52 protein-coding genes (1 of these 52 running past the window's edge) are annotated in these 57671 nt (G+C 55.1%); 28 read left to right on the top strand and 24 right to left on the bottom strand.

Annotated elements, in window-relative coordinates; all coding sequences use genetic code 11:
• From IJT02_04735 to IJT02_04715, 5 genes are all read right to left on the bottom strand, one after another.
• On the bottom strand, positions 1–56 hold the 5' portion of the coding sequence (locus IJT02_04735) for a proline--tRNA ligase (GenBank protein ID MBQ7544233.1). It extends 1381 nt beyond the left edge of the window; only the first 56 of its 1437 coding nucleotides appear in the window; the start codon lies at positions 54–56; the stop codon falls past the left edge of the window.
• A gap of 24 nt (positions 57–80) precedes the next feature.
• A complete protein-coding gene (locus tag IJT02_04730) occupies positions 81–2168 on the bottom strand; it encodes a patatin-like phospholipase family protein (GenBank protein ID MBQ7544232.1) in 2088 nt (695 codons plus the stop codon).
• A 93-nt stretch (positions 2169–2261) separates the two neighbouring features.
• On the bottom strand, positions 2262–2744 hold the full coding sequence (locus IJT02_04725) for a chemotaxis protein CheX (GenBank protein ID MBQ7544231.1): 483 nt from the start codon (positions 2742–2744) through the stop codon (positions 2262–2264).
• Between the two features lie 66 nt (positions 2745–2810).
• Complete coding sequence (locus IJT02_04720; GenBank protein MBQ7544230.1) at positions 2811–3284, bottom strand: endonuclease; 474 nt, start codon at positions 3282–3284, stop codon at positions 2811–2813.
• Positions 3239–4090 carry a lysophospholipid acyltransferase family protein gene (locus IJT02_04715; GenBank protein ID MBQ7544229.1) on the bottom strand — a complete coding sequence of 284 codons (852 nt, stop codon included), beginning with the start codon at positions 4088–4090 and terminating at the stop codon, positions 3239–3241. The genes IJT02_04720 and IJT02_04715 overlap by 46 nt, the downstream gene beginning before the upstream one ends.
• 129 nt (positions 4091–4219) lie before the next feature.
• Between IJT02_04715 and IJT02_04710 the strand changes: the two genes are divergently transcribed.
• From IJT02_04710 to IJT02_04700, 3 genes are read left to right on the top strand one after another with little or no spacing between them, the layout of a single operon-like run.
• The gene (locus IJT02_04710) at positions 4220–4510 is read left to right on the top strand and encodes a hypothetical protein (protein MBQ7544228.1); all 291 of its coding nucleotides are present in this window, start codon (positions 4220–4222) and stop codon (positions 4508–4510) included.
• Positions 4510–4902 (top strand): hypothetical protein, encoded by a 393-nt coding sequence (locus IJT02_04705; protein MBQ7544227.1) that lies wholly within the window; start codon positions 4510–4512, stop codon positions 4900–4902. Before IJT02_04710 ends, IJT02_04705 begins: the two co-directional genes overlap by 1 nt.
• Entirely contained in the window at positions 4899–5699 is an 801-nt protein-coding gene (locus IJT02_04700; GenBank protein ID MBQ7544226.1) for a prepilin peptidase, read from the top strand. Before IJT02_04705 ends, IJT02_04700 begins: the two co-directional genes overlap by 4 nt.
• A gap of 65 nt (positions 5700–5764) precedes the next feature.
• Here IJT02_04700 and IJT02_04695 read toward each other — a convergent pair whose 3' ends face one another.
• From IJT02_04695 to IJT02_04650, 10 genes are all read right to left on the bottom strand, one after another.
• Complete coding sequence (locus tag IJT02_04695) at positions 5765–5977, bottom strand: DUF2922 family protein (GenBank protein MBQ7544225.1); 213 nt, start codon at positions 5975–5977, stop codon at positions 5765–5767.
• A 36-nt stretch (positions 5978–6013) separates the two neighbouring features.
• Positions 6014–6238 (bottom strand): hypothetical protein, encoded by a 225-nt coding sequence (locus tag IJT02_04690; protein MBQ7544224.1) that lies wholly within the window; start codon positions 6236–6238, stop codon positions 6014–6016.
• Positions 6239–6316: 78 nt separating this feature from the next.
• A complete protein-coding gene (locus tag IJT02_04685; protein MBQ7544223.1) occupies positions 6317–6622 on the bottom strand; it encodes a hypothetical protein in 306 nt (101 codons plus the stop codon).
• A gap of 128 nt (positions 6623–6750) precedes the next feature.
• Positions 6751–7656, bottom strand: a complete 906-nt coding sequence (locus IJT02_04680; protein ID MBQ7544222.1) for an asparagine synthase — start codon at positions 7654–7656, stop codon at positions 6751–6753.
• Positions 7657–7751: 95 nt separating this feature from the next.
• On the bottom strand, positions 7752–8198 hold the full coding sequence (locus IJT02_04675) for an adenylyltransferase/cytidyltransferase family protein (GenBank protein MBQ7544221.1): 447 nt from the start codon (positions 8196–8198) through the stop codon (positions 7752–7754).
• Positions 8195–9100, bottom strand: coding sequence for a LicD family protein (locus tag IJT02_04670; protein ID MBQ7544220.1), 906 nt, complete (start codon positions 9098–9100; stop codon positions 8195–8197). The genes IJT02_04675 and IJT02_04670 overlap by 4 nt, the downstream gene beginning before the upstream one ends.
• 148 nt (positions 9101–9248) lie before the next feature.
• Positions 9249–10535 carry a cation:proton antiporter gene (locus IJT02_04665; protein MBQ7544219.1) on the bottom strand — a complete coding sequence of 429 codons (1287 nt, stop codon included), beginning with the start codon at positions 10533–10535 and terminating at the stop codon, positions 9249–9251.
• 18 nt (positions 10536–10553) lie between these two features.
• Positions 10554–11369: a GGDEF domain-containing protein gene (locus tag IJT02_04660; GenBank protein ID MBQ7544218.1), complete on the bottom strand. Its 816-nt coding sequence runs from the start codon at positions 11367–11369 to the stop codon at positions 10554–10556.
• Positions 11357–12205, bottom strand: a complete 849-nt coding sequence (locus IJT02_04655; protein MBQ7544217.1) for a hypothetical protein — start codon at positions 12203–12205, stop codon at positions 11357–11359. Before IJT02_04655 ends, IJT02_04660 begins: the two co-directional genes overlap by 13 nt.
• Entirely contained in the window at positions 12193–12876 is a 684-nt protein-coding gene (locus IJT02_04650; protein ID MBQ7544216.1) for a precorrin-2 C(20)-methyltransferase, read from the bottom strand. The genes IJT02_04655 and IJT02_04650 overlap by 13 nt, the downstream gene beginning before the upstream one ends.
• A 100-nt stretch (positions 12877–12976) precedes the next feature.
• Between IJT02_04650 and IJT02_04645 the strand changes: the two genes are divergently transcribed.
• The 7 genes from IJT02_04645 to pgsA all read left to right on the top strand — a co-directional run bounded on the left by IJT02_04645 (position 12977) and on the right by pgsA (position 24356).
• Positions 12977–13381, top strand: a complete 405-nt coding sequence (locus IJT02_04645; protein ID MBQ7544215.1) for a hypothetical protein — start codon at positions 12977–12979, stop codon at positions 13379–13381.
• 8 nt (positions 13382–13389) lie between these two features.
• Positions 13390–14028, top strand: coding sequence for an HAD family hydrolase (locus IJT02_04640; protein MBQ7544214.1), 639 nt, complete (start codon positions 13390–13392; stop codon positions 14026–14028).
• A complete protein-coding gene (locus IJT02_04635) occupies positions 13988–16162 on the top strand; it encodes a thioredoxin domain-containing protein (protein ID MBQ7544213.1) in 2175 nt (724 codons plus the stop codon). Before IJT02_04640 ends, IJT02_04635 begins: the two co-directional genes overlap by 41 nt.
• A 43-nt stretch (positions 16163–16205) precedes the next feature.
• On the top strand, positions 16206–18227 hold the full coding sequence (locus IJT02_04630) for a hypothetical protein (protein ID MBQ7544212.1): 2022 nt from the start codon (positions 16206–16208) through the stop codon (positions 18225–18227).
• A gap of 2 nt (positions 18228–18229) precedes the next feature.
• Positions 18230–22783 carry a hypothetical protein gene (locus IJT02_04625; GenBank protein MBQ7544211.1) on the top strand — a complete coding sequence of 1518 codons (4554 nt, stop codon included), beginning with the start codon at positions 18230–18232 and terminating at the stop codon, positions 22781–22783.
• Positions 22784–22889: 106 nt separating this feature from the next.
• Positions 22890–23759, top strand: coding sequence for a DnaJ domain-containing protein (locus IJT02_04620; GenBank protein MBQ7544210.1), 870 nt, complete (start codon positions 22890–22892; stop codon positions 23757–23759).
• A gap of 36 nt (positions 23760–23795) precedes the next feature.
• On the top strand, positions 23796–24356 hold the full coding sequence (pgsA, locus tag IJT02_04615) for a CDP-diacylglycerol--glycerol-3-phosphate 3-phosphatidyltransferase (protein MBQ7544209.1): 561 nt from the start codon (positions 23796–23798) through the stop codon (positions 24354–24356).
• 38 nt (positions 24357–24394) lie between these two features.
• Here the strand turns inward: pgsA and IJT02_04610 are convergent, their stop codons facing one another.
• A complete protein-coding gene (locus IJT02_04610) occupies positions 24395–26209 on the bottom strand; it encodes a polysaccharide biosynthesis protein (GenBank protein ID MBQ7544208.1) in 1815 nt (604 codons plus the stop codon).
• Positions 26210–26211: 2 nt separating this feature from the next.
• Positions 26212–26640 carry a hypothetical protein gene (locus IJT02_04605; protein ID MBQ7544207.1) on the bottom strand — a complete coding sequence of 143 codons (429 nt, stop codon included), beginning with the start codon at positions 26638–26640 and terminating at the stop codon, positions 26212–26214.
• Between the two features lie 120 nt (positions 26641–26760).
• Here IJT02_04605 and dnaX point away from each other — a divergent pair, with 120 nt between their 5' ends.
• The 12 genes from dnaX (at position 26761) to IJT02_04545 (ending at position 44682) form a co-directional block, all read left to right on the top strand.
• The gene (gene dnaX / locus IJT02_04600; GenBank protein ID MBQ7544206.1) at positions 26761–28419 is read left to right on the top strand and encodes a DNA polymerase III subunit gamma/tau; all 1659 of its coding nucleotides are present in this window, start codon (positions 26761–26763) and stop codon (positions 28417–28419) included.
• Positions 28416–31883 carry a DNA polymerase III subunit alpha gene (gene dnaE / locus IJT02_04595; GenBank protein ID MBQ7544205.1) on the top strand — a complete coding sequence of 1156 codons (3468 nt, stop codon included), beginning with the start codon at positions 28416–28418 and terminating at the stop codon, positions 31881–31883. Before dnaX ends, dnaE begins: the two co-directional genes overlap by 4 nt.
• Before the next feature lie 25 nt (positions 31884–31908).
• A complete protein-coding gene (gene pyk, locus IJT02_04590) occupies positions 31909–33690 on the top strand; it encodes a pyruvate kinase (protein ID MBQ7544204.1) in 1782 nt (593 codons plus the stop codon).
• Positions 33690–34532 carry a diadenylate cyclase CdaA gene (gene cdaA / locus IJT02_04585; protein MBQ7544203.1) on the top strand — a complete coding sequence of 281 codons (843 nt, stop codon included), beginning with the start codon at positions 33690–33692 and terminating at the stop codon, positions 34530–34532. The genes pyk and cdaA overlap by 1 nt, the downstream gene beginning before the upstream one ends.
• Positions 34529–35767 carry a hypothetical protein gene (locus IJT02_04580; protein ID MBQ7544202.1) on the top strand — a complete coding sequence of 413 codons (1239 nt, stop codon included), beginning with the start codon at positions 34529–34531 and terminating at the stop codon, positions 35765–35767. The genes cdaA and IJT02_04580 overlap by 4 nt, the downstream gene beginning before the upstream one ends.
• 60 nt (positions 35768–35827) lie before the next feature.
• Positions 35828–37138 carry a phosphoglucosamine mutase gene (locus IJT02_04575; GenBank protein MBQ7544201.1) on the top strand — a complete coding sequence of 437 codons (1311 nt, stop codon included), beginning with the start codon at positions 35828–35830 and terminating at the stop codon, positions 37136–37138.
• Between the two features lie 11 nt (positions 37139–37149).
• Positions 37150–38007 (top strand): UTP--glucose-1-phosphate uridylyltransferase GalU, encoded by an 858-nt coding sequence (galU, locus tag IJT02_04570; GenBank protein MBQ7544200.1) that lies wholly within the window; start codon positions 37150–37152, stop codon positions 38005–38007.
• Positions 38008–38011: 4 nt separating this feature from the next.
• Positions 38012–38995, top strand: coding sequence for a Gfo/Idh/MocA family oxidoreductase (locus IJT02_04565; GenBank protein MBQ7544199.1), 984 nt, complete (start codon positions 38012–38014; stop codon positions 38993–38995).
• A gap of 22 nt (positions 38996–39017) precedes the next feature.
• On the top strand, positions 39018–41102 hold the full coding sequence (locus tag IJT02_04560; protein MBQ7544198.1) for an AAA family ATPase: 2085 nt from the start codon (positions 39018–39020) through the stop codon (positions 41100–41102).
• Positions 41095–42003: an RluA family pseudouridine synthase gene (locus tag IJT02_04555; GenBank protein MBQ7544197.1), complete on the top strand. Its 909-nt coding sequence runs from the start codon at positions 41095–41097 to the stop codon at positions 42001–42003. The genes IJT02_04560 and IJT02_04555 overlap by 8 nt, the downstream gene beginning before the upstream one ends.
• Before the next feature lie 182 nt (positions 42004–42185).
• The gene (locus tag IJT02_04550) at positions 42186–43622 is read left to right on the top strand and encodes an MBOAT family protein (GenBank protein MBQ7544196.1); all 1437 of its coding nucleotides are present in this window, start codon (positions 42186–42188) and stop codon (positions 43620–43622) included.
• Positions 43623–43638: 16 nt separating this feature from the next.
• Positions 43639–44682 carry a hypothetical protein gene (locus tag IJT02_04545; protein ID MBQ7544195.1) on the top strand — a complete coding sequence of 348 codons (1044 nt, stop codon included), beginning with the start codon at positions 43639–43641 and terminating at the stop codon, positions 44680–44682.
• Positions 44683–44708: 26 nt separating this feature from the next.
• On the opposite strand, the gene IJT02_04540 is transcribed toward IJT02_04545, so the two are convergent.
• The 4 genes from IJT02_04540 to IJT02_04525 all read right to left on the bottom strand — a co-directional run bounded on the left by IJT02_04540 (position 44709) and on the right by IJT02_04525 (position 49316).
• Positions 44709–45737 (bottom strand): hypothetical protein, encoded by a 1029-nt coding sequence (locus IJT02_04540; protein MBQ7544194.1) that lies wholly within the window; start codon positions 45735–45737, stop codon positions 44709–44711.
• On the bottom strand, positions 45734–46753 hold the full coding sequence (locus IJT02_04535; GenBank protein MBQ7544193.1) for an ABC transporter permease: 1020 nt from the start codon (positions 46751–46753) through the stop codon (positions 45734–45736). The genes IJT02_04540 and IJT02_04535 overlap by 4 nt, the downstream gene beginning before the upstream one ends.
• Before the next feature lie 12 nt (positions 46754–46765).
• Entirely contained in the window at positions 46766–48256 is a 1491-nt protein-coding gene (locus IJT02_04530; protein MBQ7544192.1) for a sugar ABC transporter ATP-binding protein, read from the bottom strand.
• A gap of 67 nt (positions 48257–48323) precedes the next feature.
• Entirely contained in the window at positions 48324–49316 is a 993-nt protein-coding gene (locus IJT02_04525) for an ABC transporter substrate-binding protein (protein ID MBQ7544191.1), read from the bottom strand.
• 127 nt (positions 49317–49443) lie between these two features.
• Between IJT02_04525 and dnaN the strand changes: the two genes are divergently transcribed.
• Genes dnaN through IJT02_04505 form a run of 4 tightly spaced genes read left to right on the top strand, consistent with a single transcriptional unit; the run spans position 49444 to position 54141 of the window.
• Positions 49444–50775 (top strand): DNA polymerase III subunit beta, encoded by a 1332-nt coding sequence (gene dnaN / locus IJT02_04520; GenBank protein MBQ7544190.1) that lies wholly within the window; start codon positions 49444–49446, stop codon positions 50773–50775.
• 2 nt (positions 50776–50777) lie between these two features.
• Positions 50778–51803 carry an AAA family ATPase gene (locus IJT02_04515; GenBank protein MBQ7544189.1) on the top strand — a complete coding sequence of 342 codons (1026 nt, stop codon included), beginning with the start codon at positions 50778–50780 and terminating at the stop codon, positions 51801–51803.
• A gap of 2 nt (positions 51804–51805) precedes the next feature.
• Positions 51806–53686: a tRNA uridine-5-carboxymethylaminomethyl(34) synthesis enzyme MnmG gene (gene mnmG / locus IJT02_04510; protein MBQ7544188.1), complete on the top strand. Its 1881-nt coding sequence runs from the start codon at positions 51806–51808 to the stop codon at positions 53684–53686.
• Positions 53683–54141 (top strand): DUF721 domain-containing protein, encoded by a 459-nt coding sequence (locus IJT02_04505; protein MBQ7544187.1) that lies wholly within the window; start codon positions 53683–53685, stop codon positions 54139–54141. The genes mnmG and IJT02_04505 overlap by 4 nt, the downstream gene beginning before the upstream one ends.
• Here the strand turns inward: IJT02_04505 and IJT02_04500 are convergent.
• From IJT02_04500 to IJT02_04490, 3 genes are all read right to left on the bottom strand, one after another.
• Positions 54138–55115, bottom strand: coding sequence for a hypothetical protein (locus IJT02_04500; protein MBQ7544186.1), 978 nt, complete (start codon positions 55113–55115; stop codon positions 54138–54140). The genes IJT02_04505 and IJT02_04500 overlap by 4 nt on opposite strands.
• A gap of 204 nt (positions 55116–55319) precedes the next feature.
• On the bottom strand, positions 55320–55856 hold the full coding sequence (hpt, locus tag IJT02_04495) for a hypoxanthine phosphoribosyltransferase (protein MBQ7544185.1): 537 nt from the start codon (positions 55854–55856) through the stop codon (positions 55320–55322).
• Positions 55857–55898: 42 nt separating this feature from the next.
• The gene (locus IJT02_04490) at positions 55899–56486 is read right to left on the bottom strand and encodes a hypothetical protein (protein ID MBQ7544184.1); all 588 of its coding nucleotides are present in this window, start codon (positions 56484–56486) and stop codon (positions 55899–55901) included.
• A gap of 62 nt (positions 56487–56548) precedes the next feature.
• On the opposite strand from IJT02_04490, the gene nudC reads away from it, so the two are divergent.
• Both nudC and IJT02_04480 read left to right on the top strand, forming a co-directional pair.
• Positions 56549–57310, top strand: coding sequence for an NAD(+) diphosphatase (gene nudC, locus IJT02_04485; GenBank protein ID MBQ7544183.1), 762 nt, complete (start codon positions 56549–56551; stop codon positions 57308–57310).
• A gap of 18 nt (positions 57311–57328) precedes the next feature.
• Positions 57329–57671, top strand: a 343-nt coding sequence (locus IJT02_04480; protein ID MBQ7544182.1) for a glycosyltransferase family 2 protein, incomplete at its 3' end; no start/stop codon positions are given.

The raw sequence follows: 57671 nt of genomic DNA, 5'->3' as shown, positions 1-57671 counted from the left end.
ACGTCAAGATACCACTGTGAATAATTCTCTTTTCTCGGTGTTATGTTGCGTGCCAATTTCTATTTATCCTCCTTTATGTTTTACGGTAACGGGAAGTGATCCCACACCGGCACTCCGATGAAGAACCCTGCCTTGAACTCCTCCGAGCCGTACATCACCGCAAACTTCATATCCACGAAGTTGTTCGGGAAGTTCACCGCAAGCCCTATCTCCCACGGAGCGTCTACCTTGTGCCATTCCTTGTCCATCGCGTAACCCCAGCTCGCGAAAAGCTCTCCAGCGATGACTCCCATTGCCGTGCGGTTGATGATGCGCCTAAGAGCTATATTCGTCCAGAACATGCGTTCGGCCTCGATGGGGTTGCGTGCGACGGAGTACAGCTCCTCAGCCGCTCCGAGATATACCGCGTGGCTTCTGCGGTTCATGTCGCCTTCCGCAAAACCGGCGCGGAAATACGTCCTCCACAGGCTCGACACGTCGAGGGGCTTGAAGTAGCTCAGCCGGTACACAATCTCGTCGAAGTCCGGCCACCAAGCATTTATCTTCCACGCATGGCCGTGCATCGGGTCTGACGGGACATCAAGCGTGTCGTACTCGGCCAAGAACGTCGGTCCGGCGGAGTCCGTGTCGTCGTTGCCGGAGACAGCGTCGCCCTCGATGTGCTCGTACGCGTAGCCTATCCCGACATTGACATCTCCCCACGTGAATAACTTGCTCACTCCCGCGGCGTACCTGTCCCAGTTGCGGAGCTTGTCGTCGCCTGCGGGCTTCCAGTTCTGCGCACTCAGAGTGAACTGCCACGCGTCCATAGGCTGGGGGGCTGTCTGGTAGGTCAGGTCTATTCCCCACTGGTCGCCTATCTTCGCGACTCCCACGAGCGAGTCGTACTCCGAGAACATGCCTCTTGCTTCGCCCTTAACGTACATCCATCTGTTCGGGTGAAGGTTCGTTGTGTAGCCGGAAATCCCTATCTTCAGCTCCGGCGACTGCCTAACGTCAACACGGACGAGCACATCGCCCTTCTCTGTGCGGCCGAGCTGGTAGTCAGCAAGCTCAATGCCTGAAGCCTCTGACAGTTTCGTCATGATGTCGTCAATCTCTTCGTTGTCCGCCTTCCTGCCCACAAGACGCAGCATCCTTCTGCGCACCATCTCTTCCAGCTTCGGCGGAAGTCCGTGAACCTCGATGTCGCCGATTACGTCGCTGAGCTCGCGTTCTTCCTGAAGCGTGAACAGTGCCGGGCCCTGCTCCGAGAGTGCCTTTATCTCGTCGATCTTCTCCATCGCCGCATCAGCTCCGAGTGCGATGATCTTTTCCGGGTCATCAGTGTCGAGCATTCCGAGCCCTGCAACGTTCGGCTTCAGGAGAATGTCTGCCGCAGCACCTTCCTCGTCCGTCGTCCGCCTCATGAGGATTGTCAGTGCCTGGTTCACAACGTCCATGTAGGAATTTACGCCGTTGAGCATCACGTCCGAGATGTCCACCGCCACTATCGGAATGCCGGGAAACATCTCGCGCGCAGTGTACACCGGGAGGTTTGAGACCACTCCGCCGTCAATCAGAACGTGCCCGTCAATGACCCACGGCTCGAACAGCATCGGTATCGACATTGAAGCTCTCATTGCGGCCGCGAGGTTTCCGCTCTTCAGGACAACTTTTTCGCCGGTCTCTATGTCCGTTGCTACTGCGGCATAAGGTATAGGCAGATGGTAGAAGTCTGTCTCTGTTACGTGCCTCATGAGCTGAGAAAAGTACTCGTAGAGCTTGTCGCCCGTGAGCAGTCCCTTCGGCCCGCGCTGGCCGTCCTGCTTCTTCCACGTCAGGGCAGGAATCGTGCTTGTCTTGGCCCGGCGGTCGTTGCCCGTGAAGACGAACATCGGCCCGGTGTTCTCGCTGAGGAGGCTCGGGAGGTCTAACTCCTTCAGGATTCGGTGCATGTCCTGAGCACTGTACCCGGAAGCCCTGAGTGCTCCCATGAGCGCACCCATGCTCGTGCCTACGATGCCGACAATGGGCACTCCGTTGAGCTCTAAGCTCTCGATGACCCCCAGATGTGCGAAACCTTTTGTGCCGCCGCCCGACAACACCAGCACAACGCCGGCTTCTCCCGAAAAAGGGCTCAGAGCCAGCATGAACGCGGCAATTACCGCACACAGAAACTTCTTCATGATGATATTCCTCTCCCTTAATGAAAAACGGCTCCGGCCCATTCAGACCAGAACCGTCATTGATTTCGTATGCGTGAATGAATTTGCTGAAAGCTAGTCGATCTTGAACGACAGCACCAAGTACAGCCCCCCTGAAGGCTGAAGCTCGAACGGCAGCGTGAAGCTCCTCATTCCGTTATCCTCGCTCGTAACGTTCTTGATGTTCTCGCCGATTATCAGCTGAGGAGGTGTTACGTCGACTGTTCCCAGCGCGCTCTGTACTAGTGCACGGCCTCCGATCATGTTGGACAGCTCTCCGATTACGCTCATCGAGACATCCTCGCCCAAAACGGGAGCTATCATTCCGCCGGACATCGCGGAGATGATGTTCTCGAAGCCGTCTTTGTTCAGCATTATGTTCACTGTCCCGCGCGAGCCCACTCCCACAACGCCTATGAGGGCTGTCGTGCAGATATTGTCTACTTTGATACCCTGCGAGACTTTCGACTTGTTGAGGGTGATATTCAGCCCTACCTCCCGCCCTACGGACAGCACTGCCGACGCAAAACTATTCACTAGGGCGACAAGTTTATCCATACCGGCCATTAATACAATCTCCCTCCATGTGAAATTATGTTCATGCTTGTGTGAAATCGGGTAATATTATAGCCTATTCCGGCGTATATCTCTATATTTTTTCAGCCCCCTCAAAGCTATTGCCCATGCCGCCATATCATCTATTGCTCCGCCCGGAACTCGCATTCCTTCGGGCAGCAGTCTCACCCAGATTGACGGCGTGTGAACCTTCCAGTACAGGCTTCGTGCCTCAAGCGTGCTGTTCCTCTCGTCGACCGTCATAATCTCATACGGCAGAGCAGCCCTCACACGTTCCGTGAACTCCTTGCTATGCGTTCCGTCGCCGACTGCAACGAAGATTATACGGCTCTCAGCAAGTCCGTCGTATCCGGCCAAGATTTTCTCGAAGAACCTCTCCTGCTCATTCGTCGGAAAAATCCCTGACGCTAAAAGCCCTCCGTCCTCGTCAACGAAAGCAAATCCCGTCTTGTCCCTGCCAGGGTCAAGGCCGAGCACTACACGTTTTTCCCGAGCGTGTATTCCCATCTGTCCATCAGCCATAACCACAGCTCCGGCCTCTCACGAATCCAGCCGCCAATGACCTCGTCGCACGTATCGAGCGAAAATCCTTCCCTGTCGCTGAGTATCTCCGTCATCTCTACGATGTGGTGTGCGGGGTTGTCCTTGTCCCTGACGTAGTGTGTCGCTACGATGGGACAGCCGAACTTCTGCCACAGCTTGACGATGCCGTCATGAGTGCTCGCAGGAAGCCGCAGAAAGTCCGTTCTCACTCCGTCCTTGCGAGCGTCTAAGTCCTGCATTATCACGACGACTCCTCCGGCCTTAAGCACGCGGAAAATCTCTCGTATGCCCTTGTGGTTGTCGATGATGTACATTCCGACGGTGTTAGTGCGTATGTCCGCAATCATGCTCTCAGCTCCGCCGTCGTTCTTCTGGGGCGTGTAGACCGCGTGAAGCTCAAACCCCGCGTGAATCACCCGCATTGCCGCGAGCTCCCAGTTCGCCATGTGGCTGGTCATGAGTATCGCTCCATTTCCGCGCGACAATGCCGAGCGCAGAAGCCTCTGGCTCTCTTCAGGAAAGTCTATGTACTCGTCAACACGTTCCTTCATCAGCGGAAACCTCACGAACTCCACCGCCGACATCCCGAGATTCATGAACGAGCCCCGAATAATCTCCCGCGCAGTTGTTACGCCGACACCAAGTGCCGCAACACACCGGGCTTCTGCACGGTCAGTCTTCTTCCAGAGGACGAGCCTCAGCAGCCTGCCGATAAACCGCCCGAGCGCAAGAGCAGTCCTGTGGGGTATAATTCGCAGGAATCCGACAATAATATTAAGCGTCATTGTTTTCTCCTCAACTTCATAGATTAGGGGTGATTATATTTGCATTCGCTGTCTAGGTGCAAACTTTGCGGGAAACTTTTTGACCCCTACTCAGTGCCTGGCAGAAGGGGATTGTGTCCCAAGTGCTCCGTGAGGCTTGAGGAAGTATACTCCCGCGTTCATGAGTACATCCGCCGCCACAAGAACGAGGTCATCTTCGAGCCGGAACACCTCGCAGAGGAGACACAGACGAGCCTTGAGGACATGGACTTGCTGTTCAGCTTCGGCTATCTTGAACGCGACATGCAGACTTGGAGCGACAAAGTCTCTGAACGCCGCCAGCTCGCAGGCAGGTTCGAGAGTGCTATGGCACGCATGGCAGAAGAGAGGAAAATGGCGATGTACGGCGGAAAAATTTACAGCAGGAGGAGTGATGATTAATGCCGTTGCTGCAGTGCAGGCTGTGCGGACGGATATACACTGAAGGAGGACGGGACAGGGTCTGCCCGAGATGCTTGCGGAGGCTCGGAGACCTTTACGGTTCTGTTCACGAATACATGAGAGACCACGAGGAAGAGAGGTTCGACATCTACAAGCTCGCTGAAGGAGTAGGTGCGGACTTGGCGGACATTCAGGCACTTGTTGACTTGGGGTACATCGAGCGTGATTTAGGGCTTTACGGCACACGCGAGACTGAGAGGAGCAGGCTTGCGCAGGCTTTCACCACAGAGCTTGAGCGAATGAGCAAGAGCAAGCTGACGACTTACGGCGGAGATATATACGCGCGCGGCCATGACCGGGACGACGGAATGAGGACGGTGCGCAGGAGATGATTCAGCACCTCATTACTGCGGGGCTTCTCGGTGCGTGTATGGGCTCGTTCCTGAACGTAGCGGCACACCGTTCGCTTCAGGGGCGTTCGTGGTGGGGGAATGAGCGTTCGGCCTGTGAGTCCTGCGGTCATGTCTTGGGAGCACCTGAACTTATCCCCGTAATATCGTGGCTTGTTCTTCGCGGACGATGCCGGCACTGCGGAGCGAGAATCTCCGTGAGGTACGTCATTGTTGAGCTGGTCTGCGCGGCTATGGCTGTGGCTGTAACTGCGCGCTGGGGGATGTCGTGGGCATGTGCTCTCGCGGCAGCAGGTTCGTGCGGGCTGGTCGTGAACTCTCTGACCGACATTGAGAGCGGCGAAGTTCTGGACGTGTTCGCGTTAGTGCCGGGAGTACTTGGCCTGCTGATTCGTTTCGCTGGCGGAAAGTGGGCAGTCCTCGACGGCGTTGAAGGCGCACTTGTCGGCTGGGGAGTTTTCGCGGTGATAATCTTCCTGTCGCGGGGCGGAATGGGCTGGGGAGATGCTGTCTTCATGGGAGGAATGGGGGCAGTGCTGGGCTTGCGGTTTACGCTGTTTGCGTTCTACGCGGGAATAATGGCGGGCGGTGTCTGGGCAGTGATTCTCCTCCTGCTCGGACGCGTGAAGTGGGGCAGGGGCGACGCGATGCCGTTAGTGCCGTTTCTTGCGGTGGGATGCTTTGCAGTGCTGGTGTTCGGCCCGGAGATTTTCGCGTACCTTGCTGAACGTTTCAGGACTGAAGAAGTCTTCAGGGTTACTTGGCCGTTTTCGGGCTAGCGTGGTAATATGTGCATGAAAAAATCCCTCCGGCCGTGAACCAGAGGGATAGATGCTAGGTTGGGTTAATCGCTGAGATCGTACTCATCCGTGTTGGTGATTACCATCTTGGCACTCTTCATCGTTAAGGGCGGGTTGGCGAAGATGCTGCCGTTGGTGATCAGCCCGTTCATCAGGCTCTTGACCTGATTAGTCGTCGCACTCTCCTTCGCGTAGCCGTAGGACATGGTTACGTTGCCGTCAGACCCTGCAAAGGTCATCACTAATTTTGCGCTCATTATGTTTCACCTCCTCTCATTAATGCCGGAAAACACTTACTGGCTGACAGTCGATGTCTCGACCTTCTCAACGGTTACGATGCTCTTGTCGAGGACAGGCGAAAGCAGGCTGACGATGCTGATTGCTTTGTCTGCGTCGAAGGCATCCTTGTTGAGGTTGCCAAGAGATACGCTTACCGTCTTTGTCGCACCTGTCGCGGTCGTGCCGTTGTTCAGCTTGACGTTGACGCGGATCTTGCTTGTCGTTACGGTTGCGGGCATAAAGCTCACCTCCTTTCAGTGTTGGAGTATCTATCACGAAGCCTCATCCTGCGCACTGACGGGCATCATGAACATTCTTCACGCTGACAGGTCAATGACCCTAACGGACATGCCTTTCTTGAACGCCTCGTAGTCTATGCCTGCCTCGCTGACGTACGCGCCTTCCGGCACATCCGCAATCTCTGCGGTCTTCGGGGCTGGGATTCTGCGTCCAGCGTCCTCGCACATCCAGAGCGCAAACCCGAGCTCCTCAGAGGCTGACTTCTTCAGGTCATCACTATTGCTGTAGGAGACCTCGCATTCGTGATCCAAATCGGGGAAATAGATGCTGCAGTTCCCGTCATTCTGGCTCGGCTTGAAGACTGCCGGATAATATCGCACCATTTGTTCATCACCTCTCTTTTCTGCGGTTTATTGCCGCTTCAAATCTCAACAGTGAATAGTATAGGGCATAGCTATCATTTATGCAAGCATTAATTTTTATTATGCGATAAAGAGGAAGCTCGACAGGCCTACAGATTCAGGAAACGTTCCAGACACCAGACCATCCACTTCTGGTCGCCAGTGAAATTGTCCGTGCAGTGCGGGAAGAACTCAGGACGTGAAGGTCCTCTCCAGTCCTTGAACCATTCATTGACGGGGCGCGGCATGGGGATTTTCTCGGGGAGGTCAAGAGAGGGGTAGAGCTTCCTGAAGGCTTCGCGGACAAGATATTTTGTGTCGCCGCTTCTGATTCTCGCATAATCGAGCGGAGCATCAAGGCGCGTGTATGAATACGGGTCAACAAATTCTACTCCGGCAGCTCCGCAGGCGTTGTAGTAAGAGCCGAGACTCTCGATGTTGAAATACTTGTCGATGAAGCCGTAAGCGTCAATTCTCCCGTCCCTCTCGAACTCGCAGAACGGCTGAAGGTTCATCACCGGCTCTCTCAGAACCTTGTAGGGCATCACATAGCTGTAGCGGTCAACGAACTCACCGAACAGCCAGTCTTTCGCGAGCAGGCCGTTGTAGCCGCCGTAAACAGCATCAGACGCATCACCGAGAATGAACTTCGTGAACCCTTCAGCTTTTGCCCTCATAGCTCCTATGTATATCTGTGCCTCTATGGAATGCATAGGACTTCCCTTGTGCCTCATCAGCCCATCGGTTACGGCCTCGACATCCTCCCACGTTATGTCAATCACCTCGTGCTTCAGCCCGCAGATGTCCGCAATCATTGCCGCCCTCCCGGACTCGTCAATGACCTTCACGCCCGGCACAACACACCTGAACGTGTACGCCCTCGAACCCTCAGGCATGAACCGCGCGAGTATTGCGCTGTCGATTCCTCCGCTGAGGGCAAGGGCAGCGCGTCCGTCCTTCGTGGCTTCACGCGTGAAATGTTCCAGAGCAGCGAGAAGCTCAACACTCGTCCTCACAGGAACACGCGGAAAGTCTATATCCTGTAATTTAACGGATACCCCCCCCCCCGTGAATTACGTAGCGATACATGAGGTATTCGCTCATCGCCTCGTTAGTCATGTACATTGTCCTGTTCCTCCTTAGTCCAGCCCCTGACGTGCCGGAGTGCCTGAGTGATTTTCGTCGAAGAGATTCCGCGCGTGTAGGGGAAATACACTATCCTGATGCCCGCTTCCGTGAAGGAGCGTTCGTAGTCCTGCCACTTGTCCGAGCCGTACCAGTCGTCGCCGACAAAGAGAATCTCTGCTCCGAGCTTCTTGCAGGCGGTGAGCTTGTCCATGTCGTACTGCGGGACGGCCGCGTCAACGTACTTGATGCTTCGGACGATCTCTATCCTGTCGTCGAAGGGTATCATTGCGGTCTTGCCCTTGTAGGTAACTAGTTCGTCGACAGTTACGCCGACGACGAGGCGGTCGCACATTCCCTTAGCGTTCTTGAGGAGGTTGAGGTGTCCGATGTGGAAGAGGTCGTAGACTCCTGTCGTGTAGCCGATAATCATTTCGCCCCTGCCTCGTCAAGATAGTACGTGTATGGCTTGTCGAAGTCTATTATCATGTTCAGGTTGAACCTTGCACCGCCGCTGATTCTCTTTTCTTCCGGCGGAAGCTTCATGTAGTCTCCGAAGTCCATCGTGAGATAGCGGTCATAGCCGCAGGGCACAGCAATAGTGGTATCCTCGAACGGCACTTCGACAGAGTCCTTGAAGTCGTCATAGTGGAAAATCATGCTGTACCAACCTTCGGGGCTGCGCGTGAAATCCCTCCATGCGAACATCATTTTGTCGGAACAGCCGAAAGGGTATTTGCTGAGAAGTTCTTCCTGCTTCACCGTAAAATAATAGTACGGCTTCAGCTTCCTCAAAGGAGCAAGCAGGAAATACAGCAATCTTTTTGCGGCAGCTCTGAGCGGAGACCTGCTCACCTCAAGCTGCATGCGCATCAAGGTATTCATGATCCTGTAGCATTTCAGCTTGGCGAACAGTACTGCACGCGCGAACCTTCCTGCTGGGAGACCATTCATCACGAGAATGTCAATGTGTATGCCCATGCCGTAGTCTCTTACACGAGAGCATTCCTTAGGGAAAAACGTCGTGTTCTTGTCGTGTAATCTGAGTGCGTAGGCAATTTTGAAGGCTCTGGGGTGTCTGTGCCCGTAAAGCGCGTAATTGGAAGGCAGCTCCTTCTGTGCGATTTCAGCAAACTTCAGGTAATCTTCGTACGGCATCCCTATATCCACATCATCGTCCCACGGGATGAAGCCCTTGTGCCGAACCGCCCCAAGACACGTCCCGCCAATCGCAAAATACCTCAGGCCGTGCCTCCTGCAGATGTCCTGAAAGACTTTCAGTATCTCGAGTTCCTTGAGCTGGATACGTCTGGTGAGAGAAAGATTATTGTCCATTGCACACACCTTCCTGCGCACAATGGACGCTGTCGTCAACGTGAAAAGTTACATAGTTCGCCCGAAGCCCGAAGCCCGAAGCCCGAAAAAATTATAGTGCTTTGACGCATTATGTCAATTGTCCTTTCTGGGGAAATTTTGCCCGTTATTATACACTCTGAAAACGCGAACGGTTCACGTGTTCCGGCTTCTTCTGCTCAATCTCTCCCGCCGCAGTAAGTGCCATCCTCGTCATCATCGGCCCGACAAGTTCATACACCAGCACGCTGAACAGAATTATGTTGCGTATCAGCCCGCCGGTCTCCGCACCCAAACTCTGCGCACTCACAACCATTCCCAGCGCAACGCCCGCCTGCGGGAACAGCGTTATCCCCAAGTACTTTCTGACGTTCGGCGTGCAGTGCATAATGTCGCTCGAGAGCCTTGCTCCCCAGTATTTGCCCAGACACCTCACGAGAATATACACAGTCCCGGTGAGCAGGACTCCCGCATTCTTCAGCACGGAGAGTTCCAGCCTCGCGCCCGACAGCACGAAGAACACTGCGTACAGCGGCGCGCTCCACCTCTCCGAACGATGCATAATGTCCGCCGAGTACTCGCACAAATTGCAGAACACCGTCCCCAGCATCATGCACACCAGCAGCGACGAACACGCAAGCCGTACCTGTCCGATATAGACTTCACGCGACGCAAGGGCAATCGTCATCATCACGAAGGCGATTGTCATCGAGAGACGGTTAGTGTTGGAGAAGAAGTACCTTTCCAGCTTCGTAAGCACCCAGCCCATCAACGCACCGAGAACCAGCGAGCACACAATCTCAAGCATTGGGTTCACGATTACGGAGATAACGTTAATCGTCCCGCCCTGCATCGCCTGAGCGATTCCGATTGAGACCGCGAAAATCACCAGACCCGCCGCATCATCGAGTGCAACAATCGGCAGAAGCAGATCCGTTACCGGCCCGCTCGCCTTGAACTGTCGCACAACCATTAACGTTGCCGCAGGAGCAGTCGCCGACGCAATCGCACCGAGAGTTATCGCCGCAGGAAGCGGAAGAAGCCCGAACTTCACGCTCAGGAACACGAGAGCCGCATCAACCATAAGCGCAGCCGCAACAGCCTGAAAGATTCCGATAAAGGTTGCGGTCTTGCCCATCTCCTCGAGCTTCTTCAGCTCAAACTCGCTCCCAATGTCGAACGCTATGAAGCCAAGCGCGATGTTGGAGATTATTCCGACAGCCGCAAGTTCATCAGACGAACCGAAGCCGAAATCACTCACGCTCCCGAGAACGTACGGCCCGACAAGAAGCCCAGCTATCAGGAATGAAGTTACATCGGGGAACATTATCCCCTTCTGTCCGACGGTGTACTTGAATACGCGCGTCATTGCCAGCCCCGCAAACAGTGCGAAGGCTACCTTAAGAAGTAATGACAAGTATAATAACGCCTCTTTCTATCCCATTGAGGGAGTGTATATTTTACACTGTGATTTGCCGGATTTCTTGGCCTCGTATAATGCCCTGTCCGCCTCGTGTATTATCTGGTCTATTGTCTTGTCGCTGTCAGGCCTCGTCTGCGAGATTCCCGCGCTCACGGAAAGTGCACGCATCGTCTGCGTTGTGCTGTAGTACTTCAGCAAGCGGGACATGAAGCAGGTTACACGCTCTGCCGTCGCGTTGATGTCCCTCCTGCCGAGAAGGACGAGCATAAATTCATCCCCGCCCATTCGAGCCGCAAAAGCATCCGCAAACTCATTCTGCATCATTTCTGCGGTTGCCGCTAATGCCCTGTCCCCTGCCTGATGCCCGAATGTGTCATTTATGCTCTTGAAGTTGTCGAGGTCGAGATAAATGCACGTAATGTTGCGCTCGTGCCTGTTCCTCTCTATGAAGTCCTGAAGATACCACCTCGTCGCAAGCCCCGTAAGATAGTCCTGACGTGCCATCTCGATTATGCGTTTGTCGTCTTCGAGTTCGTGCCTGATACGTTCCTGAATGTTCCTGAAGAGGAAGACAGCAAGAGGACGTGTAAGCGGCATCGGCCACAAGTCATAGAGCACCGAGAGCGTCTCTGCTTCCAACTTGTGGGCTTCGCGCGAGCACAGAATATATTTCGCGGAAGGGTCAGGCTCATTCTGGAGTTTGGCGGTGATGATTATCCGTGTTCCGCTGTCTCCGTTGAAATTGTGCGCAAAGCCGGGCAGAGGCTCAACGTCTTTGAGGATGGCGATAAGTTTCGTGCTTTCCGTGATTATGTTCAGTTCATGCATAGCCATATGTACGAGGCAAAGAGGCTCACTGCGATAAACGGCGCAATAGTCAGCAGGTTCATCACCAGCATTTTCCGCGCAGTTCTCAGCGGGAAGAACCCGAAGTAGTACCCGGCATTCATCCTCAGCACCCGCCCGAAAGTCCCCAGCCCGCTCCCGAGCAGAAGCGCGAACACAGCCTGAGGCACTGTGAGTTCTCCCTTCGCCAGAGACCCGCCCGCCATCGCAAGGGCAGCATTCACGCGGACGACAGCACTTGCCGCAACCAGAGAGCCCGTGAACATTCCTTGAAGGTACTTGTTGAGCATGGGAACGAGCGAGTACGACAGCGCAAAGAACCCCCACGCGAACGGCAATGTTTTTACGAGACGCTTGACGATTGGGACTCTATGAGATGATGGCTTTATGTCCGCAGAGACAGTTTCGCCGTCAGTCCGTGCGAACATGTACGCGACAACGAACCTCCCGACGCTCAGGAACAGCATAGCCAGCGCGTAGATTCCTCCGGCCGTGCCAGCCATCGAGACGGACAGCAGTAGTGTTGACGGCCAGCGTCTCAGGTACGACGGCAGAGACAGCATCAGCACGCTCCACACAGCGCACTTCTCGGAGATTTCGCCCTGCGCGAGAGATGACGACAGCAACGCTGCTCCGGCCTTCGACGACGCAAACGATGCCGCAACTGCCAGCGACGACGACGGCGCAAGTTTCAGGTAGGGCATAAAGCGTCTCATCAGCAGGTCAGGAAGACGGAAATACATTATCACCTCGCCGATTGCCAGCCCCAGCAGGATGTGAAGCGTCATCAACAGTTCGCCCTTGATTAATCCTTCCATAGCAGTATCACCGACATGTATTCTGTGATTCCGTGAAGAGCTTTCTCGCCCCTGATAACTTTCTCGAGACCCGGTATACCCGCATAATCCACCCGCACAACATGACGGAAACCTTCAGCGAGCTCGAGGATGTCGCGGATCGCCGTCGGCTTGTAGATTGCCGCACAGTCGCACACAGAGAGTGCCCGCCGTATCTTCTCTCTGTCGGCAGTGCCGGGAATCACGGAGAAGACTTCATCCCTCATCGCAAGGAATCTCTTTGCGCACGAAGCCGCCAGTGAATGAGCAGACACTCCAGGAATGAACGACACCTCAATATCCGGGACAAGTTTCCGCCACGCACTGAGCAGGTAATCTCCCGTCGAGTAGAGCATAGAATCACCGATTACAGGGAAGAAGACCGTCTGTGCTGCCTCCCACTCAGGACGAAGAACCTCAAGCTGCGAGAGTATAGCTCTGTCGCGCCTGCCCGCAGAACTCGTCATCGGAAAAGTCATGTGCACGATTTTCTGTTCAGGGAAGAGTCTTGTGATTACCTTCTCGGCCTGACCCTGAATGTTTCCGTGAGAACGCGGCACGATAACAACATCCGCGCTCTTTGCCCTCTGGAATGCCGAGAGCGTCAGAAGCCTGCCTTCTCCAGGACCTGTACCGGCGATGATTAGTATCATGATGGGTATACCTGCTTTGTGTGAATGCTTTAATTTTTTCGTTATTCGCTATAATATCACACGTACCCAATACTACAATTTATCGAGGAAGTGATTCATTATGATGGTGCTGTTAGCTTTCGTGGGGGTAACGGTGTTCCTGATAGGTTTATGGCAGTGGGCACTAGGCGGAGCGAGCCTGTGGAGGATATTCACCCTGCGCAGGATGGAGAAAGACCTCCCTGTAGAAGAACGCCTTGAAGCAGAGCGTGAGGTCAGGAGGCTCGAACAGAGCGCAGACAGGACTATCTCCTCAAGCCTCAGGATAATAGCTTTCTTGGGGGTATTCGTGTGGGTGTTTCTCGGGCTTCAGATGATACTTGAACTGTTCGGCGTGAACATGATAGGCAGCATTTCGACGACGGCACGTTCTTACTGGGCACAGCCGGGCGTAACGAACACCCAGAGTCCGACACAGATGCGCAATGACATGCTCAGGAACATGGGCAGCAGTTTACGGAGGTGATGTGCTGAGTGATACGCTTGATGATATTCGACCACGATATGACCATCGTAGACTCCAGCTATGCCATCATGGAAGGCTTCAACTACGTAGCCCGTCATGAAGGCCTGCCTGAAGTCTCCCACGAACTCACGATGAAGTATATAGCTACGCCTATCCCGACGTTCTGCGAGGGACTGCTGGGCGATTACCGTCCCGAGTGGATAAAGCTCTACCGTTCGCAGAGCGAGAGGCTGGAGCGCGAGCTCATCCGTCCTTTCCCCGACACTGTGCCGACATTGACGGCATTGCGTGAAAAGGGTGTGAAGCTCGCCGTTGCCTCCAACAGGGAGAAGCCGAGCCTTCCCTTGATTCGTACCGGGCTGGACAAGTACTTTGACGTTATCGCCGGAGCAGAAGAACCATTTGGACACCTGCCCTACAAGCCGAATCCTGCGATGCTGAAGGAAATCATGAAGTACCTTGATGTTCCTGCGTCAGAGACGGTGTACATTGGCGACGCTGACATCGACATCCTGACCGCCGAAGCCGCCAACGTCCGGCCGATAGGCATCACTAAGGGCAACTTCTCGCACGAAGAGTTTGCACTTCTAGGCGCGTGGAGGAGCATTGACGAACTCGGCGAACTTGTCGCTATGGCTGATGAATGACCTTCGGGCTTACGGCGAATATTCTTCGCAGGTTCAGGCCGCCGACCTAAGGAAGCCATTTGTCCCTGCAAACCACCTCGCTGGGGAGCTCAGTCCGTGCCTCAGAGCTAGAGCCTCTGACCCTGTGGGGTGGCACTCATGGGGAGAAGAGGCTTTTGCTGTGGCCCGGCGCGAGGACAGGCCGCTGTTCGTGAGCGTGGGGCTGTACTCCGACCACTGGTGCCACGTCATGAACAGGGAGTGCTTCTCTGACCGCGAAGTCGCAGGAATGCTGAACTCCTCGTGCATCCCTGTCTACGTTGACGCGCTCGAGAGGCCGGATGTTGACGCGCTGCTGATGGAGACTTGCCGCCTACAGCACGGCAGTGCAGGTTACCCGCTAAACGTCTTCATGACACCTGAGGGAAAACCGTTCTTCTGCGCAACGTGGCTTCCCAAACGCACGGCTGGCCAAGTTCCCGGCATAACTGAGCTTCTTCCACGAATGCGCTGGCTGTGGCATATGCAGAGGCGTGATGTCGGACGCACTGAACGCGAGCTCGCGGAGAAGCTCTCGGCACGGCTCTCTGAACTCGGAGGCGAGAAGGGCGGACGAATCGGCAAGATCAAGGCTTACGAGGCACTGAACGACCTGCGCTCGATCTTTGACGTTCGCTGGGGCGGCTGGGGAGGCATTCCGAAGATGCCCGAGCCCTCAAAGCTCCTGTTCCTCGCACACATCGCCAAAGACGACAGCGCGAAGGAGAAGAGTTACGCCGAAGCTATGGCTGATGTTACGCTGAGGAGAATCTGGCGAGGAGGCATTCATGACCACTTGGGCGGAGGAGTCATGCGCAGTGCGGCCGACGAACGCTGGATAGTCCCGAAGTTCGAGGAAGAACTGTCCATGCAGGCATTGATGCTTCTTGCGGTGTCAATGATGGAGGAAGTCTCGTCGAACCAGTTTCACAGGATGTTCGCGGAGGACATTATCTTCTGCGCGATGAAGTACTTTGCCGACGACACAGCCTATTCGCAGGCGTTCAGGGCATCGGTTGACGGCGACACTGACGACGGCGAAGGAAGGTACTACACGTGGAGCGAGGACGAGATACGCCGGATACTTCCCGAGACGTTTGCGGGGATGTTCTGCGCGGCGTACGGTGTGCTTCCTAGCGGAAACCTCAAGGCCGAAATTGCCGGCTCGCAGATGGGACAGAACATACTTTACGAGGCCTCGACAGTTACTGACCTCGCGGAAAGGAGCGGCGTTAAGGCAGAAGAAGTCGTCATCCGCCTCAACGAATGCCGCAAGATTCTCCTCGAGGCACGCGACAAACGCAACCCCCTCAAGACCGACAGCAAGATTCTCATGGGCTGGAACGGCCTCATGATAGGAGCACTCGCGCGGGCATCAACAGCCTTTGAGCAGTCAGAGTGGAAGGACTTGGCCGAAAGGTGCGCGCTGTTCATCCAGAAGAATCTTCACGACAGAGCCGGAGAGTGGCAGAGGGTATGGATTGACGGCAAAGCGTATATCCCTGCGCAGGCGGAAGATTACGCGTATTTGTTGTGGGGAATCGTCGAGCTGTACAAGGCAACAAAACACTTCACCACAGTAGAGAAACAGCTGGACGAATGGAAGGAATCCGCCCAAAGTTTGGCCGATAAGATGATAGACAAGCTGTGGGACGAGAAGCTGGGAGGGTTGTTCCAGACCGACGGGACGGACAGACACCTTTTCGCGCGGATAAAGTCAGCTGTTGACGCGAACTCTCTGCCCAGTGCAAACGCTGTGGCCGCCATTGCCTTGAGCGAACTGGGGATAATCTTAGAGGAGAAGAAGTACTCCGATTACGCGCGGAACATCATTGCGTGCTTCTCGAAGTGCACTTCTGCTGACCCTCTGGGGTACTTGAGCCTGATTGTCGCGGACATGATGTGGAAGCCCGTCAAGAAGAAGCCCGCCCCGCCGCCGAAACCCGTACCGACGGACGAGGAGCTCAACCGCGAGGACGAAGCCCCCGAGATTTCCCCGCCAGAACAAACGGAGCAGGAAGACAGGCGCGCGGCACGTGCAAGACGGACGGCAGCCAGCAGCACACGCAGTGAACGAGCAGAGAGAAGACGCGCAGGAAGACGGCGCGAAAGGTAAAATATACATTTGCAGCAAAAATTTTTAGCAGGAGGTTATGCAATTGACACGTTTCAGGAAAACCGCAGGAGTCTTGGCAGCTCTTGCGGTTGTGTCATGTCTGGCAAGTGCCGGATATTCTGACTACAAGTTCGATGACCTTTATGGCCCGAGCGGAGTCAGCTATCAGTGGATGGTGCTCACCGATGCAGGAGAGACGATAGGGGACACGCACACCAATCCCATTGACGTATCAGGCGACATGCTCACCTCAGATACACCGGTCCTCAATGTACTGAGCGGCAAATCAGAGACAGCGATAACGGACAGAAGCCTAAACACGATGTTTCTTGTGGTAGCGGACGACAAAGGCGAGTTCGACATGAACTTCAGAGTTCCGTCTCTGGACGATCAGTTCGACGTAGCGACACCCAACCTCGCGGTGAGTACGCTTGTTCGCGAGGACGCAGTGCCTTACACGGACACAAAGACAGCACTCGGGTGGCCGGGCGGGGATTATGACCAGCTATGGAGGAAGTATCACTTCGAGATAGCCCGCTACACTCCGAGCCGTAAGACCTACGACACGGTTGCGCAGTACTTCTACTTCCAGCAGAACCCCAACTCAACCCCCTCTCAGGGAATGCCCGTCCCAATGGTCATCTCTAATGTTGTTTACGGTACAGCGTCTGACGTGCCGCTCGAGCTGAGGCTCACGCTCCGTGATTCGACGAACATGAACGGCAACATTGCGGCCTATGACCTGATAGATGACTGGCGCGTTGATGACAATTACCCTTACGGCGGAGATGCCCACCTCAACGACGGACAGTGGGTGTTCGTGCCGGTTAATGACCTCAACACCGACAACACGCGCATAGAGTACCTGCTCACGACGGAGGTTGTGAATCACACGGCAGTAAGGTACGCGGCATACGACGGAGGGACGCTGAACACGTGGGTTTTCCCGAGCTTCTGGAAGTTCGACATTCCGCGCTATCAGGGCACGACGTACATTGCGCGACAGTTTCAGCTCGCACCGGCAAGCCACATCGCGCCCGGCCTCGTGAGCGTCTACCGCAGACAGTACAACGTCAACGAGAGCAACAAGCGGCCGCTCCGTCTGTTCCCTGTCGACGATGCAAGGGGCACGGGAGTCTATGACCTCCGGCTGAACCACAGGGTAATCTTCGGCAAGAGGCTCGGGAGCACGTACGGTTATCCGGCGGCTGAGGGAAGGTTCAACCTGTTCGAGGTAACGGCGTTCCAGCTCAAGCCAGCTAGCATGAACTTCTACGACAATGTCGCGAGAATCACGGGCTCTACGAAGACAGTAACTACGCCGACGACGGCAAACCTCACGGCAAGTACGGTGAAGCACGACGCGATGCCCTCAGAGGCACTTCAGTACTTCACGATTGACCACACGATACCCGCGAACCTCAGAACGTCGTCGGTTGAAGGGATGCTGCCGCTTCACATAACGTTCAACATACCGATAACGCAGATTCAGAGCCGTACGAACTGGAACGACATGCTCGATGAGTGGAGGACAACCGGTCAGCTTTCGATGTTCTCCGACTACTTCCACCTGTATGTGATGGTAGACAACAACGATGGCACGCCCAACCCTTGGGACATGACGCAGGAGCTGACCAGGCGGGACGCAATGGATCTGGTCAAGGTGTTCATTGACGAGGACAGGGGCAGGATCACGACGGACAACGACAGGGGATTAATCACTGTGTCGTTCATTGCGATGCTCATGAATGGGACGCGGGACGGCGAGAAGCCTGAGTTCTCGATTGTGCCCGACACGAGCTCGAGCGGCGTGGAGAACAAGTACATAGTCCTTCGCGACGGGCATGACGACACAAAGTGGAACATGACGTTCTTCATTGCGCCTGCTGAGTACATAAATAATCCCGACGTAACTTCGCCCGATGCTTCTGCTCCTGCGAGCGGAGACAACAGCGGGACTGCTGAAGGCGGCGGTGGCGGCGGATGCAGTTCGGTGTCTGCGGGGATATTTGCGTTTGCGGCGGCAGTGCTGTGGTACATGAAGCGTGAAAGGAGAAATTCATAGTAATGAGGAAGTGGGTCTTGTTTGTGCTGGCACTGGTGCTGGCACTAGGTGTATCGTTTCCGACGGAGGCGGCAACTACACGGGGATTTACCTGCAGTATAGTGGACGATCCTGATGAAGAGAAAAACGAGTTCGGCTCAATTGCAGATGCGCTGGACGCGGCGGCGGGCGCAGAGGAAGAATACAGCGAAGTAACAATCACCCTCTCCACATCATTGAACGTCGAAGAGATTCTTGATTTTGCGGATTATTCCTTTACGTCCGTAACCATCAAGGGGGGCAGCCCACGACCGACAATAAAGTTTGAGGGTAGCGAGGACGATGTGAGCAAGATATTTGCCATCAATGCGTCAGGCTTCACCCTGAATCTTTCCGGCCTGAACATCGAGGGCGGCGGAATAAATCTTGCGGCAGGTACTCTCGCTGCTGAGAACGTAACCTTCAGGAACTGCACATTGACCGGCTACGACGACGACACCGGCGAAGAATTAACAGACGGCGGAGTCATCAGCCTGAGCGGGGCGGGCACAGCAACCTTCACGAACTGCACCTTCACCGGCAACAAAGCAACTAACGGCGGGGCTGTCAGTGTAACCGGGAGGAGCAGTGCGACTTTCACGTCCTGCACCTTCACCGGCAACGAAGCAACGAACGGCGGGGCAGTTTACGTAACCGGCACAGGCACAGCTACTTTTGCGTCCTGCAACTTCACCAACAAGAACAGTGCCCAGAACGGCGGAGCAGTTTACGTAACTGAAACAGGCAGTGCATCATTCAGCGGCAGCTACACCTTCTCGGAGAACTCAGCAACAGAAAACGGCGGCGCAATATACGCGGCAACATCAAGTACTGTCAGCATTGAAGGCGGAGCAAACTTCAAGAAGAACAGCGCAACGAACGGCGGAGCTGTCTACATTAATGACGGCTGTACTCTGTCCATGTCGGGAACGGTGAACTTCGACGGCAATACCGCAACAGAAAACGGCGGCGCAATCTGCGTGAACGGCACAGGAATGATCACCGACAAAGACGCGACCCTGACTTTCACCAACAACAGGGCGGCGGCGGCCTCTACACAGCTCAGCACAACTAAGAATGATAGTGCCCCGTCCGGGTCAACCGGTTTCGGCGGAGCAATCTGCTTCAACAATTCGAGCACATCAGCTGTGTCTGAGCTCGGTACAGCAACCTTTGACGGCAACAAGGCATACTTCGGCGGAGCAGTGGCCAACATCGGCACTGGCACGGTGAATTTCAGCAAGACAGCTTCTTTCGGAGCATCTACCCTCAACACAGCGTACTCGGGCGGTGCTCTCTACATCAGCAGTGGCACTGTCAGCTTCGCGGAAGCAGCGACCTTCACCAACAACGAAGCGAACGATCACGGCGGAGCTGTTTACGCTGGTTCGGGCACTACGGAACTGGAGTTCAAGGGTGCTGTTACCTTCACCGGCAACAAGGGCAACAACGACAAGGGAACGTTAGGGGACGGCGGAGCAATCTGGTGGGGGCTGTCTCCGGCGGACTTCACGGAGGCATTCCAGTCATCTGCGACGTTCACGAACAACCAGACCAGCGGCGGAACTTCCACCACAACTGCTGGCAACGGAGGCGCGGTCTTCATCGCTTCGAGCGGCACGGACACGATTACGCTTTCCTCCGGCACGTCGTTCTCCTTCTCCGGCAACACTGCTTACAAGAACGGCGGAGCTCTGTACGCGAATAGTGCTAATGTCGTCATCGACAGCCAGACCATATTAACCAACACCGCAACTAACGGCGCGGGAGGCTTCCTGTACACACTCGGGACTGTTGACGTGAAGAAGTCTGAGATCTCAGGAGATGTGGCACTTTACGGAGGCGCGATTTATGCGGGCAGTCAGGTTACTGTTGAGGATTCGACATTCTCCGGCAACACCAGCACTGGTGGAAGTGGAGAAAATAAAGAGGGCGGCGGAGCTGTATACTCAGATGCCGGAGTGAAGGTAACAAATTCGACATTCACAGCTAACAACAGCACGGCGTACCAGTCCTCACGCGGCGGCGGTGCTATCTACGCAAATGGCGACTTTGAAGCGGTGACCTCGGAGTTCAACAGCAACATACACACCAACAGAGCCACGACAGTTGCAGAGACGACACAGAACGGCGGCGGAGCTGTCTACACGACCGGCAACAAGATAACACTGACGGACAGCAAGTTTCTCAGCAACAGCACTGCAAATACTGCGCAAATTTTATGCTCGGGCGGGGCTGTCAGTGTCTATTCAAGCCAAACTTCTGAGGCTAAGATCACCAACTGCTACTTTGATGCCAACGAGGCGGACATTGAGGGAGGAGCACTCAAGCTGTATGGTTGCAGCACGGCGACGATTGAGCAGTCCTCATTCATGAATAACTTTGTCCGCGACAGCAGGGGCGGAGCAATCTGGGGAGACCCCACAAATTTCACGATAAGCGGAAGCTACTTTCTCAAGAACGAAGCCCAAAGAGGCAGCGCAGGAGCATTATATTATTCACAGTATGGCAACGGCTCAAACGTGAAGATCGAGCAGACGCAGTTCGTCAGCAACTTCGCAGGAATAGGTGATGGCGGAGCTGTTTATGTAGAGGTTGATGCGATGAATATCGAACGCTGCACTTTCTCGGACAACACAGCAAGCGATCGTTCAGGGACTGCGCACGGCGGAGCTGTTTACATCGACATCAGAACTACCAAGCCTTCCGAAATAACCAACAGCACATTCGCAGGCAACAAAGCGGAAGGTTCTTCATCGGAGGGCGGTGCTCTGTACACGCTCGGAAGCGTAAGCGTAACAATGTGCACGTTTACGCTCGGCAACACTTCCAGCAACGGCAACGGGGGCGGAATTTACGTAGGAAACGGAACGCTGACTCTGATGGCATCTATAGCGGTCGGCAATGATGCAACGTTCGGCAATGATATTTTTGCCTCCGGCTCGGCGGCCAGCGGAGGCTACAACAGGGTCGGAATATACGGCTACAACAACCAGAACGGTGCATGGACAGGGCAGAATACGGACAGGCAGAAATCTACTTGGACAACCGCAACGTTCTTCGGCCAGAGTGCTGCTCTTGCGGACAACGCATCAACCAGCGGCGCGGATATTCCGCCCTACATAGGTTCAAAGCTGTCGGACACACAGCAGGTCATGCTTCAGACGGTGAAACTTGACGAGGAAGTTACGTTGCCTCTGGATGAGCGGGCAATGGACAAAGTTCCATACGCACCAACCTTGCCCAAAACGGATCAGCGCGGGGTAACCAGACCTCAGCCTTCTGGCAACAGCAACTACCTCGACATAGGAGCGTTTGAGGTTGAGCAGAGCAGCAGCAGCGCAGAACCCGGCGAAAACACGAGCCTCAACATCGCCAGCATCACCATGAGCGGCATCCCCAACACCCTCAAGAGTCTCGGCACGACCGCAAGCCTCATCGCCGTAATCCGCTACGAGAACGGCACAACCGCTTACGGCGGAACGGCAGACGGCTGCGAGCCCGTAACATGGTCGTCAAGCAGCCCGGGTGTCATCTCCATACACGAAACTCTCGGCAACATCATAGCCCGCAACTACGGCACAACGACAATCTCCGTCAGGACCAATAGAACAATGCCCGACGGACAGCCCGCAACAGCCAGCAGGGTCGTTCGCGTCGACCAGGACGCTACGATAATGAACAGGGTCTCCAGCGAGTTCATCAACTACCTGTCGTCGTACATCGGCTCAATCTCGCCGGAGCATGACCTCTCCATCAGCCTTGCTGACCTGTCAGAATCAATCGTGAAGTCATCAACCTTCCAGCAAAACTTCAAGAGTGTCTGGAACGTTGCGAATGTCGTAATGGTCTCGGAGCTCAAGACCTCAACGCCTACCTTCACGACATCACGGGCCTACAGAAGCTCTGGAGGTTTCGTGGCCTCTAAGGGCGCAGGCGTAGAGATCGACTTCAAGGACAGGGCGGCAGGAGATATCTTCCCGCTGACGTACTCGTGGAATTTCTCCAGCGCACAGCTCAAAGCGGCACTGGGCTCTGACCTCTCGGACGTTCACAACGACAACGCGGCGGTCAAGAAGCTCTTTACCGCACTGAGGATCGACTACCAGACAGCGAGCAATTCCTGGCCTGTAGTGGGTTCCGGCGGGCTTGACGCGACCGAAGCACTGCAGCACGGGGTCTTGAAGTACACTGCTGCCGACGGCAACAAGGGAGCTCACCTCGAACTGACCGCTTACTTGGCCAACGTACCCACGACTGGGAACAGCGACGGCCCGCAGTTCGTCAAAGGCGGAGGAACTAATTGGTTTCTGGTTGTGCCGGACGGTGTCGACGACGGAGCGATAACCGGCACGATGTGGATGGTGCAGGGTTCTTCTACAGCTCAGCAGGACACCAGCGGCACGCCGAACACTCAGACAACTCCTGACAACACTGAAGGTCAGGGAGAAAGCTCTGATGGAGGCGGTGGCGGTGGCGGCTGCGCTTCGTTCAGTCTCGGACTTCTGGGGCTGGCACTGCTCTTCAGGCGCAGGTAACTTGACGTAACAGACAGGCCTTCCGGCAGACGGAGGGTCTGTTTTTTTGTGCTTGTGTGTGCTACACTTCACAAAAAGTTAAACAAGGTCAAGGAGATAGTGATAGATGAAGTACAAAGATTATTACCAGATACTAGGAATATCGAGAGACGCAAAGCCTGACGAGATTCGCAAAGCCTACCGAAAGCTCGCCAAGCAGTATCACCCCGATGTGAACAAAGAGCCCGGCGCAGAAGAACGCTACAAGGAGATTAATGAAGCCTACGAGGTTCTGAAAGACCCCGAGAAACGACAGCGTTACGACATGATAGACCCGAACATGCAGAGCGGCCAAGACTTCACGCCACCGCCCGGCTGGGGGCAGGGAGGCGGCTTTCAGCACGTAGAGTTCGGCGGGGACTTCAGCGACTTCTTCCAGACGTTGTTTGGCGGAGCAGGCGGACAGTTCGGAGGGTTCAGGGATATTTTCGGCGGAGGAGGCTACCAGCGTCCCGTGAGCAAGGACACGGAGGCCGAGATTACGATGTCCCTTGAGCAGATACTCAAGGCCGGAGACGTTACCCTTACGCTCAACGGCAGGCAGATCAAGGCGCACCTCCCGAAGGGTATAAAGGACGGCACGAAGATCACGCTTCCCGGAAAGTCAGAACGCGGCGGCGACGTGAAGCTGACGATACACGCGGCACCTCACGACACGTTCACGCTCGACGGCTATGACCTCACGCGCGACGTGAAAGTCCCTGTGTGGGACGCAGTTCTCGGCAAGAAGATAAGCGTCCAGACGCTCGAAGGTAACGTCTCAGTTACGATGCCTCCAGGCATTCAGGACGGCCAGAAGCTGAGGCTGAGGGGCAAGGGACTCCCGAAACGCGACGGCACTAACGGAGACATGTACGTTCGGATACGCGTAGAACTTCCCCGCCACCTCAACAGTAAGCAGAATGAATTATGGCAACAGCTTGCGGAATTGGGGTAAAATTTCGTTATTCTCCATAATATTGAGGTGAACTGTATGCGGCCTAAAATCTTTAACGTTCCCAACACATTAAGCCTGATACGCGTCTTCCTCGCGCCTCTCGTTCTGCTGTTCCTGTCGCTCAGGATAAGCAAGCCTCTGTACGAGGGGCTTCCCGGCGTGAGCTGGGGTGATGCGCTGGCAGCGGCAGTGTTCATCATTGCGTCGATAACCGATGCGTTCGATGGGTACATTGCGCGCAGATACAAGCTGGTTACCACGCTGGGGAAGTTCATTGACCCGCTCGCGGACAAGGTGCTCGTGATTGCGGCGATGCTGGCACTTATCGAGCTCGGCCGGCTTCCTGCGTGGATCGTCATGGTGATAATCACGCGTGAATTTATCGTTACCGGCTTGAGGCTCGTTGCGGCGGCTGAAGGCGTCGTGATAGCTGCGTCGAAGGGCGGGAAGCTCAAGACAGTATGCCAGATAATCGCGCTCATCATGCTCATCCTGAACATACCCGGCGGAATGATGCTGATGTGGCTGGCGATGATATTGACGGTCTGGAGCGGAATGGATTACCTGATTAAGGGCAGTGCGATAATCACAGGATAAAGCAAATCCCCTTCTCACAAACGAGGAGGGGAATATTTTTACTGGTACTCAGGCACTAACTGCTTCAGGACGGCTAATGCTTCGGATGGATTGTTGAGCGCGTTCGCCAGCATCTCGTCAAGGTTGGGAGGAGTGTCGTTCTGCCCGGACTTAATGTTACTCACGAAAATTTTCGGGTGAAGCGTACCGTGAACGGCGTTCTCGTCGTAGAACAGTTCCTCGTAGAGCTTCTCGCCCGGCCTTATCCCCGAGAACACAATGTCGATGTCCTTGTAGGGCTCGTAACCGCACAGACGAATCAACAGCTCCGCCATGTCCTTAATCACTACGGGTTCTCCCATGTCGAGCACGAAGAGTTCACCGCCGTGCCCGAGTGCTCCCGCCTGAATCACGAGGCTCACTGCCTCAGGAATCAGCATGAAGTAGCGTTTCATGTCGGGGTGCGTAACAGTTACAGGGCCGCCTGCCGCTATCTGTGCCTCGAACTTCGGGATGACGCTTCCCCTGCTCCCGAGAACATTCCCGAAACGCACCGCCATGTACTTTGTCTCGGGGTAAGTCCTCTGCTCGCGCTCGAGGATTTTCTCCGCAAGACGCTTCGTCGCTCCCATTATGCTTGATGGGTTCACGGCCTTGTCGGTGGAAATCATCACCATGCGCTGGGCGTTGAACTCTCCGGCTGTCCGGGCAATCGTCCGCGTGCCCAAGTCATTGACCCTCATAGCTTCGCGCGGGCAGAACTCCATCAGCGGAACATGCTTGTGTGCCGCCGCGTGGAAGATGACCTGCGGGCTGTGTTCAGTGAACACCGAACGTATAGCCGTCTCGTCGGCAACATCAGCAATCACAGGATACACGGGAATGTCCGTGTTCAGGCTCTCAAGCAGCAGGTATATGGACTGTTCGCCGTGTCCGAGCGCGATAATCTCTGAGGGCTTGTTGTGCAGAACCTGCCGGACTATCTCGCTGCCGATTGAGCCGCCAGCTCCTGTGATGAGAACTCTCCTGCCCTGAATGTAGTTCATCGACGGGTCAAGGTCTATGCGCACGGGTTCTCTGCCCAGCAAGTCCTCGAGCCTGACTTTGCGCAGACGGGAGACCGACACAGTCCCGCCAGCAAGTTCCCTGAGGCTCGGAAGTATCCGTACCTGAACATTCAGCGGAGCAAGAGTGTCGTAGATGCGGCGAATCTTCTGCCCTGCCGCACTCGGTATCGCGATGAGCACTACCTCTATTCCCTCGCGGCTGACTATCTCCCTGAGGTCTGCGGAACTCCCCATAACCTTCAAGCCCGAAACGTACCGGCCTATCTTGCTGACATCATCGTCAACGAAGCCTGCCGGGTAAAGTTCCGACGGGTTGCGCATAAGGTCGCGCGCAAGGAATGCTCCTGCCTCGCCCGCCCCGAAGATTATTGCTTTCAGCCCCTTAGGGCGCGAGTGTATGGACTTGGCCATCAGCCACGAGACCCTCAGGCCTCCGCACAGGAACATTCCAGCGAATAAAGCTATCGTGAACGACACGCGCGGAAAGACCGCGATCTTCAGGATGCCGTTGATTAGGAGGAAGGCGAGTATCGAGACTATGTACAGCCACAGGAATTTGTTGTAGTCCTCAGTGCCCGCGTGCTGCCACATCGTGCGGTACTGCCCGAACAGCGCGAAGACCGTTACACATACCAGCGGGAGCGTGAGCATTACGGCCCGGCAGTCCGGGAGGTAGCGGGGAACGACTATGCCGAGCCTCAGCGCGTAACCCAAGTACACCGCCATAGCCAGAAGCACGAAGTCCAGCAGAGCTATCGCCCAGCCCTTGCCCGAAAGTCTGCGCCACGAGTCTTTGAGGCGGTTCATGGTTAAAGTATTAGCTTCTTGCCGCCGCCCGAACCTCCGAGACGGTCTAACTCGTTCAGCACTCCGGCGGGAGCTACGTCAATCTTCGGTGCTCTCTGCCTCTCCGCTTCCTCCTGCAGTCTCTTCTGTAGTTCCTCCATCGAGCGGCGTATCTCCTTCGCGTCGCCCTTTATCCACAGCATGAGGTTGTCTGCGGCGGCCTTGAGGGTGGCATCATCGGGCATCGCCTTTATCAGGCCAAGCTCAAGAAGTATCTTGTTCTCGTCCCTGATGGCTTCGAGTGCGTCATTCTCGTCAAACAAGCCCTTCTTGTACAGCATACGAAACATAATGTTGAAGCGGCTCTTCTGGTTCTCGAGGTCGAGGGACATTTCTTCAACGCGTGATACAAGCATGGTGAGCAGTTCGTCCAAACCAATCTGCATAGGCATAAATGAAGACTCCTTTGTAGTGTGATGTCCGAAATTCTAGCACAGTTGCCGAAAATCTAAATCTCAGGTAAAGTTACCCCAAATAATCCCATACCATAATTGCAGGAGAGTAATAATTCATTGACTGTATCGCTTTACCGCAAATACCGTCCGCAGGACTTCGGGTCAGTTGTCGGGCAGAAGGCAGCTGTCGAGGTTTTGACGCGCTCGATCGAGAAGGGCAGGATAGGACATGCCTACCTGTTCTCGGGTTCGCGCGGGTGCGGCAAGACTTCTGTTGCCAGGATATTTGCGAAGGCTCTCAACTGTACGGACAGGCAGGGTTACGAGCCTTGCGGGAAGTGCTCTAACTGCGAGGCAGTAACAGCAGGAGAAAGCCTCGACGTGATAGAGATCGACGGAGCATCGAACAACGGAGTCGACGAAGTACGCCAGCTCAAGGAGAACATAGCTCTTGCGCCGTTCAGCTCCAAGTACAAGATATACATCATCGATGAAGTTCACATGCTGTCGACAGCGGCGTTCAACGCACTCCTGAAGACGCTCGAGGAGCCGCCCGAGCACGCAATCTTCATCATGGCGACGACCGAACCCCGCAAAGTCCCTGTAACGATACGTTCGCGATGCCAGCACATACCCTTCCACAGCATAACGCCGGAAGATATTTTCGCGCGGCTGAAGTACGTCTGCGAGGCCGAGAACGTAACCGCAGAGCCCGAAGCACTGTACGAGATTGCCCGGCAGGCGGACGGGGCACTTAGGGACGCGCTGTCTTTGCTCGAACAGGTCATAGCGTCGGGAGAAATCACGCTCGCGAACGTTGAAGCAGTTTTCGGGGCTGGAAGCCGTCCTGCGTTCGAGAGGTGGCTTCGTACTCTGAGGGAGGACTCGGAGGACGCGTACACGGGACTTAAGGCGATGTTTGACGCTGGGGCTTCGGGAGTGAGGGTGTTCGAGGAGATGTTCTCGCTCGTTCGGAATCTCTGGCTTGCCTCGAAGTGGAAGGGCATAACGGAATCACTCGGCTTGTCGGAAGCGGAGAGAAAGTTTCTTGCCGAAGAGGTCAACCACTGGAAGCCCGACAGAATCTACATGCTCCTTACCAGCATAATGACCGCCCTAACCAAAGCACGTCAAGGGGTACGGCCTGATATTCTGCTGGGCATGTTCATGCTGTCCCTCGAAGCTCCTCCGCCCGTGCAGTCGTACGCACCGCTTCAGGCAGCTCCGGCAGTCCAGCCACAGCCGGTTCAGCCTCCTGCTCCTATGCCTGTAACTTATGATGATGTGCTGAAATCAGAACTCATCACGGCAGCACACGAAGGGAGTTTCACTATCTACTGCCTGATGTTCAGCGTCAAGGCAGGACGGACACCAGAAGGCATCGTGATTGAGGCGGAGCACCCGTATATCTTCGACAGGCTGAAGCTCCCGGCACACAAGTCTGCTTTGGCGGATATGTTCGGGAGTTACGGTACGGTTAAGATTGCGTTCATGGGCACGGAGGAAGTCTGCGAGAAGCTTGGCAATGCTTTAGCCGACAACTTGGCCGAAGAAGCCAGCACAGTGCCTCCTCAGCCGCCATCCCCAGAACCTGAGGAGGCATCTCCCGCGCAAGTCTCACCGTCGGTGCGTCAGGGACGTTTAACCTTCGAGGTGTACAGGAATGAATTGGCAATGATGGGGGCAAGCCCGGAAATTATCTTTATCCGGCGCAAGGAGAAGGACGAGACCGAATCGGCGGAGGACAGCACTTTACAGGGAGATGATGAGGAATGAGCAGGCCGTTCGTACACCTGCATGTTCACACAGAATACAGCCTCTTAGACGGGGCAATACGCACTAAGGCACTCGCGAAGAAGGTCGCAGGCTGGGACACCAAAGCAGTTGCGATGACGGATCACGGCGTGATGTACGGAGCGATAGAGTTCTACGAGAACTGCCTTGCTGAGGGTGTGAAGCCGATACTGGGCTGTGAAACCTACGTAGCACCGTCGGGAATAAGTTCACGCGAGGAGAAACGCAGGAATCACCTCATTCTGCTAGCCGAGAACGAGACGGGATGGCACAACCTAATGCGGATAATCTCCATCGCCAACACTCAAGGCTTCTGGTACAAGCCCAGAATTGACCACGCCATACTCACTAAGTACCACGAGGGCATCATAGCTTCATCGGCTTGCTTGGCCGGAGAGATACCCCAGCTCATACTTCAGGACAACATCGAGGAGGCTGAACGTCTGGCAGGCTGCTACAGGGACATAATGGGCGAGAGAAACTTCTTCCTTGAGGTTATGCCCAACTCCCTCGATAAACAGAAGAAAGTGAATGCCGCGATAGTCGAAATCTCACGCCGTACAGGAATCCCAATCATCGCGACAGGAGACGCTCACTACCTCAACCCGGAGGACTACGAGTGGCATAAGGTCTTGCTCCGCATAAACACTCACTCCGACGCAAAGAAGGATGACGCGTTCGGGTTTGACCGCAACGAGTTCTACTTAATGACACCAGAGGAGATGTATTCCCACTTCGAGAGCGAGATTCCCGAAGCCCTCACCAACACAGTAGAGATCGCTGAGAGGTGCAACGTTACGCTGAACCTGAAGCATGAACACTACCTATTGCCGGATATTCAGCTGGACGAGGGCATGACGAAGGATGACGAACTCAGAAAGAGAGCTCGTGAGGGACTGAGGGCACGTTTTGCGGCACGGGGAACTGATGTCCCGGAGAAATACGCCGAGCGTCTGGAGTACGAACTTGGGGTAATAACGCAGATGGGCTTCAGCGCGTACTTCCTGATTGTGTCGGGGATAATTCAGGCGGCGAAGGAGAGGAATATTCCCATAGGGCCGGGCAGAGGAAGTGCGGCGGGGAGTGTCGTTGCGTGGAGTTTGCGAATCACTGAGCTTGACCCGCTGAAGTATAACCTGCTCTTTGAGCGTTTCCTTAACCCCGAGAGAATCTCAATGCCCGATATTGACACTGACGTTAGCGACAAGGGCAGGGAAGAGCTCCTGAAGTACATCTCCGACACGTATGGTTCTGACCACGTAGCGCAGATAATCACTTTCGGGCGAATGAAGGGCAGGCAGTCGATAAAGGATGTCGGTCGTGCGGAAGGTGTCGACTATTCGCTGATGGACAGCACGGCAAAACTCGTCCCCGCTATGGCCAAGAGCATCGACGCGGCATTGTCCGACACGCCGGAACTCAAAGAGCTCTACGACTCCAACGAGACAGTTCACGCCGTCATCGACACAGCCCGTAATATCGAGGGTCTAGCGCGGCACACTTCACAGCACGCCGCCGGTGTGGTGATTGCTCCGTGCCCGATAACTGACGTTGTGCCGGTAAAGCGTCTCAGCACCGACAAGGGCGACTCGCAGGGCACAGACCAAGTCGTTACACAGTTCACGATGGAGGGTGTCGAGAAGGTAGGGCTGGTGAAGATGGACTTTCTGGGACTGAGCACGCTCTCAATCATCGAGGAAGCCATGAAGAACATCAAGGCTAACGGCAAGCCTCTTCCCGACATGGACGCGGTGAACGACGCGATGAACGACCCGAAGGCTTTTGCGCTTCTGCGTGATGCTGACACAATGGGCATCTTCCAGCTTGAGAGCGACGGAATGCGCGCAATGCTGCGGAAGCTGCAGATAGACTGCTTCGAGGACCTTGTTGCCGCGCTCGCGATGTACAGGCCGGGCCCTCTCGAGAACGGAATGGTTGACACCTACATAGACTGCAAGCACGGGAGAGCTCAGCCGCATTACCCTCACCCGTTGCTTGAGAACGCGCTGCGGGAGACTTACGGGGTCATCCTCTATCAGGAACAGGTCATGCAGGCCGCCTCAGTCTTGGCCGGTTACACGCTGGGCGAGGCGGATATTCTGCGCAAGGCAATGGGCAAGAAGAAGGTTGAGGTCATGCAAGAACAGAGGGCTAAATTTCTTGCAGGAGCGGAGAAGAAAGGTATCTCTTCCGAGACGGCAGGAAGTATCTTCGACAGCATCGAGAAATTCGCGGGCTACGGCTTCAACAAGTCCCACAGTGCGGCGTATGCGTTAATCTCGTACGACACTGCTTACCTCAAGGCGAATTACCCCGCTGAGTTCATGGCGGCATACCTCACGAGCCAGATGAAGGCGAAGAAAGAAGTGCTGGGACATTACGTGCTTGAGGTTCGCCGGAGCGGCATCAAGGTGCTTCCGCCGGACATCAACGTCTCCAACGAGAACTTTACCCCCGACGGCGAAGTAGTACGCTTCGGGCTCGGGGCTGTCTCGCGTCTCGGACATAACACCGTAGAGATGATTGTCCACGAACGCACAGCACACGGGAAGTTTTCATCACTGTGGGACTTTATTCAGAGGGTGGACATGAGCCTGATGAACAAGACTGTGTTCGAGAACCTCATCAAGGCCGGAGCGTTCGACGAGATCAGCAGGAACAGGGCACAGCTTCTTGCGGCACTGCCGAAGTTCCTCGAGGTAACGCAGAAGGCGGCCAAGTCCAAGAAGACCAACCAGCTCTCAATGTTCGACGAGCTTGAGGAGGAGGAAACAGTCTCAGCTCCTGACATGCCGGAAGTTCCTGACTTCGAGGAGCACGAACGCTTAGACTATGAAAAGCAGGTTACGGGCCTCTACATTTCCGGGCATCCGTACGAATCCTACCAGGAACGAATCTCACCCTACACGAACTGTGCGATAGCTGACCTCGCGGACTGGCGGGCAGAGAACCTCAGCCCATGCATCGGCGGAATAATAGCCTCACTCACCGAGAAGACCACGAAGAAGGGAGATACTATGTGCTTGCTTCAGCTCGAGGACGCGGAAAACAGCGTTGATGTGGTAATGTTCCCGAAGATGTGGCATGAACGCAAAGAGATCCTGAAGAAGGGGCTCGCGTGCGTTGTTGCCGGGAGGCTTGATGACAGGGGACAGCTTCGGCCGGACGACATCATCCCCGTTGACGGTCTGGAGATGCGGGGGCAGAGGTACGTCAGCATAACCCTGAACATTGCGGGCACGGAGAAGATGAACATGAAACAGTTTCTGCTCGCGCTCGGAAGCTGCAGGGGCAAGGCGAAGGTTATCGTGGAGTTCAGGAACGATGAAGAGAGCGCGGCAATATTCCTCAAGGACTACAGCGTTGACCCGCAGAAGGTCGGCGAGGCACTGAAGGAGTTTGCGAACTGCGAGGTACGTGAAGGTGCTGGCAGTTTCGCAGCGTAAATATTTTTAGGGAGGTAACACTAACATGTTCGTGAAAATTGTATGCACCATAGGCCCTGCAAGCGACAACTACGACACCCTGAAGTCGATGGCAGAAGCCGGAATGAACGTCGCCCGCCTCAACTTCTCTCACGGGGACTACGAAGGCCACGAAAAGAAGCTGAAGCTCGTCCGCCGCGTAGAACGTTCCGTGAAGAAGCCGATAGCCGCCCTCCTCGACACTAAGGGCCCGGAAATCCGCACCGGCCACATGACCAACGGAGAAATCATGCTCGCTCAGGGCTCAAAGGTTGTTCTTGTGTCGGACGACAACCCCTTTGACGGAACGCCCGAGCGTGTCTGGGTGAACTACAGGCTTCTTGCTCAGGAAGTTACGCCCGGGCAGAGCATCTTCATCGACGACGGCGCACTGAACCTCGAGGTCGAGAGCGTCTCCGGCGACGAAGTAACCTGCAAGGTCATCGTGGGCGGACCGCTCCGCAACACTAAGGGCATAAACATTCCCGGCGCAGACATCACCATGCCCGCACTCTCCGACAAGGACAAGCAGGACATTGCGTGGGGCATCCAGCACGGAATGGAGTACCTAGCCGTGTCGTTCGTGAAGACAGCGCGCGACATCGTCGAAGTCAGGCGGCTCATTCAGGAGCACGGAAGCAGCATGAAGATTCTCGCCAAAATCGAGACCAAGCAGGCCGTAGACAACATCGCGGAGATAGTTGAAGTTGTTGACGGCGTAATGGTAGCGAGGGGAGATTTAGGGGTAGAGATTGCGACAGAAGACGTGCCGCTCGTCCAGAAGAAAATCATCGAGATGTGCAGGGTCAGAGGGAAAGTCGTCATCGTCGCCACGCAGATGCTCGACAGCATGATCCGCAACCCCAGACCCACCCGTGCCGAAGCAAGTGATGTCAGCAACGCAGTTCTTGACGGAACGGACGCAGTGATGCTCTCCGGCGAGACAGCCAGCGGCAGCTACCCCGTCCAGGCAGTCGCGACAATGCGCCGAATCGTTGACCGCGCAGAAATGGAGCTCGGGCTCTGGGGCAACCACAAGAACGCTGAACGCAACCCCTTAGAGCCCGCAGAAGGCAGGGACAGCCTCCCAGTACCTGACGCAGTCTCAGGCGCAGCAGTGTTAATCGCACAGCAGATAAAAGCTCCCGCGATACTCTGTCTGTCGCGTTCCGGCCTCACTGCAAAGATGATAAGCAAGCACCGTCCCGAATGCCCGATCTTCGGCCTCACTCCCAGCCAGCAGACGTGGAGAGAGTTAGCGTTGTGGTGGGGAGTTACTCCCGTGAGGTTAAGCGAGATGAGCGACATCAACGTTGCCGCACGCGAGGCAATCAACACCTGCGTGAGCAAAGGCCTCCTCAAGGAAGGCGAACTCGTAGTGATTACCGCCGGAGTACCTGTCGGCCGTCCGGGAAGCACCAACGTGGTGGAGGTTCTCACGACGGGAACAATTCTCCTCTCGGGGACTCCTTTGTCGCACAAAAACGCAGTCGGCAAGGTCTGTATTGCGCGTACTCCTCAGGAAGCCATCGAGAAGGTTACTCCCGGCTGTATTCTCGTGGTTCGTCAGCTCAGCGAGGAATACCGCCCTGTTCTCGACAAGGCAGGTGCTGTGCTCTTCGAGAGCGGGCTTCTCTTCTCAGAGGGCAACGCTCTGGCTATGGACTACAACCTTCCGTGCATTGTCGGCGTTGCGGATGCGTTTTCGACGCTCATGGATGATGATGTGGTGTCCATTGACGGGACAAGAGGCCTAGTGTATCGCGGAGTGGTAAGGCTCGTAGTGTAATGTGGTCTGACGTTCGAAGCGTAATTGACATCGCGATAGTCTCATTCATCATCTATAGGATACTTGTCCTGATGGTCGGCACGCGGGCAGTCCAGCTCATGAAGGGAGTGTTCATTCTCGCGGCAATCTCGGCGGCGGCATCCTTCCTGAGGTTACGGCTGCTCTCGTGGTTCATCGGCAACGCACTTCTTGCCCTGTCGTTCGCAGTCCCGATAGTCTTCCAGCCCGAACTCCGCAAGATGCTCGAGGAACTGGGCAAGGGACAATTCTACCTGCTGAAGCGTCAGATGACCGACGACGAAGCCGAAGTCCGCATAAAGCAGATTGCCGGAGCGTTGAACTACCTCAAGGCCAACAAGATAGGCGCGCTGCTGGTGTTCCAGAAGGAAGTCGGGCTCGGTGATTACTACAACACGGCGATACAGCTCAACGCCAGCATTACGCAGGAGCTGTTAATCTCCATCTTCTGGATCAACAACCCTCTTCACGACGGAGCGGTGATTCTCGACAAGTACCGCCTCATTGCTGGAGGGTGCTACCTTCCGCTTGCAGATGCTCCCGAAATTTCGCGGTGGTTCGGCACGAGGCACAGGGCAGCACTCGGAATCACCGAAGTGTCTGACGCGATGGTCTTCGTGGTCAGCGAGGAACGCGGGGAAATCTCCTTTGCCTCTAAAGGCCACCTCTCGAAGAACCTCAAGGACTTTCAGGTTGAGGGCATACTCAGGAACTACTTTGAGGGCGGACAGATCATCACCGGCTGGCGGTCGAAGCTCAAGGCGTTGAAGGGTATTTTCTGGGCAGAGAAGAAGGATACAGACGCAGGAGGTCTCGTGAGATGAAGCAGAAGAAGCATCTTGACTTTGAGGTGATAATGACTTCCCCGCCGGTACTGTGGGCTGTGTCGATAGCTATTGCGGTGATGATGTGGTTCTACGTTACCGGCATGGACGAAGCTGCCTACATCACGCGGAAGTTCACAGCACCGCTCGAGTATTCCGGGCTGGACTCTCAGGCACTGCTGAGGGGGAGGCTCTCGGAAGTCGACGTGGAGATTCGCGGGCCTGAAGACGCAGTGATGAGGATGGACTACAATTCCATCACCGCCTACGTCGACGCGCGCAATCTTGTGCCCGGAAAACGTTACACCGTCAACATCAACGTAGACCTTCCGCCGGGAATCTCTCTCGTATCGTGCTTCCCGTCGCAGGCAACGCTTGACCTTGTGCGTCAGGTTACGCGCCTCATGAACGTAGACACTGCCTTGCCGCAGAACATCCCGGAAGGTTACTACATTGAAGGAGTAGAGATAATCCCGAAGGAAGTCGGCGTAAAGGGAGCAGAAGACGATGTAGCGAAGGTCGGAAGCCTGAGGATTACCCCGACGATCGAGGAGCTTCAGGAGGGGCGCGAGCTATTGATGCCGGTGAAGCTCTCGCAGTCCGAGCCGTTCAACGGTTCTGTTACGCTTGAACCTGCTCAGGTGCGCTTCAGGGGAACGCTGGTGCGCGGCCTCCCGAGAAAGAGAGTTCCTGTGAACGTGAGGCTGACTGGTAGGCTCGACAGTGATTACGAGGTCAGGACGGTAATTATTGACCCGTCGGAAGTGCAGATAGAGGGCGCGGCTGAGGAGCTCGCGAAGATCGACACCGTGAACACCGAAGTTATTGACGTGTCCGACATGTACTCCGACAAGGTGATAGTTGTTCCGCTGAGGCAGCCTGAGGTTGAGGGAGTGTCTCTTGTGGGGGGTTCGTCGGTTCGTGTGAGCATACAGCTGAGCGAGGCACGGGCAGAGAGGGTGCTGGCGAACATTCCTGTAGAGTTCAGGAACACGGAGAACCCGCAGAACTGGGCGTGTGTTCCGGCGAACGTCTCTGTAGCGATCGAGAGCAGGCCGTCATTGATCGAGAACTTCAACGCGGAACAGGTAAGCATCAGGGCATACGTCGACATGTCGAACATCTTCATGGCACCCGTAACCCTTCCTGTGAAGGCGGAGATTCTCTCGGGTGATGCCTTCAGGGTAGTGCGTATTGAGCCGCAGAACGTAACAGTCAACACGTTAAGCAGATAAGTTTTTGCCCCTCTGGCTTGGTTCAGGGGGGAATATTTGTATCAAGGAGGAGATTTACAGTTGAGAGAACGTAAACTATTCGGAACAGACGGGGTAAGAGACCTCGCGAACACAGGAAGGATGACCCCAGAAACTGCCCTGAAACTTGGCCGGGCATTCATCAAGTTCAATCATGCCAGCACAGTAGTTGTAGGCTGCGACACCCGCCGTTCCTGCGATATGCTGTGCAGTGCATTGATGGCCGGCATGACTTCGGAAGGTGCTAAAGTGTGCCGCGTCGGCATAGCCCCCACACCTGGCGTGAGCTTCGCAATAAGGATGATAAAAGCCGACGGAGGAGCGGTAATCAGTGCCTCCCACAACCCAGCAGAGTACAACGGCATAAAGTTTCTGGGCCCGGACGGGTGCAAGCTCTCTGATGATGAGGAACTCGCGATAGAGGATCTCATTGACGCAGAGCCGAACCATTCCGGCAATACCGGCATTATATGCGACATTTCGGAAATCACGCGCTTCTACGCCGAGCAGAGAGCCTCACTCCTGAAGCCTGAAGCTGCCATCGACGGCACAGCCTTTGACTGCGCAAACGGTGCAAGCTCCCTCACCGTACCCGTAATGATTAAGCACACGCCCTTTTCACGCCTGAATACCCACGTAATCGCAGAGGATTTCGACTTCATGAACATCAACAAAGATTGCGGGGTTATGCACATGGACAACCTCACAAGTTACGTCAAAGCCAACGGGCTGGCTATGGGCTTTGCGTTCGACGGGGACGCTGACAGGGTACTTGCCTGCGACGGTAAGGGCAGGATAATTGACGGCGACATCATGCTGTGGGTGCTCGGCCGGTGGCTGAAGAGGCGGGGCAACAACAAGGTAGTAGTTACAGTGATGAGCAACATGGCACTAGAAGCACATCTCGCGAAGGAAGGCATCGAGACGCTGAGGTGTCCTGTGGGGGACAGGTACGTGCTAGAAACTATGCGTGAATCAGGAGCAGGTCTCGGCGGCGAACAGTCCGGGCACATAATCGCGACGAAGTTCACCGCGACGGGCGACGGCCTGTGCACAGCGATGCTCTTCCTGAATGCCGTTCACGCCCTCAAGGAAGACGTGTCGACGCTGGTTGACCGCTTCGGACGTTACCCTCAGAAGCTCACGAACATAACCCTCACTCGTCCGCGCGAACAGGTAGACATGAAGGCAGTAGACGAGATTGTGCGTGAACACACTGTGAAGGACGGGAGAATTTTCGTCCGTACATCAGGAACTGAACCGCTGTTGAGGATTCTTGTTGAAGCTCCTGAGAAGGAGACTGTGGAGAAATTATCTGACCTTCTGGCCTCGAAGCTGGAAGAGTTATGTTAGGAGGACAAAGAATGAGCGTAAACAAGTGCCTTTTCCCCGTCGCCGGACTGGGAACGAGGTTTCTGCCCGTAACTAAGGAGATCGCCAAAGAGATGCTTCCCCTCGTCAACAGGCCGATAATCTCTTACGGCGTTGAGGAGGCCTTAGCGTCAGGGTGCGGTGAAATCATCATGATAACGGGGCGTGCAAAACGTTCGATCGAGAACTACTTTGACCGTTCGTTCGAGCTTGAGGAGCTTCTGGCTTCGCGTGGCAAGACGCAGCTTCGGGACATGATAATCAGCATCTCGGAGATGGCGGAGATACTCTACATCCGGCAGCGTGAACCGTTAGGTCTCGGACACGCAGTTCTTTGCGGAGAGCCGGTGTGCAAGGGAGAATACTTCGGAGTGATTCTGCCTGATGATGTGTTCATCCACGAAGAGCCGGTACTCTATCAGCTCATCAAGGTGCACGAGCGTTTAGGCGGGAGCGTTGTTGCCCTCGAGCAGGTAGAGCTGGAGAACGTTTCGCGTTACGGCATCGTGTCGGGCACGGAGACAGAGCCGGGCATCTTCAGGATTGACGACATGGTCGAGAAGCCCAGCCTTCAGGACGCGCCGAGCAACTATGCCATCATGGGACGGTATGTGCTTTCGCCGAACGTGTTTCCGATTCTGAGGGAGCAGGGCAAGGGAGCAGGCGGAGAGATTCAGCTCACGGATGCACTGCGGACGCTGGCCAAGTCTGAGCCTGTCTGGGGGGTTGTCTACAAGGGCAGACGCTTCGACTGCGGGACACAGAAGGGCTGGCTGAGTGCGAACATTCAGATAGCACTTGATGACCGGGAACTTCGGAGCGTTGTGCTTGAAGCTGTGAACGGCAGGTGAACTCATGGACAGAGTGAAGCTCGGGACGGTAGGCTCGGGGGTAATCGTCCATTCGGTGCTGGACAACGTCATCAAGACCGGCGACATCACGCTGGCGGCAGTGTACTCGCGCTCTCAGGAGAAGGCGGACGAACTGGCCAAGACTTACGGAGCAGGGAGGACGTTCACGGATCTTGCTGCGATGCTGGCCTGTGATGACATCAACACGGTGTACATCGCAACGCCGAACCTCCTACACTACCAGCAGGCAAAAGCGGCACTCTTGGCCGGGAAGAACGTAATCTGCGAGAAGCCGTTAGTTACGCGCAGGGTTCAAGCACTCGAGCTGAGGGACATTGCACGGTCGCGCGGACTGTTTCTGGTTCAGGCAGTGCCGACAATGTTCCTCCCGAACTTCGGGCTTCTGCGCGAAAAACTTGCTGTGATTGGTAGGGTGAGGCTGGTTATGTCGAACTATAGCCAGTACTCGAGCCGGTATGACGCGGTGCTGAGGGGCGAGAAGCCCGCAATCTTTGACCCGGAGTTCGCCGGAGGTGCGCTGATGGACATCAACTTCTACAACATCTTCCTGAACATCGCGCTGTTCGGAGCACCTGCCGAAGCCAAGTACTACCCGAACATCTATCCCGGGCTCGCCGACACATCAGGAGTGTTCGTGATGAAGTATGACGGCTTCGTCTCGACCAACAGCGGCGCGAAGGACACGTGGGGCATCAATCACTTCACGGTCGAGGGCGAGAAGGGCTTTATTTACGCCGACGAGTCCAACGGCCTCAAGAGCATTCGTGTTGTTACGCGCACGAATGATGAGACGCTGAACCTTCAGGACGTGCCCGACAGGTGGCATTACGAGGTGCAGGAGCTGGTGAGGCTGATGCTGAGTGAGGAGCGCAGTACGCTGGACGGGATGCTTGATGTGAGCGTGGAGACTGTCAGCGTTATCGAGAAGGCGCGGAGGGAAGCAGGTATAATATTCCCCAGCGATTAAGGAAAGAAGATTGTTTCACATCATGACAGACATCAACAGCTTCAAGGTTCAGGAAGCATACAGCGGCGACGCACTGAAGGGCTGGGCACGCATTCACCCCGACGACATGACCGCCCTCGAACTCACTGACGGAGACCTAGTGGGCATCACAGGCCGCCGCATAACCACAGCCCGCATCCGCACAGGCGACCGTGAAGTCGGGCGCGGAGTGATACAGATCGACGGGCTAATCCGCGAGAACGCCTCAGTCTCTCTCGACGACATGATAACCATTGAGCCGAAGATTACGCACCACTTTGCCGGAAGCGTGAGCCTTCAGCCCGTCGGAGGAGCAACACTCAGCACGAAGGAGAAGGACGAGAGCTACATACTCTCGCTGCTCGAAGGTCATGCTGTGGTGAGCGGCGACAGGGTAAGGCTGAACCTGTTCGGGACGCGCGTGTGTGATTTTATGGTTACGGCGACGACTCCCGAAGGCATCGTGATAATCAACCGCTCAACCTACCTTAACCTCCTCAAGCCCAGCGAGGCCAAGACTGCGCACAAAGTTACGTATGAGGACATCGGAGGACTTGGCCCGCAGATCCGCAAAGTACGCGAGATGATAGAGCTTCCGCTACGTTTCCCGCAGGTCTTCGAGCGGTTAGGCATTCAGCCCCCGCGCGGAGTGCTGCTCTACGGCCCTCCCGGAACAGGCAAGACAGTAATAGCCCGTGCAGTTGCGAGCGAGACGGACGCATGGTTCACGCACATTTCAGGCCCTGAGATTATCGGGAAGTTCTACGGCGAGAGTGAGGAGAGGTTACGCAACATCTTCGAGGAAGCTCAGGAACGTGCGCCGTCAATAATCTTCATCGACGAGATTGACGCAATAGCCCCGAAGCGTGAGGACATGGGCGGCGAAAAGCAGGTTGAACGCCGAGTTGTTGCACAGCTCCTTGCACTGATGGACGGCCTGAAGTCGCGCGGTCAGCTCATCGTAATCGGAGCTACGAACATTCCCAACGCTCTTGACCCTGCATTACGGAGGCCGGGAAGGTTCGACAGGGAGATACAGATACCCGTGCCCGACAAGAACGGACGGCTCGAGATTCTCAGGATACACACGCGCGGAATGCCTTTAGCGCAGGACGTTGACCTTCAGAGAGTTGCAGATCTGTCGCATGGGTTCGTAGGTGCTGACCTTGAAGCCCTCGCGAAAGAAGCCGCAATGTCGTGCGTCAGGGACATTCTCCCGTACGTGAACCTTCACGAGGGCGAAATCCCGTACGAACGCGTTGCGAGCCTTGAAGTTACCATGAGGCACTTCATGAACGCACTGCTCGAGACTGACCCGTCAGCGACACGAGAAGTCTCCGTAGAGATTCCCGATGTGTCGTGGCAGGACATCGGAGGCCTCGAGTACGTGAAGGACGAACTCATCCGCGCGGTAACTTGGCCGCTGAAGTACGCTGACACTTTCACGCGCTACGACATTCAGCCCGCAAGAAGCATCCTGCTTTACGGAGGGAGCGGAACGGGCAAAACCCTCCTCGCTAAGGCACTCGCTCACGAAGGCGGCGTGAACTTCATCAACGTCCAGAGCGCAAACGTACTCTCCCGCTATCTGGGCGACTCGGAACGCGCGCTGAAAGACATTTTCCGCGTGGCCAAGCAGGCGGCACCGTCAATAATCTTCTTCGACGGCATCGAGGCACTGTTCCCCGACAGGAGCAGTTCTTCCGGCTCAATGTTCGCTTCGACGGAGAGCAGGCTTGCGGCACAGTTCACTGCGGAAATGCGCGGCATCGAGGAGCTCAACGGCGTTACGGTGCTTGCGGCGACGAACAGGCCCGACCTCCTCGACAAAGCGTTATCGTTCGACCTGCGGCTTGAGCTTCCGCTTCCCGACGAGGAAACACGCGCCGAAATCTTCAGGATACTTCTGCGCAAGAAGCCTCTCGCTGAGAGCGTGAATCTCTCCGAGCTAGCGGCGGCTACTAAGGGCATGACGGGAGGAGACATCGCACAGATCTGCAGGAGAGCATCAATGCAGGCACTGAGGCGGGACACAGCGAACTTCATGCTTGTTATGGATGACTTCATGAGCGTGATGAAGAATGATTGAGTTTTCCGCACAGCAGGACTACGAACGCCTCGATACCTTCATAGCCGAAGCTCTGGACATCAGCCGCACGAAAGCCCAGAAGTACATCCGCGACCGTGTCGTGAAGAGCGTTCCTCCCGCAAAACTCAAGGCCTCAATGAGCGTAACAGCTGGGCAGAAGTTCACGGCATCTCCTCCCGAGTCCCCGAACATGAAGCTGTTGCGGGCGGAGGACATAGCGTTTGACGTGCTGTATGAGGACGAGCACCTTCTGGTCATCAACAAGCCTGCCGGTCTCGTGGTTCACCCTGCGCCTGGAAACTGGGAGCACACGCTGGTGAACGCACTGATCTTCCGTTACCCGGAGATGAGGAAGCTCGACAACAGATTACGGCCGGGAATTGTTCACCGCCTCGACTCGCCGACTTCGGGGCTGATGATTATTGCACGAACCGACAAAATGAGCTTCGAACTCTCTAAGATGTTCAGCGAACGCAAAGTCAGCAAGACGTACCTTGCCCTGACACACAACACGCCCAAGAAACATGAAGGTATACTCTCCGGCCCTCTTGACCGAGACCCGGACAACTTCATGAAGATGGTCGTGATTGAGGGCGGCAAGCCTGCGCTGACGGGCTACCGTGTGCTGTGGAGCATGAACGGTCATTCGCTGGTGGAGTGCCGGCTGTTCACTGGGAGGATGCATCAGATTCGGGTGCACATGTCGACGCTGGGCTGTCCATTAATCGGCGATACGATGTACGGAGCGCAGAACTACGGCGACGAGTTCACGGGGAGAATATACCTTCACTCGTGGAAGCTGGAATTTACGCACCCTGCGACGGGGGGGCTGATGAAGTTCCGGCAGATTGTCCCGCACGATTTCAGGGGGATGATTGCGCGCATAAAGCTGGGAGCATAAACCTCCCGGCTAGTGCTATAATCTGGAAAAATTTTCTTGAAGGGAGCTTGACGGTGCTGTAATGTTGCTGTATCCTCTTAATCACACACCCACACACACACACACTCCTCGCGCTAGTCTAAATCTACATTCACAATCCTTACTGCAAACCTTAATTATACCTCATACGGAGGGTGTCTGCCATGCTGTTTAACTCGTGGCAGTACGCGGTGTTCTTCCCGCTCGTCTTCGGGCTGTACTGGGGGCTTCCGTACAGGTTCAGGCTTCCCGTTCTCCTTGTCGCGAGCTACTGGTTCTACATGAGCTGGAACGTGAAGTACGTCGTCCTGATTCTCTTCACCACAGCAATATCTTACGCGGCGGCTCTGCTGATTGAACGTTATCCTTCATGCCGTACAAGGGAGCTGATTATCACCGCAACAATCTTTGCGTGTCTGGGCGTGCTGTTCGTGTTCAAGTACTTCAACTTCTTCGCTGGGGCTGTGAGTGAATTTCTCTCGCTCTTCGCAATTCACCTTCACCCGATGACGCTGCAGCTCCTGCTTCCCGTCGGAATATCATTCTACACGTTCCAGACGCTGGGCTACGTTATCGACGTGTACAGGGGAGACGTGAAGGCCGAGCGCAATTTCTGGGTGTACGCGACGTTCATATCATTCTTTCCGCAGTTAGTGGCCGGGCCCATCGAGAGAACGAACAATCTTCTTCCGCAGATTAAGGCGGTTCACGAGTTCAGGTACGAGCAGGCGGCCTACGGAATCAAACTGATGACGTGGGGCTTCTTCAAGAAACTGTGCGTTGCGGATGTCTTGGCGGTGTATGTCGACAAGGTGTTTGCGGACGTGTACAGCTACAAGGGATTTGCGCTGGTGCTGGCGGTGTTCTTCTTCACGGTGCAGATATACTGCGACTTCTCGGGGTATTCGGACATTGCGCGCGGGTGCTCGAAGATGCTTGGAATTGAGCTGATGGAGAACTTCAAGAGCCCGTACTTCTCGGCGAGCGTCAAGGAGTTCTGGAGCAGGTGGCACATCTCGCTGAGCACGTGGTTTCGGGATTACGTGTATATACCTCTCGGCGGGAACAGATGCGGGAAGCTCAGGCACAACGTGAACTTGATGGTTACGTTCTTGGTGTCGGGGCTGTGGCACGGGGCGGACTGGACGTTTGTTGTGTGGGGAGCAGTTCACGGGCTCGCGCAGGTCGCAGAGAACGCGCTGGGTGTACGGCGGGAGGTTCACGGGGTGATGCGCTGGCTGAGGGTTGCGGGGACGTTCGCGTTTGTGATGCTGGCGTGGGTGTTCTTTCGGGCAGGGAGTCTGAACGATGCGGTGTACGTTGCAGGAAACCTCTTCACCGGGCTGTCCGATGTCAAGGCATATTTTATCTACTACGGGTACAAGTGCTTCGAGATTCCGAACATGGATAAACTGTCTATGTTAGTGAATGTTATCATTCTGGCTCTTTGGGACTGGTATTCTCTGAAACTCGATCTGCTTGCTCGTGTAACCATGAAGAAATCTCCTGTTCTGCGTTACGCTTGCTACTTCGGACTGCTGACAATCCTGCTTCTTACTGAGGCTACAGCACCTGTCAGCTTTGTGTATTTTCAGTTCTAGACGTGAGGTGATCCACATGAAGAGATTTCTGCTCATTATCTCCGTGTTTGCTGTATATATCGCAGCAATACATACTATCTTCCCTATCTTGGTCGACCCGTTCAATATCTTTCATGCTGACAGCATCAGGGACAACGGAATCCAGCCCAACCAGAATTACATCAGAACCAAATATATACTGGGCAACAAAGACACCTATAACGGCTTTCTGTTCGGTTCGTCAAGAGTAGGAGCAATACATACTGACAAGATACCGGGCGCAAAAGTGTACAACATGGCATATCCTAACGGGCTTCCGTCTGAACATCTCGCAAATATCATGACGTTTCTTGAAAGCGGAATAAAACCTTCCGTAATCTACATAGGCGTTGACAGCATCTCCTATACCGAAGAAATGAGCGATCATATTTACGAGCAGCTGAGGTGTCCTTACGAGGTACTGAAGAATGACAGATTACTTTTCTGCCGCTTGTACCTGAATCCTGCAGTAACAATGAAATCTCTTGCTTACTCCTTTATCAGGAACGGCTTTTGGGTGAACAGCGAGAGTTTTTACAATTACGGCTGGACGATACCTTACGGGAAAAAGTCAAGTTTTGACTGGGAAAAGGGCAAACCGCTTCCCGTGCTCGGCAGAAAGTTCAATTACGGTCTCATTGATGATGCTGTTAATGACCTGCGGAAGATCAGCGATCTGTGTGATGAGCAGGGTATCAAGCTCTTCATGTTTACGAACCCGATGCATCACGTAACGTATTCAGCTTCTCTGGAAAAAGGTTACTGTACGTTTCTCGAGAAGCTCGCAGAAATTTCCGGCTTCTGGAACTTCAGCAGCCTCAACGATATAACCATGAACAACGCAAATTACCTAGAGACCAGCCACTATAGGGCAGAGGTCGGCGACATGATGCTTAACGTGATGTGCAGCGGCGAAGTCTACCCGGAACTTCATGCACAGGGTTTCGGCATGAAAGTTACGCGCGAGAACGTCAAGGACTTCATAGCCATGCTGAGGAAGCAGGCAAAGGATTTCAGGCACAATAATTCCCCCGAACCCTAAGGCACGGGGGGATTCTTTCTGCTCTTTCACTCCGAACGTTTCCGTCCCGACCAGCCCACTACTGCCCTCTGAATGCAGATGAACAGCAGCAGCAAAACTCCCGTCGCAATCTTTCCCCACCACGACAGAAGATGCCCGTTGAACGTAATCAGCGCGGGGATTATCGACTTCAGCAGAACACCGAACAGCGTGCCTATCATGCTCCCGACTCCGCCTGTGAGAAGCGTTCCTCCGATGACTGCGCACGTAATCACGTCGAGTTCTGCGCCCTGCAGTGAGAGATTCCAGCCGCTCTTTACGTATAGCGCATAGCTCACACCCGCAAGAACCGAGCACAGCCCGTTGAAGCCGTACACCAGAATCTTTGTCCTCGCAACAGGAAGCCCCATCAGCCGCGCGCTCTGTTCGTTGCCGCCTATCGCGTAGATGTTACGGCCGAAACGCGTCCTCTGCAGAATGAACGTCCCGACAACTATCATCACCAGGAACAGAATCACGTTGAAGTTCACGAAGGCTATCGGCTTGACCTTCACCCACTGGCCGTTCACCTGATGCATGAAGTATATCTTCCAGCCAGCAAGCGAATCTATCATCTTGTGCTGTATGTTGATGGACTCGCGGCTTATCAGCGAACACACTCCGCGCGCAAGGAACATTCCAGTTAGTGTCGTGATGAACGGCGGAACGTTCAAGTACTCGATTACCCAGCCCATCAGCAGGCCAAGACCCACGCCCACAACCAGCGCGAACACTATGCACAGTGCGGGGTGAACGTGCAGTATCGTCGTCCCGTAAGCGATGAACATTCCCGTTAGCGAGGCCACAGCTCCGACGGAGAGGTCTATTCCGCCAGTAATCAGAACCATCGTCATACCCACAGCCGAGATGCCGTAATATGCATTGTCTATGAACATGTTGACGAACGTCCGCAGGGTCAGAAATCCTCTGTCTCCGTACGCCCACGCTCCGGCCATGTATATAGCGAGGAAGATTCCGACGGTCGCATAAATCATTATGTACATAGGGTTAGAGAGTTTCCGCAAAATTCTGCTCATGACTTGGCCGCCCTCCTCTTCGCGAAGTATTTTCTTACCGGCTCGGACTGAAGCATAATCACTACAGCGATGATCAACGCCTTGAATGCCATCGTTGCCTCCGAGACAATCCCGAAATAGTAGACGAGGGTTACGATGGTGCGTATCAGAACAGAGCCTATCACTGTTCCCGCAAGGCTGAACTTCCCGCCAGTCATGCTCGTGCCTCCGATTACGACGGCAAGAATCGCGTCCATCTCGTAATTCAGTCCGGCATTGTTCGAGTCGTTGGACATTATACGGCTCGAGTAGATTAACCCCGAGATGCCCGAGAGCAGTCCCGTAACCGCAAACGCGATGAAGATTATCATTGCGGCGTTGATGCCAGAGAGGCGGGACGCGCTCCTGTTTATGCCGACAGCTTCAACGAACGTCCCGAATGCCGTCCTCCTCGTGAACCACGCCATGAACGCAACGACTATCACCGTGATGATGATTGGCACAGGAAGCCACAGGAACGCTCCCTGACCTATGACCTTGAACGGCGCGTAACCTGTCGTGAACTGCTTTCCGTCCGTCAGAATCTGCGCAACACCGCGCCCGCACACCATGAGGATTAACGTTGCTATGATGGGCTGCATTCCTCCTTTGGCGACAAGAAATCCGTTGAACAGTCCCATTAACGTACACACAACCAGCGGCAGAACCAGCACCCAGAAGAAATTACACACCGTGTAATCTCCGGGCGTGTTGTACTCCAAAACGTCCCAGCGCAGGAGCTTCAACGCCACTGCTCCCGCAACAGCAACCAGCGCGCCGACAGATAAATCAGTGCCGCCGAGTGCGATGATTAACGTCATTCCCATTGCGATAATCGTTATCTCGCTCGAACGGTTAAGGATGTCTATAATGTTCCCGTAGAGCATTCCTGTCGTGGGCTGGTAGCTTATGCTGAAGAAGTCGGGCCGTATAACCAGACACACCAGCAGCAGCAGCACTTCCGCCATGACTGCCCCTAAAATCTTTGAGTTCTTCACGTCGTTCACCCCCTATGCCGCACCGGCTATAATCTCTAAGATTTTCTGCTGTGTGCACGAGCTGCCTTCAAGTTCAGCAACCTTCTTCCTGTCGCGCATAACTACGACAGTCCCCGAACACCTGATTATCTCGTCAAGCTCAGAGGATATGAAGATTACTGCAGAGCCGTCCCCGCACATCTTCAGCATTAGCTTCTGAATTTCGGCCTTAGCTCCGATGTCGATGCCTCTCGTTGGCTCGTCGAGAATCAGAATAGCGGGCTGTGTCGCCATCCACCGCGCAAGTATAACCTTCTGCTGATTGCCGCCCGAAAGCTCGCCTATCTTCTTTTCAGCGTCCGGCGTTGCTATTCCGAGAAGGGAGATATATTTATCAGCAAGCTCGTTCTGTTCCGCAGCAGTTAGGGGCTTCATGAACCCTCTGCGCGCCTGCAGTGCAAGCGTAATGTTCTCGCGTATGGATAAGTCGCTGATTATGCCGTCGCGCTTCCTGTCCTCAGGGCAGAAGGCCATTCGGTTATTGAGCGCGTCGCTCGGGGAGGTTATCTTCACGTCATGCCCCTCGAGCTTCATCGTGCCCTTCGACGCAGGGACAGCACCGAACAGCATCTCGGCGGTCTCCGTGCGTCCGCTCCCGAGAAGTCCCGCGAAGCCGACAAGCTCGCCCTTCCGTATCGTCAGCGAGAAGTCCTCAACCTTACCGGCAACACCGAGATGTTCTGCCTCTAACGCGGCATCGGCACTATGGCTCTCCGCTCTCTCCATGTCGAACATTCCGGAAAAGTCCTTGCCGATCATCATCGTAACCAGCGACACGCGGTCAAGCTCCTCAGTCGTGTACGTTCCGACAAGATGACCGTTGCGGAGGATTGTCATTCTGTCGGAGACCTCGTAGACTTGGTCGAGGAAGTGCGTGATGAAGATTATACCCATTCCCTCAGCCTTGAGCTCGCGCATCACTCGGAAAAGCAGCTGCACTTCCCCTGTGTCGAGGGAGCTCGTAGGTTCGTCGAGAATCAGAATCTTGGCCTGAACGTCCACTGCACGCGCAATCGAGACCATCTGCTGAATCGCCGTCGAGTAGTACGACAGCGGACGTGTTACGTCAATGTTCAGCCCGAAGCCGGAAAGCAGTTCCTCTGCCCTGCGGTTAATCTCCTTCCAGTTTATGCAGTGATGCTTCATCGGCTGCCGGCCCACAAAGATATTTTCCGCGACGCTGAGGTTCGGGCACAGGTTGACCTCCTGAAAGACTGTCGAGATCCCCAGCGTGATTGCGTGTCCGGGATCCTGCGGGCGGATTTCTTTTCCGTCAAGGAGTATCTGTCCCGCGTCCATCCTGTTCACGCCGGTGAGGCACTTTATGAGCGTGGATTTCCCTGCGCCGTTCTCGCCGAGCAGTGAGTGAACTTCTCCGGCTCTCAGCGAGAAATCTACTTTGTCGAGTGCCTTCACGCCGGGAAACTCTATCTCTATCTGCTTCATCTCAAGAATATTGTTCACGTTATCACCCTCCTTTGCACAAAAAAGAGCGGAGGTTGTAGCCCCCGCCCCCTGTCTCACCTAGCTTCTAGTACACTCTCGATGCGATTACGTCAGCGGCCTTCTGTGATGTTACTGTGCCTAAGTTGATGCCGCCCTCAGTGTCGAACACGCCTTCTGCAGGGTGAACTATCTCTTTGCCCATCTTCTCGCCCGCTATGAGCTTCTCGAGTGCCTCAACAACGAACTTCCCGTAAAGCGGAGTGCATTCTACGGTGCAGTTCATGTCGCCCGCAAGTATCGCGTCAAATGCTGCCTTAACGCTGTCGCACCCGACAATGATGATGTCCTTGCCCGGAACTTTTCCGGCGGCCTTGATTGCGTCGATTGCTCCGAGTGCCATATCATCATTCTGTGCGATGAGTACATCAATCTTCTCGAGCGACTTTAACCAGCTCTCCATGACTGCCTGGCCTTCTGCGCGCGTGAAGTTCCCGGACTGCTGGGCAATCAGCTTCAGGTTGGGGTACGCCTTCAAGCCAGCGAGGTTGCCCTCAGTGCGGCCGGTCTGTGCACTTGCGCCGGTCGTACCCTCCATGATGACGACGTTGACTGTCTCGTCAGCGCGCCCTTTGGCCTTCAGGTACTCGCCTACCCACGCAACCTGCCTTCTGCCTTCCTCGACGAAATCTCCGCCGAACGCTGCTTCGTACTCGATCTTGTCTGCGCAGTCAGGCATACGGTCAATCAGCAGTAACGGAATCTCTGCTTCGTTGACTTCCTTGAGGACTTCGTCCCAGCCCGTCGAGACAACGCCCGTGAAGAGAATGTAGTCCACACCCTGCGTGATGAAGTTGCGGAGTGCCTTGATCTGGTTCTCCTGCTTCTGCTGTGCGTCGTCGTAAACGAGCTTCCAGCCCTCATGACCCGTTATGGCTTTGGTGAGGTCGTCGGTGTTGGCGGTGCGCCAGTCGGACTCTTGGCCTATCTGCGAGAAGGCTATAGTTACGTCGGCGAAAGCTGAGGATGCCGAGAAGAGAACTGCAAGCGCAAGAAGAACTGCGAACAACTTTGTACGCATAATACTACCTCCTGATTAGCTGTAAGATTGGATGCGATTATTCTAGTGCATTCTCCCTTTCCCGTAATGTGTATAATTAGCGGGCAAAAAAAAAAAATTCATCACACTTTCAGAAGGAGATTCACACATGAAGTTAGAGCTGGAACGTTCAGCCTTCCTCAAAGCATGGCAGGTTGCAGAGAAATATGCCGCTTCGAAGACGACTCTTGATGCCCTCAACGGCATACGAATCACAGCCGACAACGGCACAGTTACGCTCGAGGCAACAGACCTGAAGTCATCGGTGAAGTGCCGCGCTAAGGGAGCAGTAATCATAGAGCCAGGCGTTGCTGTCCTGAATGCCTCTATCGTAGGCAACATGATAAGGAAGTGCACAGCAAAAACTATCGTTATCGACGTGCCCTCAGAGCGCGGGTCGCTGACTTCTGACGGAAGCAAGTACCGTTTCACGGTGATACCTGCAGATACATTCCCGAACATTCCGGCGAGTTCCGGTGCTGAGGGGATATGCTCGATAATGGCTGCTGACTTGGGCAAGCTCCTCAACGAAGGAAGCTGCGCTGCTTCTGCGCCTTCAGATTTCCCGAAGTACATGGGGACATGCCTTCTCAGGACACAGGAGGGCAGCATCTACGCGGTCTCTACGGACGGCAAGAGGTTAGCGCGCTCTAAGATGCTCTGCAACAACATATACAGGGAAGATGACCTGCTTCTTCCTGCGGCGGCACTGCGTGAACTCGCTAAGGTCTTCACCGGCCAAGAGAACGTGAAGGTACTCGCTGACGGCTCGACGGTGTGGTTTGCCCTCGAGGGAGCGGCAGACTACTCGGAAGACGGCGGCACTGATGCTGAGGCAAAACCATCAGCTGTACTTGACGGTGCAGAGTTCTCTGTCAGGAGGGTGGAAGCGTCGTTCCCGAAGTACGAACGCATACTGAGCAAAGACTACAAAACGAAGATGCGCATCTCCAAGACCGCGCTGTTGTCAGCCCTCGACAGGATCGCAATCATCGCCAAGAACAGCCCTGCCCAGATCATGGCGATGAACATCGCTCCTCAGGAAGAAGGCAACCCTGAAGGCAACATCTGGCCGAAGGGCAAGCTCAGGATAACTGCCCGCGCGATCGAACTCGGAACAGCGAGCGATATTCTTGAAGCTGAGATTCAGGGAGACGGAATGCAGATAGGCTTCAACGTCAGCTTCTTTCAGGACGGCTTGAAGGCTGTGGGCTCGGATGATGTGATTATAGAGTTCAGCGGCGAGGAGGAGCAGACAAGGTTCTTCCGGGACGAGGGCGACGACTTCCTGTATATGCTCATGCCGATAAGGCTGACACCGCAGGACATCGTGAGCGACGACGACAACGCAGATGACTTCACGCCTCCTGCACGGGACGAACTTCCTGCAGACGACGGAGAAGCCTTCGCTGGCGGAGAAGGACAGGACGCACCGTTCTAGCTTTGAGGATCGACACTACAGTACTGCGAGGCTACAGGAACTTTTCGGGCCCGGAACTTCGGATAAACTGGAGTCCGGGCATTAATCTTATTCTCGGGCCGAACGGAAGCGGCAAGACAAACCTCCTCGAAGCAATGAGCGTACTTTCAGGCTGGGGAGCTTTCAGCAGGACGGCTAGTGTCCCATCGTGGTACGGAGAGGGCAGGCCTGCTTTTGCGGGCGCGCGCGTGGGAGGCGAGGACAGCCGCATCATCACGGCGAACATCTCATCAAGAATTTCGCTCCGTTGCGACGACAAAGCCATAACCTCGACGGAACTGCGCCTAGTGATTCCGTCCGTGCTGTTCCTGACGGGCAATCTCAGCCTCATTGACGGTTCTCCGTCTTCACGGCGAATGTTCATCGACAGGTTGTGCGCGCTGTTCTTTCCGCCGTACGCAAAGAGGCTCGCTGACTTCCGCTACATCATGCGCAGCAGGACAGCTCTTCTCCGGCAGAACAAATCCCCCGAGCACACAGATATTCCCTTCTGCGAACTCGGAGGCTGGATAATGGAGAGACGGCGTGAAGTTGCCGCACAATTAATGAGCCTGATACCGCCGGGAAGATTCGTGATGTCTCTTGTGCCGGAAGTTGCGGGGGCGGGTGATGAGTACCTGCGTTACGCCCTGCACAAGAACCGTTCTCGTGAACTGCGTGCTTTGAGGCCGCAGGACGGGCCAAGCTATGACGACCTCGCAATAACCTTGTGTGCTGACGGCCGCCCTGTATCCGAAGCATTGAGCCGCGGGCAGAAGAGAAGGCTCGTGATGTTCCTGCTGATTACGGCGGGGAAACTTATTGCGCAGAGAATGCGGAAAGCTCCCGTTATGCTGCTGGACGACATTACGGCGGAACTTGACGCTGAGGGCAGAGATTTTGTTCACGCCGAGCTTGCGAAAACGGGCTGGCAAGTCTTCATCACTGCTCCCGAAAATCCTTTCAGCGGGCATAGCCTGTCATGCTATTATACGGGGAAGGTGGAGTGAAAATGTATCATGATTCTTATGACGTTATCGTAATCGGAGGAGGCCACGCGGGATGCGAGGCTGCTCTGGCTTCCGCGCGAATCGGCTGCCGTACCCTGATGCTGTGCCTCAACGTTGATGCTGTAGCTCTGATGCCCTGCAACCCCTCAATAGGCGGCCCGGCGAAGGGTCATCTTGTCCGTGAAGTCAGCGCGCTCGGAGGAGAGCAGGCACGTGCGGCGGATGCTTCCACGTTGATGGTTCGCTGGCTGAATACCTCGAAGGGTGCGGCGGTGAGGGCATTGCGGGCACAGTGCGACCCGATGGCTTACAGCCTCTACTACAGAAAACTTCTCACGACACAGCCGAACCTAGACGTGAATCAGGACGAAGCGACAGAACTTCTCACTGGGCACGGCCACGTCTCAGGAGTCATGACGCGGCACGGAGCACGTTACGACGCGAGGGCTGTTGTCTTGGCCGGAGGAGTATATCTCGGCGGGCGGGTGTTTGTCGGTGATAAGTCGTTCCCTTCCGGGCCGATGGGGCAGACGAACTCCGAATCCTTCCCGAAGTCCATCGAAGCTCTCGGAATCCGAACCGGCCTTATGCGCACAGACACAACTCCGCGCCTGAATATCAACACGATAGACTTCATGGGAATGACTCCGCAACTCTCGGAGGATGAGCCTCTGTGTTTCGACCTGTGGGGCGAGCCGAAACGTTACGGCAAGGATTACGCATGCTGGTTCTCGCGCACGACTGAGGAGACATACGCGATACTTTCACGGAACATTTCGCGCTCTCCGCTGGTTACGGGGGATGTTCAGGCACACGGCCCGCGTTACTGCCCCTCAATAGAGGATAAGTTTTTGCGCTTCCCTGACCACATTACGCACCCGATAGTGTTTGAGCCTGTCTCGATGAGGACGAATGAAGTTTACGTGCAGAATTTCTCCACGAGTCTGCCTTATGACGTTCAGGCGGAAATGGTGCACTCTCTGCCCGGCTGTGCGAACGCGAAAATCATCAAGCCCGGCTACGGAATAGAGTACACGTACCTTCTGCCCGACCAGCTGAAGCGTACGCTAGAGAACAAGGACATTCCCGGCTTCTTCTGCGCGGGGCAGGTGAACGGCACGTCGGGTTACGAGGAAGCGGCGGCGCAGGGGCTGCTTGCGGGAATCAACGCGGCTTTGTCTGTGAAGGGAGAAGAACCGTTAGTGCTTGGCCGGGATGAAGGGTATCTCGGCGTTTTGGCCGACGACCTTACGACGAAGAGCACGGACGAGCCCTACAGGATGCTGACGGGAAGATGCGAGCACAGGCTGTTATTGCGGTGGGACAACGCGGCACACAGGCTTGCAGGTTACGGCAGGAAGGCCGGGCTGATTGACGACGGACACTGGCGGATGCTCGTGGAACGTTTTGCACGCGAAGAGAGAGAGACAGCACGCCTGAAAGCTGAGAAGATCCGGCCAAGTGCAGAGACATCGAGGCTGTGCGGGGAGTACGGCGCGGAAGACGTTGCGGAGACGATGACGCTCGCGGAGTTCCTGAAGCATCGGGGAGTGAGTTACGCACTCGTGTCGGAGTTGTCGCCTTCGCCGGAAGAGCTTTCCTTAGAAGAGACCGCGCACGTTGAGACGGAATTACGTTACACGGGCTACCTTGAACGCGAGGCAAGAGTAGCGGAGAGGATGAAGGGTTTTGACGCGGCAAGGATACCTGAGGGGTTCGACTATGACGCGGTGAAGGGTTTAAGGGCAGAGAGCCTGCAGAAGCTGAAGCATTACCGGCCGGAAAGTCTGGGGCAGGCACTGCGGATTTCGGGAGTAACGCCGGTTGACGTGCAGTTAATCTCTGTGCTTCTTGCGCGGGACGAACGGAGGGGGAAGCAGTGAGCGAGGTATTGCGTGTATCGTTGGACGCGGCGAAGATGTTTCCTGAGGCGGCACGGAGGGTTAAGGTTCTGGAACAGCTCCAGCGTTCGTGGGCTACTGTCGTCGGACCGCGTCTTGCGAGGCACTCATACCCCTACAATCTAGGCGTGGATGAATTGTGCGTGGCAGTCAGGAACGCCACAGCGGAATCGATGCTGCGGAACTCTGCTGGAACTGTTGCGCGCAAAATCGCTGAGCGTTTCGGGTATGTTTTCGCTGAGCCGTTCAAGCTGACTATTGGGGAAAAAATCCCTGTTCCCAAGAAGCAGCCCGTGAAGAAGGCTGTTGTGCCGGAGGTTGCGGTTGACGAGGAGAAAGTCAGGCAGTACATGCAGGGAGCACCTGACACGCTGCCTGAGGACATAAATTACGCTCTCTCGCACCTGCGGGCGTATTTGGAGGCGCGGTTCGGCTAGGGCTTGGAGTGTTCGGCGAGGACTTTTGCGCGTATAGAGGTGTCGAACGGCCACAGAGCACCCAGCTTGTAGTTCCATTCATAAGGTGTGAACTTCCCGAAACCGTCTGCGTTGGTGAATGTCATTTCTCCAAAATATATCTTTCCGTCAACAAGGTACAAGTCTGCTCTGACGTGTCCAAAACCTTCACATAGCTTCGAAACGATATTCTTCATGTCTGTGAACTGTTCAGGAGGTGCTATGTCGTCCGGCCGTAGAGGATAGTTGAATGCGAAGGGCTGCCTCTGCCAGTTCATGTTATAAATTATACGTTGATGCTTTGTGTATCGGTCGAAATCTACCCAGCAGAAACACGGCCTGCCGTCAAAGCACAAGAACTTGTAATCATTAATGGCATCCCCCATGTACTGCTCAACCATAATCTTCGGCGGAATGTCCCTGTAGTGCATCTCCCAGCCCATCCACGCAAAATTACGCCTCATGAATGCCGCGTACTTCTTCCGCAGAAGCTCTCGGTTCATCCTGCTCTTGTCCTTCACCAGCGTAACGCTCCCAGAGTCATGGCTGCACTTGATGACGAACTGCTCCGGCAATGCGTCAAAGTCTATCTCGTCGAAGGAGTCATACACACCCAGCAGCGGAATCAGGTACTCGCCCCCTATCCGTTCTGCAACCCACTCGCGAACCGCTACTTTGTCCGCAAGGCGTGTCTTCAGCGGCGTTGCGTGATAGACCTTCGAGACGTGAATCTTCTCGTTGTACGTCTGCGGGTCCTCCCAGTTCAGAGGCCTCCCGAACATCCTCATGTACTGCCGACCTATTGCCGCCTCAATCTCCGCGTAAGTCATCCGCGAATGCCTATCATTGTCCGCGATGAACTTCCTGCGCATCCTGTCATACCACAATCCCATCAAGAACGGGTGCTCCTCCGTGAACAGCCTCGACTTGACGAATTTCTTCAGGCCTCCTAGCATGACGCAATACCTCCGCAGACAGGCAGACACAAAAAATGCCCCGCAGGATTTTTCCCGCAGGACATGTTATAATCTCTGTATCTGTCTGAGTTTACGCGCAGACTATCGGCGTGATGCGTTATGCGTGATGTTTGATTATAGCAATCTCATGCATTCCTGTCTACACCTTTCCTCAAAATTTTACGAGATTATACCACAGCGAACTTACTCCTCAATGACGTACTTGATGTCCTTCAAGTGCCGCCACATTCCCGCACAGTCAAGGCCGTAACCCACCACGAACTTATCAGGTATCCTGAAGCCGCAGTAGTCTACTTTGACTTCCGTCTTGCGCCGCTCGTACTTGTCCAGAAGAACACACACCTTCAGGCTCGCGGGATTCCTGTTCTGCAGAAGCCCGAGAAGGTGCGACAGCGTCAGCCCTGAGTCTACGATGTCTTCAACCACAATAACATTCTTCCCCTCAATGCTGCTCTTGAGGTCGTGGAAGATTCTCACAACTCCGCTTGACTGCGTTCCGTCGCCGTATGACGCAACAGACATGAAGTCCACCCGCACGTCCAAGTCCTCCGGAAGCTCCCTCACAAGATCCGTCAGGAAAAATGCCGCCCCAGTGAGAATGCCGACAATAACGACTCCCTTGTCCTTGTCCGTTCCTGCGGCTATCTCGTCAGCAAGTTCTTTCACTCTGCGGGCAATGGTTTCCCGCGACAATATTACTTCCCCTAACCTGTATGACACTGCAGATCTCCTCCTGTTCACGTAATGAAGTTATAGTATACCCTACAGGCTGATAACTTTTTCGCACGACATAAGCACATCAATTATCTCCGGCATTTCTGCAAGCCCCCCTGCGCCCAACGCCTCAGTTATTCCCGCCCTGTCAGCGCAAGCCTCAGAGACCATCACTCTGACTCCCTCAGCCTCAAGCCTCTTGATGTCCCCGCAGGCTCCCGAGTTGTACGCCGCCAAAGTTACCGCACTGTTCATGAGGGCGAGGACGACGGGTCTGCTCTTGGCCTTCAGCAGCGAGGCAATGAACTTCTGCGCGAAAGCTGGCATGTACTTTCCCGCCTCGTACGAGAGGACGACTCCCGTAGTGCCCTGCACAATCGCGGCAGGAACAGGAGCAGGCGTGAGAGCTGGTTCGGGCTTGGCGGGAGGTTCTCGTCTTGTTGCGGCAAGGTATAGGAGGCCGTCGTCATCTTCGGGCACAAAATCATTGAACCCTTCGGCCTTCAGGAGCTGGGTTATCTCTTCGGCCTGAGCCGGGCTCTCGATGAGTATCCTCAGTTCCTGTTCGTCCCGGGCATCCGCAATGAGTTTCTCGACATCACTTATTGATTTACCGGCCGCGCTTAAGGTAAGCATAATTATTCATCACCTGAGTTTTTGGGGTATATTATACGGCACAAAGGAGACGTGAAGAATTTATGCTGGTATTCTGCAGGAACAAGATACTCGTGAAACATGAGACATACGACTTTGACGAAGGATACATAGCTTCACACGGCGGGCTTGAGGTCATCAGGAGGTCATCGGACTTCCCTGCGAACTGGCAGGCGTTGTCTTCGTGGGCTGATGTCGAATCACACTCACTGCGCGAAGGTGAAGAGTTTGTAGGCTTGCGTGAACTGTGGCACATCGCTGGGAGCAAAGTTTTCGCGCTGGCAGGAGGAGCGTGGATATTCGCAAACTGGTTCAGGAACTTCCGGCTGTGCCCGTCATGCGGAGGAAGCCTCAGCCCGAACGCCCACGACTACGGCAGGAAGTGCGACGCTTGCGGGAAAGTGTATTACGCTCCGCAGTCTCCGGCGGTTATCGTTGCTGTGGAACGTGAAGGCAGTCTGCTTTTGGCGCACAATGCTGCGTTCCCGGAGGGCAGGTACAGTATAATAGCGGGGTTCGTTGAGCCGGGCGAGTCGCTCGAGGACGCAGTGAAGCGTGAAGTCATGGAGGAAGTAGGGATTGAGGTTGAGGGAATAACGTACTTCGGCTCGCAGGTGTGGCCCTTCCCGAACAGCCTGATGCTGGGCTTCACAGCGCGTTACTCTGCGGGAGAAGTTCACCCCGACGGGACGGAGATTATTCGTGCGGGCTGGTTTGTGCCTGAGGACATCAGGAACATGAACATTCCCGACGGAGCGAGCATAGCCCGGAGGCTCATCGATAACTTCACCAGCACACATTCATAGCAAGGAGGACAAATCTTCATGAAGGACGTTCTTGTGTCAGTGATAATTCCTGTGTACAACGTCGAACGTTACATCACCAGATGCCTGCAGTCAATCATTGACCAAACACATAAGACCATCGAGGTTGTTCCTGTCGACGACGGTTCGCCGGACAAGTGCGGGGCGATAATCGACGAGTTTGCGGCTAAGGACTCGCGGGTGATTCCTGTGCACAAAACCAACGGAGGAGTCTCGTCCGCACGTAACGCAGGGCTTGATGCTGCAAGAGGAGAGTATATTATGTTCGTTGACGGAGACGATTACGTTGAAGCAGATTACGTCGACTACTTCCTAAGTATTATTACGCACGGGGGGGGGGGGG

It is taken from the genome of Synergistaceae bacterium (assembly GCA_017450125.1).
In the GTDB taxonomy this organism is placed as follows: Bacteria; Synergistota; Synergistia; order Synergistales; family Aminobacteriaceae; genus JAFUXM01.
Note: the sequence above shows the minus strand (reverse complement) of the source record. Positions and strands in the feature narration are given on the sequence as shown.

Excerpts from the sequence above, each read along its gene's own strand:
- IJT02_04730 (MBQ7544232.1), bottom strand. The coding sequence starts at position 2,168 with ATGAAGAAGTTTCTGTGTGCGGTAATTGCCGCGTTCATGCTGGCTCTG.
- IJT02_04725 (MBQ7544231.1), bottom strand. The coding sequence starts at position 2,744 with ATGGATAAACTTGTCGCCCTAGTGAATAGTTTTGCGTCGGCAGTGCTG.
- IJT02_04720 (MBQ7544230.1), bottom strand. The coding sequence starts at position 3,284 with ATGGCTGATGGACAGATGGGAATACACGCTCGGGAAAAACGTGTAGTG.
- IJT02_04715 (MBQ7544229.1), bottom strand. The coding sequence starts at position 4,090 with ATGACGCTTAATATTATTGTCGGATTCCTGCGAATTATACCCCACAGG.
- IJT02_04705 (MBQ7544227.1), top strand. The coding sequence starts at position 4,510 with ATGCCGTTGCTGCAGTGCAGGCTGTGCGGACGGATATACACTGAAGGA.
- IJT02_04700 (MBQ7544226.1), top strand. The coding sequence starts at position 4,899 with ATGATTCAGCACCTCATTACTGCGGGGCTTCTCGGTGCGTGTATGGGC.
- IJT02_04695 (MBQ7544225.1), bottom strand. The coding sequence starts at position 5,977 with ATGAGCGCAAAATTAGTGATGACCTTTGCAGGGTCTGACGGCAACGTA.
- IJT02_04690 (MBQ7544224.1), bottom strand. The coding sequence starts at position 6,238 with ATGCCCGCAACCGTAACGACAAGCAAGATCCGCGTCAACGTCAAGCTG.
- IJT02_04685 (MBQ7544223.1), bottom strand. The coding sequence starts at position 6,622 with ATGGTGCGATATTATCCGGCAGTCTTCAAGCCGAGCCAGAATGACGGG.
- IJT02_04675 (MBQ7544221.1), bottom strand. The coding sequence starts at position 8,198 with ATGATTATCGGCTACACGACAGGAGTCTACGACCTCTTCCACATCGGA.
- IJT02_04670 (MBQ7544220.1), bottom strand. The coding sequence starts at position 9,100 with ATGGACAATAATCTTTCTCTCACCAGACGTATCCAGCTCAAGGAACTC.
- IJT02_04660 (MBQ7544218.1), bottom strand. The coding sequence starts at position 11,369 with ATGCATGAACTGAACATAATCACGGAAAGCACGAAACTTATCGCCATC.
- IJT02_04655 (MBQ7544217.1), bottom strand. The coding sequence starts at position 12,205 with ATGGAAGGATTAATCAAGGGCGAACTGTTGATGACGCTTCACATCCTG.
- IJT02_04650 (MBQ7544216.1), bottom strand. The coding sequence starts at position 12,876 with ATGATACTAATCATCGCCGGTACAGGTCCTGGAGAAGGCAGGCTTCTG.
- IJT02_04645 (MBQ7544215.1), top strand. The coding sequence starts at position 12,977 with ATGATGGTGCTGTTAGCTTTCGTGGGGGTAACGGTGTTCCTGATAGGT.
- IJT02_04625 (MBQ7544211.1), top strand. The coding sequence starts at position 18,230 with ATGAGGAAGTGGGTCTTGTTTGTGCTGGCACTGGTGCTGGCACTAGGT.
- IJT02_04620 (MBQ7544210.1), top strand. The coding sequence starts at position 22,890 with ATGAAGTACAAAGATTATTACCAGATACTAGGAATATCGAGAGACGCA.
- pgsA (MBQ7544209.1), top strand. The coding sequence starts at position 23,796 with ATGCGGCCTAAAATCTTTAACGTTCCCAACACATTAAGCCTGATACGC.
- IJT02_04610 (MBQ7544208.1), bottom strand. The coding sequence starts at position 26,209 with ATGAACCGCCTCAAAGACTCGTGGCGCAGACTTTCGGGCAAGGGCTGG.
- IJT02_04605 (MBQ7544207.1), bottom strand. The coding sequence starts at position 26,640 with ATGCCTATGCAGATTGGTTTGGACGAACTGCTCACCATGCTTGTATCA.
- dnaE (MBQ7544205.1), top strand. The coding sequence starts at position 28,416 with ATGAGCAGGCCGTTCGTACACCTGCATGTTCACACAGAATACAGCCTC.
- pyk (MBQ7544204.1), top strand. The coding sequence starts at position 31,909 with ATGTTCGTGAAAATTGTATGCACCATAGGCCCTGCAAGCGACAACTAC.
- cdaA (MBQ7544203.1), top strand. The coding sequence starts at position 33,690 with ATGTGGTCTGACGTTCGAAGCGTAATTGACATCGCGATAGTCTCATTC.
- IJT02_04580 (MBQ7544202.1), top strand. The coding sequence starts at position 34,529 with ATGAAGCAGAAGAAGCATCTTGACTTTGAGGTGATAATGACTTCCCCG.
- galU (MBQ7544200.1), top strand. The coding sequence starts at position 37,150 with ATGAGCGTAAACAAGTGCCTTTTCCCCGTCGCCGGACTGGGAACGAGG.
- IJT02_04565 (MBQ7544199.1), top strand. The coding sequence starts at position 38,012 with ATGGACAGAGTGAAGCTCGGGACGGTAGGCTCGGGGGTAATCGTCCAT.
- IJT02_04560 (MBQ7544198.1), top strand. The coding sequence starts at position 39,018 with ATGACAGACATCAACAGCTTCAAGGTTCAGGAAGCATACAGCGGCGAC.
- IJT02_04555 (MBQ7544197.1), top strand. The coding sequence starts at position 41,095 with ATGATTGAGTTTTCCGCACAGCAGGACTACGAACGCCTCGATACCTTC.
- IJT02_04550 (MBQ7544196.1), top strand. The coding sequence starts at position 42,186 with ATGCTGTTTAACTCGTGGCAGTACGCGGTGTTCTTCCCGCTCGTCTTC.
- IJT02_04545 (MBQ7544195.1), top strand. The coding sequence starts at position 43,639 with ATGAAGAGATTTCTGCTCATTATCTCCGTGTTTGCTGTATATATCGCA.
- IJT02_04540 (MBQ7544194.1), bottom strand. The coding sequence starts at position 45,737 with ATGAGCAGAATTTTGCGGAAACTCTCTAACCCTATGTACATAATGATT.
- IJT02_04525 (MBQ7544191.1), bottom strand. The coding sequence starts at position 49,316 with ATGCGTACAAAGTTGTTCGCAGTTCTTCTTGCGCTTGCAGTTCTCTTC.
- dnaN (MBQ7544190.1), top strand. The coding sequence starts at position 49,444 with ATGAAGTTAGAGCTGGAACGTTCAGCCTTCCTCAAAGCATGGCAGGTT.
- mnmG (MBQ7544188.1), top strand. The coding sequence starts at position 51,806 with ATGTATCATGATTCTTATGACGTTATCGTAATCGGAGGAGGCCACGCG.
- IJT02_04500 (MBQ7544186.1), bottom strand. The coding sequence starts at position 55,115 with ATGCTAGGAGGCCTGAAGAAATTCGTCAAGTCGAGGCTGTTCACGGAG.
- IJT02_04490 (MBQ7544184.1), bottom strand. The coding sequence starts at position 56,486 with ATGCTTACCTTAAGCGCGGCCGGTAAATCAATAAGTGATGTCGAGAAA.
- nudC (MBQ7544183.1), top strand. The coding sequence starts at position 56,549 with ATGCTGGTATTCTGCAGGAACAAGATACTCGTGAAACATGAGACATAC.